Origin of the sequence: Amycolatopsis sp. WGS_07, assembly GCF_045278895.1 — a bacterium.
In the GTDB taxonomy this organism is placed as follows: Bacteria; Actinomycetota; Actinomycetes; order Mycobacteriales; family Pseudonocardiaceae; genus Amycolatopsis.
Window position 1 is genome coordinate 2,905,084 of record NZ_CP136053.1, and the last position, 55,887, is coordinate 2,960,970.

Here is a 55,887-nt window from a genome sequence, read left to right on the forward strand (position 1 = left end):
CTGCGTTCTCTCGGTGCCGAGCCGACGACTTACGGACCGGGCCTCGTCGACCGGGTCCGCCAGGTCGACGCGGTTTTCGACTGCGCCGGGGGAGCGCTGCCAGACCTGATCCAGCTCGCTGGCGACCCCGCCCGGGTCGTGACGATCACCGACGCCGCCGCAGCACAGCATGGCGTGCACTTCTCGCACGTCGCCGCGATTCCCGGCGCTGACCCGCTGGCGGTACACGGCCTCGCAGCCGCCGTGAAGCTCGCTGACCAGGGAAAACTGCAGATCCCCGTCGCGGCGACCTTCCCGCTGAGCGAGGCCGCAGCCGCGCACGAACTGAGCGAAGGCAGGCACGCCCGCGGGAAGATCGTCTACGTGAACTAGGCGCGCGAGACCCGTACCATCTCGTCCCGCTCCACGACCTTCACCCGCTCGCGCCCCTCGGGCTCGCCGAGCGACTTCTCGTGCGCGTCGAGCTTGCCCCACCCTTCCCAGGTGGTGAACGCGATCCCGCGCGAGGCAAGGAAGTCCAGGATCGCGTCCGGCGACGAATGCCTCGGCGCGGCGAGCGTGTCCGCGTCCGCGAGCAGGTTCGCGACCGTCTCGGCGGCGTCGCCCTTCGTGTGCCCGATCAGGCCGACCGGACCGCGCTTGATCCAGCCGGTCACGTACACGCCGGGGACCTGGTTCTCGTCCAGGTCCAGCACGCGGCCGCCCTGGTTCGGGATCACGCCCGCGGTGTGGTCGAACGGGATCTCCGGCAGATGCGACGACAGGTACCCGACCGCGCGGTAGACCGCCTGGACGTCCCAGTCGTGGAACTCGCCGGTGCCGACGACCTTGCCGTCGCGGTACTCGGTGCGTTCGGTGCGCAGGCCGACCACCTTGCCGTCCTCGCCGAGCACCTCGACCGGTGAGTGGAAGAAGTGCAGGTGCAGCCGGCGCGGCCGGGTGCCCTCGTCGCGGATCGCCCATTCCTGCAGCGTCTTCACGACCATGTCGGTCTGCTTGGAGGAGCGCAGTTCGGCGACGCTCGCCTCGTCGAACTCCATGTCCTCGGGGTGCACGATGACCTCGACGTTCGGCGAATGGTCCAGTTCGCGCAGCTCCAGCGGCGAGAACTTCGCCTGCGCCGGACCGCGGCGGCCGAACACGTGCACGTCGGTGACCGGGCTGGCCTTGAGGCCTTCGTAGACGTTCGCCGGGATGTCGGTCGGCAGCAGTTCGTCGGCGGTCTTGGCGAGCATGCGCGCCACGTCCAGCGCGACGTTGCCGACGCCGAGCACCGCGACCGACGACGCGTTGAGCGGCCAGGTGCGCGGGACGTCCGGGTGGCCGTCGTACCAGGACACGAAGTCGGCGGCGCCGTGGCTGCCGTCGAGGTCGATGCCGGGGAGGTCGAGCGCGCGGTCGGCCATCGCGCCGGTCGCGAAGATGACCGCGTCGTAGAACTCGCGCAGGTCGTCGAGCTTGAGGTCGGTGCCGTAGTCGACGTTGCCGAGCAGCCGGATGTTCGGCCGGTCGAGCACCTTGTGCAGGGCGTTGACGATGCCCTTGATGCGCGGGTGGTCGGGCGCGACGCCGTAGCGGATCAGCCCGAACGGCGCGGGCATGCGCTCGAACAGGTCGATCTCCACATCCGCGTCGGACTTGTCCAGCAGGTCAGCGGCGTAGATGCCGGCGGGACCGGCGCCCACCACGGCGACACGAAGGATTCGGCTCACCGGTCCACGGTAAGTTAGGTGATCCTAACTTTCACTGTGATCTGGCGTACGGTCCACCAGGTGGGAGCCGCTAAGCTGGCGGCATGCGCGTTCTCGTCGTCGACAACTACGACAGCTTCGTCTACAACCTCGTCCAGTACCTGGCGCAGCTCGGCGCCGACTGCACGGTGTGGCGCAACGACGTCGTCGACCTGGAACGCGTGCCGGAATTCGACGCGGTGCTCGTCTCTCCCGGCCCGGGAACGCCGGAACGTGCAGGTCAGAGCATTGACGTGATCGCCAAGTGCGCCGAGACGCGCACGCCGATGCTGGGCGTGTGCCTCGGGCACCAGGCGCTCGGCGTGCACTTCGGGGCGACCGTCGACCGGGCGGACGAGCTGCTGCACGGCAAGACCAGCCGGGTGCGGCACACCGGCGTCGGCATCCTCGCCGGGCTGCCCGAGGAGTTCACCGCCACTCGCTACCACTCGCTCACCGTGCTGCCGGACACCATCGATCCGGCGATTTTCGAGGTCACCGGCACCACCGAAAGCGGCATCGTGATGGGCATGCGGCATCGCGAACTGCCGCTGGAAGGCGTGCAGTTCCACCCCGAATCCGTGCTCACCGAATGCGGCCACCGGATGCTGGCGAACTGGATGGCCTCGGCGGGCCACCCGGTCAAGCCGTCCGTCGTCGACGACCTGGAGCGGGCCACCCGCGCCTTGCAGAAGGCCGCGGCTGCGTGACCGCGCCGACCCCGCTGATCCGGCTCAGCGGAGTCGGAAAACGCTACGGCGGCGGCGAACCGGTCCTGACGCACATCGATTTCGAGGTGCCCGCCGGACGCGTCGTCGGCATTCTCGGCACGAACGGTTCGGGCAAGTCCACGCTGCTGCGGATCCTCGCCGGGGTGTCGCGAGCGTCGTACGGCGAGGTCACCGGGACCCCGGCGATCGGCTATCTGCCGGACCGGTTCCCCGGCGGCCAGCGGCTGAGCGCGCGGGCCTATCTGCGGCATCTCGCGCGGATCCGCGGGCTGGCTGACCTGTCCGGGATCGACCCGCTGCTGAACCGGCTCGCGCTGGTCGGCAGCCCGGACGCGCAGCTGCGCACGCTGTCGAAGGGCAACGCGCAGAAGGTCGGCCTCGCCCAGGCCGTGCTGGCGCGGCCGGACTTGCTGATCCTCGACGAACCCTGGTCCGGCCTCGACGTCGGCACGCACGCGGTGCTCGGCGAACTGGTCGCGGAAACCCGCGCGCGAGGCGCGAGCGTCGTGTTCACCGATCACCGGCCGGACGTCGTACGCGAGCACGCCGACGACGTCTACCGGCTCGAATCCGGTCGCGTCGCGCCGCTGGAAACGCATCCTGAGCGCAAGCGGATCACGCTGCTGCCGGTGTCGTCCAGCGTCGACAACTGGTCTGCCGAACCAGGCGTGCATGCGGTCGCCGACCAGGCTGGCGGCGTGGTTCTGACGGTCGACGCCGAGCACGCCGACGCCGTGCTGCTGCGCGCGTTGTCCGGCGGCTGGTCAGTGCGGGAGGTGGCCCCGTGCTCGCCGTAAGCCGCTATTACCTGGCGCTGCTTGGACATTCGCAGCGGTATCTGCCCGCCGGGCTCGCGTACCTCGCGTTGTGCTCGATCCTTTACGCAGACCCGAGTTCGCCGGTGCTGCCGCTGTACGGCGTGAGCGGCGCGGGCGTTCTCGTGCTTGGCTGCTGGCTCACGATCGCCGTGCTGGACATCGAAGACCCGGTGCAGCGCCTGATCACGCTCAACCACGCCGGCGGCAACCGCAAGACCATCAGCGGCGCGGTGCTGGCGGTTTTCGGGTGCACCCTGGTGTGCACGCTGGCGACCGTCGCGTGGGCCGCAACGCACCGGAACCAGCTGCATTGGCAGACGGTCAGCACCGGATTGGCGACGCACCTCGCGTGCGCGCTGGTCGGCATCGCGATCGGCCTGCCGTGTTCCCGGCTGCTGGTGCCCCGCATCGGCTGGACGGTGCTCGCCGCGGTCCTGGTCCTGGGCGCGGTACTGCTCGGCAAGTGGGTTCCGCTGGTGCATCCGCTGCTGGAAGCCCTGATGAGCGGCACCCCGTACGGCGGCCCGCTCGGCTTGGCGATCGGCACGTCGGTGGTGCTGCTGGCAGTCAGCATGACGGTGGTCGGGACGGTCTCGGCGCGCCGATCTTGAATCTTTATGCAAATTGCATTCGGCAAATGCCGAATTGGGGGTTCCGACTCCGGTAGCGAGTCGGTTACCCTCGCGCCGTCTGTTGGGCCCGGGAGGGGAGCATTCGTGACGGCAGGGATCGCCGCGATCACCGTGGACGGCTCCACGGACGAGTTGCAGCACCTGGTTTCCTGGCTCGGCGCCGAGGACGAACTCGCCGGGCGGGTCCGGCTCGCCGGGCCGGGCAGCGGCGTCGTCGTGATGGTGAGCAGCCGGTCGGCGGGCACCTTCTGCCGGTCCCTCTTCGGCTGGCTGCGCGGGCAACGCGACGGACGGCAGGTGTCGCTCACCGTGAAACGCTCCGGGGCCGTCGAGGAGCTGGACGTCGACTGCGGCGGCCACGACGTGGACGAAGTGCTCGCCAGCGTGCGGAGCTTTCTCGACCAAGACTGATCGGCCGGCGCGAAAAGGGCCCGCACGGTGCGCACCGTGCGGGCCCTCCTTACGAGCTGATCAGCCGTGGGGCGGGAAGATCCCGCCGCCGGAACTCGACGTCGGCGAACCGCCGCTGCCGTCGTCCGCCTTCATCGTCAGCGTGACCGACTGGGTCGGGCTGATCTTGCTGCCCGGCTGCGGGCTCTGCTTCACCACGGTGTTCGGCTTGCCGCTGCCGAACGGGGTCGTCTGCGTCTGCAGGCTGCCCGACCAGCCAAGGCTCTGCAGCTGCTGGGTCGCCTGCTCCTCGGTCATCCCGGTCAGGTCCGGCATCTGGATCTGCTGCGGCCCGGACGACACGGTCAGCTTCACTGTGCTGTTCGGCGGCAGGTTGCCGCCGTTGGGCTGCTGGTCGATGACCTGGTCCTTTGGCTTGTCCGAGGCCTGGTCGGAGCGCTGGACCTGGAAACCGGCGTTCTCCAGCGTCTGCTTCGCCGTCGCGTAGTCCTGGCCGACCGTGTTCGGCACCTTCTTCTGCGCGACGCCGGACCCGACGACGATGTCCACCGCCGTGCCCTCGGCGGCCGTGGAGTTCGCGGTCGGGGTCTGCGACACGATCTTGCCGACGTCGTTCTGGTCGTCGACGGTCTTCGAGGTCGTGTTGCCGAGCTTCAGCTTGGCCTGCTCGAGTGCCGACTTCGCGTCGTCCGGCGACTTGCCGTGCAGGTCCGGCACCGTGGTGTTGCCCGGCTTCACGCCGACGGTGAGGGTGATCGTGGACGTCGTCGACACCGTCGCGCCGACCTGCGGGTCGATCGCGATGACCTTGTCGATCTGGTCCTCGCTGCACGTCTGGCCGCCGGGGTTGTTCGCCTCCGGCCCGCACACCAGCGTCTTGTTCGGCGCGAACGACGAGAAGCCTGCTTGCTGCAGCGACGCCTTCGCCTGCAGCACCGGCTGGTTGACCACCGGCGGGATCTGCGCTTCCTTGTTGGTGTCGCGGAACGAGCCGGACAGCCACACGATCAGCAGCGCGACGCCGGCCACGAGCAGCACGGCGATCAGCGAGAAGATGATCCGGCGGCGGCGCTTGGCCCGCGGGTCCTCCTCCGGCTCGTCGGCGTAGTCGTCGTAGACCTGCGGTCGGCGGTCGGCGTTCATCACCTGGGTGCGCTCGTCGTCCGACATCACCATCGGAGCCGACGGCCGCTGCCCGGACAGCGTCCGGACCAGGTCCGAGCGCATCTCGGCGGCCGACTGGTAGCGGTTCGCCGGGCCCTTGGCCAGCGCCTTCAGCACGACCGCGTCCAGCTCCGGCGACACCGCCGGGTTCACCGACGACGGCGGGTTCGGGTCCTCCCGCACGTGCTGATACGCCACCGCCACCGGGGAATCGCCGGTGAACGGCGGCTCGCCGGTGACCAGCTCGTACAGCACGCAGCCCGCCGCGTAGACGTCCGACCGGGCGTCCACCGACTCGCCGCGCGCCTGCTCCGGCGAGAGGTACTGGGCGGTGCCGATGACGGCCGCGGTCTGCGTCATCGCCGACTGGCCGTCGTGCATGGCGCGCGCGATGCCGAAGTCCATCACCTTGACGGCGCCGTTCTTCGTGATCATCACGTTCGCCGGCTTCACGTCGCGGTGCACGATGCCGTGCCGGTGCGAGAAGTCGAGCGCGGCGCAGACGTCGGCCATGACCTCCATCGCGCGCTTCTGCGACAGCGGGCCCTCGGTCTTGACGATGTCGCGCAGCGTCCGGCCTTCGACGTACTCCATGACGATGTACGGCAGCGGCCCGACGTCGGTGTTCGCCTCGCCGGTGTCGTACACGGCGACGATCGCGGGATGGTTCAGCGCGGCGGCGTTCTGCGCCTCGCGCCGGAACCGCTCCTGGAACTGCGGATCGCGGGCGAGGTCCGCGCGCAGGACCTTGATCGCGACTTCCCGGCCCAGCCGCACGTCATGCCCATGGTGGACCTCGGACATGCCGCCGTACCCGAGCGTGTCGCCCAGCTCGTACCGATTGGAGAGCAGTCTGGGTGTCGTCATCGCTTCGTGCCGTTCCATTCCGTCCAAGGTGTGGTCATCATGCCTTGCAGGCCCTGGGCCTCGCTCGTGCCGGCCGGGGTGGCTGAGGTCGGTCCGCTCCCGTTGTCCACGCTTCGCGGCGGCCCGCCGTTGCCGGCCGACACCACTCTCGCGATCAGGAACGCCACGGCCACCAGGACCACGACGACGACCACCGCGAGCAGCACCCACCAGCCCCACTGATTCCGCCTCGGCGGCGGTACCGGGGACCCGGCGGGCCCGGCAGCGGCCGGAACGCCGGGTTGGAGCTGGGCCCGATCGGCGCTCCGGCGGCCGCCTGCGGCACTGCGGGCGGAACCGGAGGCGCCTGGCCCGCCGCGTACGCGGCGTTGACCAGGCCGAGCGGGGTGGGCAAGGGGCGGCCGGCCCGGATCGCGGCCACCGCGCCGGCGAACTCGCCGCCGCTGGCGTACCGCTGCCGGGGATCCTTCACGAGCGTCGCCTCGATCACCGCCCGGGCGCCCGGCGGGACGTCCGGCGGGAGCGGTGGCGGGACGTCGCGGATGTGCATCATCGCGACCGTCACCGCGTTCTCGGACAGGAACGGCCGGTGCCCGGCGAGGCATTCGTACCCGCACACCGCGAGCGAATACACGTCGCTGGCCGGCTCCGCGTCCTGGCCGAGCGCCTGCTCCGGCGCGATGTAGTGCGCCGTGCCCATGACCATGCCGGAGCGGGTGACCGGGGCCGCGTCAGCCGCCTTGGCCACGCCGAAGTCGGTGATCTTCACCTTGCCCGCGGGGGTGACCAGGATGTTGCCCGGCTTCACGTCGCGGTGCACCAGGCCCTGCTCGTGCGCGGCCTGCAGCGCGGTGCCCGCCTGCTCGAGCAGATCGAGCGTGTAGTCCGCGGTGAGCCGCCCGTGCTTGGCGAGGATGCCGGCGAGCGGATCGCCCTCCACGTACTCCATCACCAGGTACGCGATGGACAGGTCCTCGTTGACCGTCTCGCCGTAGTCGTGCACCGCGGCGATTCCGGCGTGGTTGAGCGAGGCGGTCATCCGCGCCTCGGTGCGGAAGCGGTGCAGGAATTCGGCGTCGCCGGACAGTTCGGCCTTCAGCACCTTCACCGCGACGACCCGGTCGAGCCGGGTGTCGCTCGCCTGCCAGACCTCGCCCATCCCGCCGACGGCGATCCGGTTCGTCAGCTTGTAGCGCTCGGCCAGCAGCTGACCCGAGGACAGCATCGGCTATCCACCCCCGAGCCGGGCGGCGATGGCGGCACGGCCGATCTCGGCGGCCACCGAGCCACCGGTCGCGGCGAGACCGCGGTTGCCGCCGTTCTCGACGATGACCGACACGGCGATCTGCGGGTTGTCCGACGGCGCGAACGCGGTGTACCACGCGTGCGGAGCGGTGTTCTTCGAGTCGGTGCCGTGCTCGGCGGTACCGGTCTTCGACGCGATCTTCAGCGCCGGGTCCTTGCCGCCGCCCTTGGTGAACGACTCCGACGCGATCATCATGTCGGTGAGGATCTTGTCGTTTTCCGGCGACAGCGCGGGCTTTCCGGTGAGCTGCTCCGGATCGACGTTCTCGACCGTCGACAGGTCCGGGGCCAGGATCGACTGGATCAGCTGCGGCTTCATCGCGTAGCCGTTGTTCGCGACGGTCGCCGAGAGCAGGCAGTCCTGCAGCGGGGTGAGCCGGACGTCGCGCTGGCCGATGCCGCTTTGGTAGAGCGCGCCCGGCGAGTCGAGCGGGCCGACGGTCGAGCCGACGACCCGCATCGGCACGGTCAGGTCGTTCTGCCCGATGCCGAAGTTGGCCGCGGCCGCCTTCATCTTGTCCGCGCCGAGCTGGCCCGCGAACGTCGCGAACGGGACGTTGCACGAATGCGCGAGCGCGTCCTTGAACGTGTTGCCGGGGCAGGTTTCGCCGCCGTAGTTCTCCAGCGTCGTGTTCGTGCCCGGCAGCTGCACGTTCGGCGCGGTGCTGATCTGGGTGTCCGGGCCGATCCCGCTCTCCAGCGCCGCGGTGGCGGTGACGATCTTGAACGTCGACCCCGGCGGGTAGTTCTCCGAGATCGCCCGGTTCAGCATCGGGTTGTTCTTGTCCTTGGAGTAGGCGTCCCAGGCCTTGTTCTGGTCGGTGCCGTGCGTGGCCAGCTGGTTCGGGTCGTACGACGGGGTCGACACCATCGCCAGGATGCGGCCGGTCTTCGGCTCCATCGCGACCACCGCGCCGGTGTAGCCGCGCTTCGTCATCAGGTCGTAGGCGGCCTTCTGCACCTTCGGGTCGATGGTGAGCTTCACGTTGCCGCCGCGCGGATCGCGGCCGGTGACCATGTCCGACAGCCTGCGCACGAACAGCCGCGGGTCCGACCCGTTCAGCACGTCGTCCTCGGTGCGCTCCAGCCCGCCCGCGCCGTAGTTGATCGAGTAGTACCCGGTGACCGGGGCGTACATCGGGCCGTCGGCGTAGGTGCGGAAGAACTTGAACTTGTCGGTCGAGGGCTTCACGCCGGCGAGCACGGTGCCGTCCGGCGTGACGATCTGGCCGCGCTGGCGGGAGTACTCGTCGTAGAGCACCCGCTGGTTGCGCGGGTCGGTGCGGTACGTGTCGGCCTTGATGACCTGGACGTAGGTGTCGTTGGCCAGCAGCAGCACGATCATCGCGAGCATCGCCATGCCGACCTTGCGCAGGGGCGCGTTCACGCGGTCCTCCCGTTCGGGTCGCCTTCGGCTGGCGGGCGCCGCACCATCACGGTGTGCGCTTCGGCGATCGGAGCCTGCGGCTGCTGCGGCTTCGGCCGGGAGGCCGGCCTGCGCGCCGCGTCCGAAATGCGCAGCATCAGGGCGACCAGGATGTAGTTCGCCAGCAGCGAGGATCCGCCGTAGGACAGGAATGGCGCGGTGACGCCGGTTTCCGGGATGAGCGCGGTGACGCCGCCGACGACCACGAAGATCTGGATCACGATGGTGAAGGCGAGTCCGCCGCCGAGCAGTTTGCCGAACGTGTCGCGCACGGCCAGCGCGCTGCGCATGCCGCGCATCGCGAGCAGCACGTACAGCATCAGCACCGCGGCCAGCCCGATGAAGCCGAGTTCCTCGCCGATCGCGGCGGTGATGAAGTCGGTGCTCGCGGCGGGCGGGATGTCCGGGCGGCCCGCGCCGAGCCCGGTGCCGCCGACGCCGCCGGTGCCGAGCCCGAACAGGCCCTGCGCGAGCTGGTAGCTGCCGCCGAGCACGTCGTAGCGCGGGCCGGTGGGGTTGAGCCAGTTCTCCACCCGCTGCTGGACGTGGCCGAACAGGTTGTAGGCGATGAGGCAGCCGCCGACGAAGAACGTCAGCCCGACGACGACCCAGATCGCGCGCTCGGTCGCGACGTAGAGCATCACCAGGATGATGCTGAAATACAGCAGCGACGTGCCGAGGTCCTTCTCGAACACGAGCACGCCGATCGCGACGGCGGCGGCGATCAGGATCGGGCCGAGGTCGCGGGCGCGCGGCAGCTCGACGCCGAGGAACTTCTTGCCCGCCACCATGAACAAATCGCGTTTGGACACCAGGAACGACGCGAAGAAGATCATCAGCAGCAGCTTCGCGAACTCGCCCGGCTGGATCGAGACGAACGGCAGCTTCAGCCACACCTTCGCGCCGCCTGCCTCGGACAGGCTGGCGGGCAGCACCGCGGGCAGCGCGAGCGCGCCGAGCCCGACCAGCCCGGCGATGTAGCTGTAGCGGGTCAGCGTGCGGTGGTCGTTGACCACCACCAGCACGATCACGAACAGCACCAGCGAAACGGCGGTGAAGAGCAGCTGTTTGGTGATCTCCGGCGAGTACTCCTTGCCGCGCTGCAACGCCGATTCGGCCTTCGCCAGGTCGAGCCGGTGGATCATCACCAGCCCGATCCCGTTGAGCAGCGCGACACACGGCAGCAGCACCGGGTCGGCGTACGGGGCCCAGCGGCGCACGGCGAGGTGCGTCGTGGCGAGCACGCCGAGGTAGGCCAGTCCCACCCACAGGATCGAGAGCGTCAGCTCCTGCTCCTGGTTGGCTTCGACGATGACCAGCGCCAGGGTGACGATGCCCGCCGCGAACGCCAGCAACGCGAGTTCCGTGCCCCGGCGTTTCGGGAGGTCTCGCGGCGGATTCGTGGCGAACTGGGCGGACGTCGGGTCGGCCAGTGGCTGGCCCATCAGTTACCGCCCCCTGTCGGCGGCGTACCCGCCGTCGAGCAGTCCCTCCCCGCAGGCTGGTTCGCCGACGAAGGCGTGCCGCCGGGAGGCTGCGCGCTCGAGCTGGGAGTACCCGGCAGCGGGGCGCCGGAGGAGCCCGGCGGCTTGCAGTCCGACAGCTTCTTCTTGAGCCGCAGGAAATCGTCGATGTACTTGCGCGCGTCGTCGAGGCTTTCGCGCTTCACGCCGTTCTGCACGGCGATCCGCGCGTCCTCCTGCAGCGCGGTGACGCGGAGCTTGTCGGTGCACAGCTGGCCCGGCGGGCAGGAGCCCTGTTCGAGCGCGTGCAGGTCGATGCCGAGGATGCTGCCCGGGACGCCGCGGTAGATCACGACCTCCTGATCGGGTCCCTCTCCGACGTAGTACTGGCTGAGCACGAAGTATCGAGTCGCGATCGCGGCGGCGCCCAGCACTATCAGCACCACGACCGCTCCGACGAGCCAGCGAAACCGTTTCCGCCGCTTCGCCTTCGGGTCCTCTTGCGGGGCTTGCGGTTCCTGCCTCGGCGGAGGCGGCGGCTGAGTCAGCGCGCGCGCTCTGGCCGCGGGGGAATCGCCCTGATGCATCTCGTCGCTGCCGTCGCCCGCGGCTCCGCCCACGATCGGGGCGTCGTCGCCGAAATCGACGTCGACCACGTCCGCGATGATCACGGTCACGTTGTCCGTGCCGCCGCCCTTGAGCGCCAGCTCGATCATCCGGTCCGCGCAGTCCTGCGGATCCGGGATCTGCACGGCCTCGGCGAGCGTTTCGTCGCTGACCATGCCGGACAGCCCGTCCGAGCAAATCAGGTACCGGTCACCGGGACGCGCCTCGCGCACGGTGAGGCTCGGTTCGACCTCGTGCCCGGTGAGCGCCTTCAGCAGCAGCGACCGCTGCGGGTGCACCGCCGCCTCTTCCGGCGTGATGCGGCCCTGTTCGAGCAGTTCGTTGACGAAGCTGTCGTCCCGGGTGATCTGGGCGAACTGGCCACCGCGCATCAAGTACGCACGCGAGTCGCCGACGTGCACCAGGCCCAAGCGGGTTCCGGCGAACAGGACGGCGGTGAGCGTGGTGCCCATGCCGTCCAGATCGGGGTCCTGTGACACCAGTTCGGCGATGGCCGCGTTGCCGTTCTGGACGGCTTCGCGAAGCTGGGCGAGCAGGTCGTCGCCGGGTTCGTCGTCGTCGAGCGGGGCGAGCGAGGCGATGACGACCTTGCTGGCCACCTCACCTGCTGCGTGCCCGCCCATGCCGTCGGCGAGCGCGAGAAGACGCGGGCCGGCGTAGACGGAGTCCTGGTTGTTGGAACGCACCAGGCCCCGGTCGCTGCGGGCCGCGTAGCGGAGGACGAGAGTCATGGGCGAAGCTCGATCACCGTCTTGCCGATCCGGATGGGGACTCCGAGCGGGACCCGGAGGGGTGCAGTGACCTTAGCCCGGTCGAGGTAGGTCCCGTTCGTCGAGCCCAGATCTTCCACGTACCAGTCCTCCCCGCGCAGCGCGATCCGGGCGTGCCGGGTCGATGCGTAGTCGTCGTCGAGCACCAGCGTCGAGTCGTCGGCCCGGCCGATGAGGATCGGCCGCCCGTCGAGCGCGATGCGGGTGCCCGCGAGGGCTCCGTGTGTGACGAGCAGTTGCTGCGGGGCCTTGCTGCCCCGCGGCTTCTTCTCCTTGTTGCGGCGGAAGGACGGCACCTGGACCCGAAGGCCCGACGCGGCGTAGAGGTCCGAGCGGACCACCCGCAAAGCAGCGAACACAAAGAGCCAGAGCAGCACGAGAAAACCCACTCTGGTGAGTTGAACGACCAGCTCTGGCACTTGTTGTGTCCGCTCCCGCCTGTGCCTGCAAGCCGCGACGCCACGCGCGCCGCGGTTCCCCCCGCACGACAATTCTGCGGGAACCCCGTGGACGGTCTGCGATCAGCCCTGGGTTCGGAACACCAGAGACGAATGGCCGACCCGGATCACGTCGCCGTCGGCCAGCTGCCACGTCTGCACCGGAGTGCCGTTGACCGTGGACCCGTTGGTCGAACCGATGTCGGCGAGCGTCGCGCTCTGGCCGTCCCAGGTGATCTCCAGGTGCCGCCGGGACACGCCGGTGTCCGGGAGCCGGAAGTCGGCGTCCTGGCCGCGGCCGACCACGTTCGCGCCCTGCTTCAGCGAGTAGGTGCGGTTGGAGCCGTCGTCCAGCTGCAGGCTCGCCTGAAGCTGCCGTCCGGCCGCCGGGGCGCCCTGCTGCGCGTACGGGTCCTGCCCGTACCCGGCCTGCGGCTGGCCGCCGTACTGGTCGTACCCGCCCTGCTGGCCGTAACCCTGGTCGTAGCCCTGCTGGGGCTGACCGCCATAGCCCTGGTCATAGCCCTGCTGCGGCTGCCCGTAGCCCTGGTCGTACCCGCCCTGCGGGGCCTGGCCGCCGTAGCCCTGGTCATAGCCGGGCTGCTGGCCGTAGCCCTGGTCGTAGCCCTGCTGCGGCTGCCCGCCGTAGCCCTGGTCGTATCCGGGCTGCTGGCCCTGGCCGCCGTACTGGTCGTAGCCCTGCTGGGGCTGGCCGCCGTAGCCCTGGTCGTAGCCCTGCTGCGGCTGACCGCCATAACCCTGGTCGTACCCGGGCTGCTGGCCACCCTGCTGTCCGTAGCCGTACTGGCCCTGCTGGCCGTACGGGTCACCCTGGTCGTATTGGCCGTAGCCGGGGGCTGGCTCATTGGTGGGTCTCCTGCGTTGCTGGGTCGTGCCGACCGCGACGGCCCTTCACCCGCGGTGCCGCGGGCGTCGGGATCGACGGACGAACGGGTCTTGAACTGTCCAGTATGCAGCGCCTCGTTGCGCTCGAGTGATACGACGACGTCACCATAGGTGTCCCAGCCCTGTGCGGCGAGGTGTTCCGCCACAGCCTTGGCGAGAACCCCGGTGACCCGCTGCTCATCGCCGGCCATGCGATCATGGTCAGCCGCCCCCAATGACACGATGTAGTGATTCGGGGCGAGCTGCCGACCGCCTGCCAGCTCACGAACGTTCTCCTCGCCTTCCCTCTCGAGCGCAACCGCCACTTCCTGCGTGACGACGTTGCCGCCGAACATGCGCGCGAAAGTATTCCCCACCAGGTTCTCGAGTCGCCTGTCAAAGCGCTCAACGCGACCCACCGGGGACAACCTCCTCACACGTGTGCTTCCGCATCGATCCTATCCGGGGTTGGAAGGGTTGGGCATGCCCCCGGTGAAACCCGTCAGAAGGCCCTGCTAAGCTTTGCTGGCTGCCTCAAGGAAGCAACTCGGGCGAGTGGCGGAATGGCAGACGCGCACGGTTCAGGTCCGTGTGTCCGAAAGGACGTGAGGGTTCAACTCCCTCCTCGCCCACCATGGTCAGGCCCCCAGCCGCTTGCGCGACTGGGGGCCTTTTCCGTTTGTCGGTCGTTCTTCTGCCCGGGGGCCGAGCCCCCGGACCCCCACGGTGCCGTCGGTGGCGGTTGGCGGGCGGTGTGGGTGGGGTTCGAGTCGGGGTTGGGTGGGGCGGGACACATTTTCTGGGTGTGGCTCGGGGTGGCTGGGTGGGTGCAGAGAGTTGCGTTAGAGGGCGTCGTTCGGGTCTGCGGGTGGGGCGTTGAGGTCGCAGTAGGAGGACAGCTCGGTGCGGTTGTCGGCGGTAGATCGCGGGATGTTTTGCAGCGGCACGATCCAGATGGTGCGTTCTCCTGGTGAGCATGATGGGCTTGCTGGGGGTGCTTGACGGCTGCTGGGCGGGTTGCCTTTGCCGTCTGGGGGAACTAGGTCGCCGCCGGTGATTTTGCCGTTTGCGTCGCGGAAGACTACGGCTGTGCGGCGGCTGGTCAAGGCTCGGCAGTTGGTTGATTTTTCTGTGTAGCGCACTGCGTCGGCCGGTAGCGATGTGTGGGATCGGCTGATGGATTCGTAGGTGTCGGTCGTGGGGGCGAACGTGCCGAGGGCACCGTTCGGCAGCCAGGTTGTTGTCTGGACGGCTACGTCGGCCGAGTGCACCTTGTCTCTGCCGCCGACGTGGATGAGTGTCCTGCCGATGCCTGCTCGTTGACCTGGCAGCAGGACCGGGATCTCGATGGTCATCGGCGCGCCCTGGATGGGGCCGGGTGGCAGGCCGTTCACCGAGACGATCACTTTGAGCGCGACTTTGGTTCGGTAGGCGATGTGGTCACTGGTGTTGTGCAGCACCGCGCCCATGCTTGCCAAGCCGGAGGAAGAAACGCCTTTTTCCGCGACTTCGATCGCTCCACCGTTCGGTGCGCGCTTCGCTGACACCGGGTGTTCCTGAACCGCGTTTGGGATATCGCACGGTTTTGCCGCCTCGTTCTCGCCGCGCACCGCTACTGCGACGACCCCGGCGGTAGCGACGAGAACCGCGAATAATGCGGTCAGAAGAAGTGTGCGTTTCGTCATTCGTGGTCCGCTTCTTCAGCCCGGGAGCGCCTTGGCTGGCCGATGATCTTGTGTTGCGTGCTCAGGAGTCTACGGAAAGTAGTCTTGGAGGGGGATCGATGGAGTTCGCGGCAGTGCCGCCCGGCCGCTGGTTTCCCCCTGCGCTGGTCACGGCGATCCGGACCACCACGATGCGCTGGGGTTCCGCGAGTGCCGGAATCGGTCTTCTCGTCGTCGTCGCGGTGCCCGTCTTCGGCTACCGTCTCCCCACTTCCTATGACGTGACGACGGGGCTCACGGTCGTGCTGGGGGTCATCGCCGGGGTCTGTTTGGCGCTGTCCGGGATCGGGCTGATGGTGTCGCGTACCTATCTGTCCGCCGGTCATCTCCAGTATCGCAAGGAGTACACCGTGCTCGGAGTCCAATTGGGGACGGCTATTCCGGCATGGCTGGCGACCATGGGGTTCGTTCTCTGGTACGTCATTTCCGTGACGACGTCGGGCAGCTACTCCGGGGTGGGCCAGTTGCACTTCACCGCACCCATCGTGCTCTACCTGATCATTCCGGTCGTCGCGGCGCTGATCAACTCGGTCAATCTGATCCTCGCGTATTCGCTTTTCTTTCCCTCCCCGCGCAAGTTGAGCAGGTATTGATGAGCCAGGTCGAGCAGTATTTCGAGGGGCAGTGGCGCGAGCCGGTGCGAGTGGTGATGCTCGGGCGGGTCAAGGTGGGGCGCGATCGGCGGCGGCGAGGTGATCGGTCGCTGGGGTGCGTCGCGGAGGCGGTTCTTGAGATTCTTGCCCATCTCGCCTGGCCGGTTGCCGCGCTGTGGGAGTTCGTGACGGTTCCGAAGCGGCGGCGGAAGCCGGTGGCGGTTCCGAGTGGGCCGGCGCGCGGGCAGGCGTTTGAAGCTGCTGCCGGGTTGAGGGAGTGTGGCGCGGAGATCGCGGTGGTGCGCGGGGCGTCGCGGGTGGCGTTGGTTGAGGTGCGGGATCCGGAGCCGGTCGTGGTGTGGCAGGGGGTTGCGCAATGGAGTTCTTCGCCTGCCTGTTTGTACTGGGAAGACGGGTCGATGTTGCTGCTCGCGCCACGGTGAGCCGTGCTAGATCTGCCATTTTTCGCCGGTTAATTCAATTCTGCTCAATCCGGCCTGGAATTCCTGGGCTGAATCTTGCGCGGAGCTGATCGTGGTGAAGGGCTGGACACGGACCGTGACGTTTCCGGTAGCCTGAGCCGGGACCGGCTGGGCGGGGGAAACGGTGAGCGACGGCAACTACTTCGACGGCGAGGCGGACAAGGTCTTCCAGGCGCGGGATGTGTACGGCAACGTACATTTCCACGGGCCGAAGCAGCCCGCCGCACCGGCGTTGCAGGTCCAGGCACCGCCGGAGCATTACCGGAACAATCAGCCGCAGCTTGATCTGCTCACCGAGATCCACGACGCCGCAAGCGATCGGGTCGCGATCGCGATCGTGCGGGGTGCGCCGGGCAGTGGGCGGACGACGTTGTGCGAGACCTGGCTGCATCAGCATCAGGACCGGTTTGACCGGTTTTACGAGGTCCGCGTCGGTCATCGAGCGGGCGCGGACGTGCTGGCCGAACTGCTGTCCAAGCTGGGATACGGGCTGGACGAGATGCCGGCGAGCCTCGAAGCGCGCGCGGCGATGTGGCAGGCGGGGACCGCTGAGTACAAGGTCGCGCTGCTGGTCGACGACGCGTTGAGCGCGGCTGAGGTGAAGGCGTTGCTGCCGACGCGTCCCGGGTCGTATGTGCTCGTGGTCGGGTCGGGACTGGAAGCGCTGCGTGCCCGGTATTACGCGCGGGATGTCGAGTTGGAGCCGTTGAGCGACGAGGCCGCGCTGGGCGTGCTCACCGCACTGGTGGGCGAGGAAAAGCTCGCCGCGGAGCCGGAGCAGCGGGAAGAACTGCTGCGGATCTGCGCTGGTTCTGCCGCGGAACTCAACGTCGCGGGCATGATCCTCGCGCGGCAGGGCGGGACGGTGCAGCGGCTGCTCGCGCGGATCCGGGCGAAAGGCGCACTGGCCAGCGCGGTGTTCGACGTCGCCTACGACCTGATGGGCGAGCCGGAACAGGCGGTGTACCGGTTCTTCGGCGCGCATCCGGGCAGCGGCGACGTTCGGTTGGAAACCGTCGCGACGGTTCTCAGTCTCGACGAGTTCGACGCCGAAGACGCGTTGCAGAAACTGGTCTCGGCCAAGCTGATCGAGGTCGTCAAGGGCCGGTACCGGATGTCCGAGCTGGCTCGCATGCACGCCGCCGGGCTGGCTGGCGACCTCGAAGAGATCGTGGTCGGGTACTACGCCGAACACGGGCTCAAGATCGCGGAACGGGCGCTGCCCACCCGCTGGCCGGAGAAGATCTGGCCGGGCTTCGTGCGTGCGTCGGTGCCGGAGGTGGATGCTTGGGAATGGTTGTTCGCCGAGCAGGCGAATCTGCTTGCCGCGGCGGAGGTCGCGTTGCTGGCCGGGGCGCATGAGGACGTCATCCGGCTGGCCAGGGCGTTGTGGCCGGTCTACAAGGACGGTGCCTATCCCCTTGAGCTGGCGGCGGTGAGCCAGGACGCGGTTCAGGCCGCGCAGGCTGCCGCGATGCCACTCGCCGAGGGGCAGGTCCGTACTCAGCTCGGGTTCGCTCGGATGCAGCGGCGGGATTGGGCTGGGGCGCAAGAGCAGTACGCCGCGGCGGCCGAGCTGGCCACGACGCCGGAGGAACACGCGTCCGCGCTGGAATCTCGTGGGCTCGCGTTCTTCGAGCCTGGGTTGATCGCGCAGCAGCAGGGGCGGCCGGACGACGCGGTTTCGCTGCTGGAACAGGCGGAAGTCTGCTTTCGGGAGAGTCTCGCGCTTGCCGAGCAGCTCGGTGATTCCCGTCGGCTCGGGCTGATCCGGATGCATCTGGCCAAGGTCGTACCGCCGGAGGAAGCGGCTGTCCTGCTGGCGCAGGCGGAGCAGGATCTGAAGGAGGAGCCGGGCAACCTGGTGAAGATCCGGTTGTGGCGGGGGCGGAAGCTGATCGAGGCCGGTTCGTACGAGGAAGGCGCGGCTGAGCTGGCCGAACTCGACTCAGCGGCGGAAGGGCTGCGCTTGCATCGCGAGCGGATTGCCGCGTTGCGGTCGCGTGCGGAGGCGGCGCTGGCGCGAGGCTTCCGTGATCAGGCGAAGGCGCACGCGGAGGATGCGCTGAACGTCGCGCGGCTGCACGGGTTTACGGCTGAGGCAACCGATCTGCTGATCTGGCTCGAACGGCTCTGACTATCCATAGTGGACAGTAAGCTCGGCTTCGTGCTTGCGGCCGCCCGCGGTGAAGGGCAGTTGTTCGGGGAAATCCAGGCCTAGCCGGTCGCGGGTATACAGCAGTGAGGGCACGGCTTGTGGCAGGTCGGTGCCGGTGAAGGACACGACGAGACCGTCGCGGCTGCCGGCCAGCCATCCTGATCCGGCTGGGCAGGCGGCCCATTCGCAGCCGGGGAATTCGGCGAGGGTGATGGCGATCCAGCGGGCGGGGTCTGGGAAGCGGTCGCCCAGCACGATGTCGGCGCGGCGCAGCAGGCGTGGGTCTGGGCCGTCGACGTGGACGACTAGGTGCGCGTCGGTTGTGGTGGCGGCGAATCGGGTGACTTCGTCGCCGCGGACCTGGACCCATTGAGCGCCGGGTTCAGGGCGTTGGACGCGCGGCAACGGGAACGCGGTGAATCCGGCTGGCTGGGCTGGCGGCGGGAGATTGAGTGTGCGGTAGCCGAGTTCGGTCAGGAGCGCAGCGGATTGTCCGGGGACGCTGGTGGCGAGCGCGGTCGCGGCGACGAGGTCTGGCGGCTGGGTCGCGGTGCGCAGCTGGTCAGCTAAGTTTTCGCTGGTCAGCGCGGGGGCGGTGTGCAGCAGTGTGGCGACTGGGGAGTCTGGATCAACGGCGTCGTGCGGTGTGGCGGCCAGCAGGACTGGGGTGCCTAGGCAGGCGGAGTAGTAGGTGACGGAGCCGTGGTCGCCGATGGTGACGTCTGCGGCTACTGCGGCTGGTTGCCACAGATCTTCTTCCGGGAGGACGATTACGCCCGCCCGTTCGCAATCCCGCAGCCACATTTTCACCTGCCACGGGTAATGGCCTTGGCCGATATTGGGGTGCAGGGCTAGTACGACGGCGAATTCGTCCAGCGGCAGTTGTCGTGCGATGCGGGCGGGGAGGTCGGGGCCGGAGCCGTAGGACGAGAGCTGGCCCCACGTGGACGAGATCAGCACCAGGGTTTGCTCGCCGGTCACGCCCAGGGCCTGGCGGTAGGATTCGCGCAGCTCCCGGGCGTCTCGCAGGCGGTCGAGGCAGGAATCTCCGGCGATGACGGCGTGGTCAGCGGCCTCCGGACAGTACTCGCGCAGCCGGGCGAGCTGTTCGGGATGGGACAGCACGTGATGTTCGGCGATCACCTCGCCGTGATGCATCAGCCATTGCTCGGACAACCCGAAAACCGGTTTCCGGTTTCCGGTTTCCGGTTTCCGGTTTCCGGTTTCCGGTTTCCAGGAATTTATTGTACCCCATTCCGTGCGGCAGAACCGTTAACGGAGCACGCAATTCATGCAGATCCCCGCCGTAACTGGCGGCCAATGCCCAGTCGAAGTCCTCGCCCACGACGTCCGCCCACGGTTCCAGCGGGATGCCGCGGGCGGCGAGGTACTCCTCCGTCCCCCGGGTGAACGCGCTCGAATCCGGGCAGGTGAACACCACCTGCACCCGGGGGTCTCCCGCGAACAACGGCAGTACGTCCAGCAGCCGCGTCGCCGCGGTGACGTTGTGGACTACCGCCAGCATCGTTCGTTCCGTGGGCACGGTGCGCCATCGGCGCGGCACGGGGAACGACGACGAAGGCACGGAGAGCGATCCTACCGATCGCGCTCCGTGCCGTTCGGCCTGAAAGGCTCAGAGGCTGATATTGCCTTGTACGTCACGCAGCTGGACGACCTTGGCCCCTTCGGCCACGGTGCCGACGTGGTTCGTCACCCCGCCGCCGCGGGCTTCCTGGTGCACCTCGAACTCGGTGCGCAGCGCGGCCCCGAATTCCGGGTCCTGGCGGCCGGCCTCGTCGAGGCGTTCGGCGAGGGCCGCGACCGTCGCCGGGTTGTCGGGGGTGGCCGCCTCCAGTTCCGCGGTTGCCTTGCTGTTGCCGGAGAACTTGCGCTTGACCAGGTCATACAGTCCGGTCGCGGCCTTCGTGGCCAGCGCGGTGGCGACAGCGGTCAGGATCGGCTCGGGCATGCGACTCCCCTCAGGTCGGCGGCCCTTCCACCGTACTCACTTCGCGTGCTCGTCGATCCAGCCGGCGATCACGTCGATGCGCGAGGTCGTTTCCGCGCCGGTGTGCGGGCAGTCCGGGCCGTTGTTCTCGATCGAGATCAGCTTGCCGTCGGTGAAGTACGGCGCGCCCGTGTCGTAGGTGCACGCGCTGGTGGACGCCGAGGGCGAGACGCCGTGGATGCCGACTGTCGTGCCGCCGACCGCCGAGATCTTCATCGTGCCCTGCTGCAACTGCTTGGACGGCACCGGATTCTGCGCCGTCCGGCTGCCCCAGCCGGCCAGCGTGACCTGCTGTCCGACGCCCGGCACCAGGTGGTTCACCGTCAGCGGCTTGACCTCGGTGACCGGGCTGTCGAGTTTGGCGAGCGCGACGTCGTTCGGGCCGGCTTGCAGCACCTCCGTCACCTTGCGCTGGACGCCCTTTTCCTTGGTCTCGTCGACCAGACCCAGCGACACCGCCGTCGGGTACGGGACCGGGCCGGACACGCGGTTCTTGTTGGCGTCGTGGAAACAGTGGCCGGTGGTGACGATCCACTGCGGCGCGACGAGCGCTGCCGAACAGAAGCTCGAGTACGTGCTTCCGTTCGGCAGCGGGATTCCGGTCATGCTGAGCTTCGCGGCGAAGCCGAACTGGCCCGCCGGGACGTCAGAGCCGTTGGCGACGGCGAGAGCCGGGCTCGCGGTGAGGATGGGCAGGAGTACTGCTGCGGAGATCGCGGCGCGGACGCGCATTCTGTCCCTTCGTCCGGTGCCACCGGCGGATGCCGATGAACTCGGCCTTCCACGCTAACGACACCGTCCGCGATGCGGAATTCCCTTGATGGGCGACGAAAACCGACCGATCTCGCGACTTGTCCTCACTGGGTGTGCGAGGCGATCCAGTCCTTGAGGATGTCGACGCGCGCGGTCATCTCGGGCGTCGCGTGCGGGCAGTCCGGGCCGGTCGACTCGACCGAGATGAGGCGGCCGGTGTGGTCGCCGTCGTCGACGAAGTACGGCGCGCCCGAGTCGTAGCTGCACGCGCTGGTGTCCTTCTTCGGCGCGACGCCGACGATGGTCGCGGTGGTGGCGTCCGAGCCGACGACCTGCATTTCGCCCTGCTGCAGCTTGTCCGACGGCTTCGGCGAAACCTCGGTGAGGCTGCCCCATCCGGCGAGCAGCACCTTCTGGCCGTTGGTCGGCGCGGCGGGCGAGACGGTCAGCGGCTTGATTTCGGTGACCGGCGAGTCGAGTTTGGCGATCGCGACGTCGTTGACGCCCGCCTGCTGCACCTCGGTGACGTTGCGCCGCACGCCCTTGCCCGGTTCGTCGGTGGTCGCGCCGAGCAGCACCGAAGTGCCATACGGAACCGGGCCGGAAACCGGCTTGCGGTTGATGTCGTGGAAACAGTGCCCCGCGGTGATGATCCACTGCGGCGCGATGAGCGAACCCGAGCATCCGCTCGAATAAGTGGTGCCGTCCGCCTTCGGGATGACGGGCATGGACAGCTTGGCCGCGAACGGATACTCGCCGGGCGCCACATCGTTGCCGTTCGCGACCGCGGACGCGGGCGCCGCCACGGCTAGCGCGGCGCCGGCGGCGAGGAAGGCAGCGGAAAGGGCAGCACGCAAACGCATGAAATATCCTCCGGAAGACGACTACTCAATGCGAACGTAGGGGTCTTCCGGCTCACCCGAAAGGGGATCAGCCGGGGCTGCCCGATCGGGCTTTCCCGGCTGCCCGCGTTTTCTTCGAGTCAGTTCACGCCGACGAGGTCGACGACGAAAATCAGCGTTTCGTTCGGCGCGATCACGCCGCCCGCGCCGCGCTCGCCGTACGCGAGGTGCGGCGGGATCACCAGCTGACGGCGGCCGCCGACCTTCATGCCGGTCACGCCCTGGTCCCAGCCCGGGATGACCTGGCCGGCGCCGAGCTGGAAATCGAGCGGGGCGCCGCGGTCATAAGACGCGTCGAATTGCGCGCCGGTGGAGTGCGAGACGCCGACGTAGTGGACGCTGACGGCATTGCCCGATTTGGCTTCGGGGCCGTCGCCGACGGTGATGTCTTTGATCTGCAGCTCGGCCGGCGGCGGTCCGTCCGGGCGCTCGACTTGGGGCTTTTCCACGCTCATGGGGTCACCGTACCTATCGGCGAAACGCCGCGCCTGATGGACCGCTACCAGGGAGGACTACTCCCAACGAGGGGATAAACGCGAAAAGTCTTCACATGTGCGCTACCCGTGGGTAGCGTGCGCTGGGTCACCCTGGGGCATCCTTCGTGGACGGAGCTGTGGAATGCGACGACGCATCCCCATCCTGGTCGCGGGCGCGGTAGCCGTGCTCACGGCCGGACTCGTGCAGATCGGGACCGCGGCACCGGCCTCCGCCGCGTTGCCCGGCAACGACTATTGCGCGGGCCAGTGCAACGACATCCTCCCGCCGGGCGAGAACGGCAGCGCGACGCTCGCCGAAATCCTCGCCAACAAGGCGTTCGGCACGCAGCCGGGCCACGCGGACGACCAACTCGGCAAATACGCCGACCTGGCGGGCGGATACAAGACGCTGACCACCGACACCATCGGCAAGTTCTTCAACGACTCGTCCTTCGGCGTGCCCGCCGACCAGGTCGCGAGCACGCTGAAGCCGCGCGACGACGTCACGATCACGCGCGACAAGGCCACCGGCGTCCCGCACATCCAGGGCACCACGCGGTCCGGCACCGAGTACGGCGCGGGATACGCCGCGGCGCAGGACCGCTTGTGGCTCATGGACATCATGCGCCGGGTCGGCCGCGGCCAGCTGACGTCGTACGCGGGCGGCGCGGAAGCGAACCGCGAGCTGGAGCAGTCTTTCTTCGCCTCCGCGCCCTACACCGAGGACGAGCTGCAGCAGCAGATCGACGCGGTGGCGGCGAGCGGTCCGCGCGGCAAGCAGGGCCTCGCCGACGCGCAGGCGTACCTCGAAGGCATCAACAAATACATCACCGATTCGCACAACGGCCGGTACTTCCCGGGCGAATACGTGCTCACCGGGCACGTCGACGCGATCACCAACGCGGGCACCATCGAACCGTTCAAGCTCACTGACCTCGTGGTGCTCGCCTCGGTGGTCGGCGCGCAGTTCGGCGCTGGCGGCAGCGGCGAGGTGCAGAACGCGGTCGCGAAGCTGGCGCTGCAGGAGAAGTACGGCGTCGAGCAGGGTGAAAAGGTGTGGCAGAGCCTGCGCGCCGCGGACGACCCCGAGGCCGTGAAGACCCTGCACGACGGGCAGAACTTCCCGTACGGCAACACTCCGGCGAACCCGCAGGGCGCCGCGCTGCCGGACAAGGGCTCGGTGACGAACCAGCAGCTCGTGTTCGACCAGACCGGTTCGGCGGCCTCCGCGAAGGCCGAAAAGGTCAAGGTTCCCGCGCCGAAGGACCAGGAATCCGCGCGCGGCATGTTCGACAACGGCGTGCTGCCGGGCAACATGCTCAAGGAAAAGCACGGTATGTCCAACGCGCTGCTGGTGTCCGGCGCGAAGACCGCCAGCGGCCATCCGGTCGCTGTGTTCGGCCCGCAGACCGGGTACTTCGCGCCGCAGCTGTTGCTGCTGCAGGAAATCCAGGGCCCTGGCATCAGCGCGCGGGGCGCGTCGTTCGCCGGGATCAGCATGTACGTGCTGCTCGGCCGCGGCCAGGACTACTCGTGGAGCGCGACGACCGCGGCGCAGGACATCATCGACACCTACGCGCTGCCGCTGTGCGATCCGAGCGGCAAACCGGCCACAAAGGACTCGAACTACTACCTGTACCAGGGCAAATGCCTTCCGATGGACACCGTGGAGCGCAAGAACGCCTGGTCGCCGACGGTCGCGGACGGCACCGCGGCCGGGTCCTACACACTGCGCAGCTACCGCACGAAGTACGGTCCGGTGACCTCGCGGGCGACGGTCGACGGGAAGCCGGTGGCCTACTCGTCGCTGCGGTCGTCGTTCATGCACGAGGTGGACTCGCTGATCGGGTTCCAGGAGTTCAACGACCCCGGCTACGTCAAATCGGCCGCCGACTTCCAGCGCGCCGCCAACGACGTCAACTTCACCTTCAACTGGTTCTACGCCGATTCGAAGGACATCGCGTACTTCAACTCCGGCGCGAACCCGGTCCGCAATTCCACTGTGGACCCGATGATGCCCACGTGGGGCGACCGCGGGTTCGACTGGAAGGGCTGGAATCCGGCGGGCAACAAGGCCGAGTACACGCCGGCGTCGCAGCATCCGCAGTCGGTGAACCAGGACTACTACATCAGCTGGAACAACGCGCAGTCGAACGGCTACGCGTCCGGCGGCGCGGACAAGTCCGCCGTGCACCGCGGCGATCTGCTCGACGCGCGGGTCAAGGGGCTGCTTTCCAGCGGTACCAAGGTGACCCGGGTCAACCTGACCCAGGCGATGGAGGACGCGGCGCTGGCTGACCTGCGGGCGGAGAAGGTGCTGCCGCTGCTGCTGCAGGTGCTCGACAAGGCTCCGCTCACCGGTGCCGCGGCGGACGCCGAGGCGAAGCTGAAGACGTGGATGCAGCACGGGCACCAGCGCGTCGAGTCCGCTCCGGGCAGCAAGACCTACAACGACGCCGACGCGATCCGGATCATGGACGCGTGGTGGCCGCTGCTGGTCACCGGCGAGTTCAAGCCGGCGATGGGCGACGCCGCGTTCGACGCGATGACGAACGTGCTGCAGATCAACGAAAGCCCGTCCGGGTTCCAGAACGGGGTGCCGGGCAAGCACGTCGGGCAGCCGCACCAGGGTTCGGCGTATCAGCACGGCTGGTGGGGCTACGTCAGCAAGGACATCCGCACGGCGCTCGGACAGCCGGTGGCGGGCCCGCTCGGCGCGAAGTTCTGCGGCGGCGGTGACCTGAACGCGTGCCGGCAGACGCTGGTCGACTCGCTGACCACGGCCGCCGGGCAGCCGGCGAACACCGTGTACCCGGGCGACGGCGACTGCTCGGCGGGTGACCAGTGGTGCGCCGACACGGTGATCCAGCGTCCGCTGGGCGGCATCGCGCACGGCAAGATCAGCACCCAGAACCGGCCGACGTTCCAGCAGGTCGTGGAGTATCCGGCGCATCGCGGCGACAACGTTTCGAACCTCGCGGCGGGCAAGCCGGTGAACGCGTCCAGCGCGGAAACCGGGTTCTACAACTCGCCTGCCTCGAACGCGGTCGACAGCAATCCGGGCAGCCGCTGGGCGAGCGACTGGAGCGACAACCAGTCGATCACCGTGGATCTCGGTTCGGTGCAGCAGGTTTCGCGTGCGGTGCTGTCGTGGGAGAAGGCGTACGGCAAGGGATACAAGATCCAGTTGTCCACGGACGGCACCGACTGGCACGACGCGGCCGTGGCGACGGACGGGAACGGCGGCGTCGACAACGTTTCCTTCGCTCCTTCGGACGCGCGGTTCGTCCGGATGCAAGGGGTCTCGCGCGGGACTAAGTACGGGTATTCGCTGTACGAGTTCGAGGTTTACGCGCACTGACTTCAGCCGCGACTGAAGTGACGATGAGGACCGCTCCGGCCAGCATGATCGGCCGGAGCGGTTCTTTCATGAACAGGACGCTGATCAGGGAGGCGAGGACGGGTACGGCGTAGGCGTAGGTGCTGACGAGCGCGGCGGAGGTCGTGCGCAGCAGCCAGGTGTAGAGACCGAAACCGGCCAGCGAGTCGACCAGGGCGAGGTAGCCCAGCGCTAGCCAGGACACGGCGGTGGGGCGGTCGATTGCTTCACCGGCACCGACGACGAGCAGCAGGGTGCCACCGCTCAGCAGTTGCACGGCGGTGCTCGCCCACGGTCCAGGGAGATTGGTCGTGCGAGCGGCCGCGACCGTTCCGATCGCCCAGACGAAACCGGCTGCGGCTACGACGAAAGTCCAGGTGCTGGCTTGCGTGCCGGTCAGCAGGGCCACGCCGGAGAAGCCGATGAGGACGCGCAGCAAACCGGCTCGGGTCGGGCGTTCGCCGAGCACGGCGTTCAGCACGGTCACCCACAGCGGAAGCGCGGCGACCACCAACGCGGCGGTTCCGGCGAAGGTCGTCCGTTCGGCGAGGGCCACGGTGCCTTGTGCGCCGAGCAGACAGATGCCGATCGACGCGGCAGTGGCGAATTGGCGGAAGCTCAAGCCGCGCAAGGTCGTCGGTCGAAGCAGAACCAAGACGGCCCCTGCAGCGAGGAAGGCAGCGCCGGACGCTGACAGCGGCGGCAGCGTTTGCGCCATGACGCGCATCGCCGGAAATGACGTTCCCCAGCACAGCCAGAGGCCTGCCAACGCGAAAACGACCATGCGCTTCAGGACAGCTCACCTGCGGGTATGCGTCCAACAACTTCTCGTCATCTGGTGGATGCGGTGAGATCATCGAGCGGTGGACGTGACGGTGGCTCAGCTCGAAGCCTTGCTCGCGGTGGGGGAGCACGGCAGTTTCACGCGCGCCGGGCAAGCGCTGGGACGGACGCAGTCGGCGGTCAGCCGGGCGATCGCCGCGCTGGAAAGCGCGCTCGGCGGACCGGTCGTGCATCGCGACGAGGTCGGCTTCACCGAGTTGGGCCGCACGGTGGCGACGCACGCTTCAGCGGTGCTGGACGGATTGCGGACGATCAACGAACTTGCCGCAGAGGTTCGTGCGCCGTCGTTGCGGGTTGGCGCGGTGGCGAGTGCGTTGGTGCGCTTCGTGCCGACGGCAGTGCAGCGGTGGCAACGGGATTCGCCGCGAAGTCAGGTGCTGACGTTGCAGGGCGAGGACGACGAACTCCTGGCCTGGCTCGCCGACGGCACCATCGATCTCGCCGTGACCACCCAACCTGGTCCGGATTCCCAATGCGTGCTCGAAGACGAATTCCTTGCCGTAGTGCCGAAGGACCATCCGGCCAGTCGTCAGGATCGGGTGCGGCTCGCGGAGTTGATCCGGCTCGGGGTCGCCGATCCAGGTGGTACGTGCGGGCCCGCGTTGGCGGAGGGATTCGCCGCGCACGGGGTCGAATGGCGGCCGGATCATGTGGTCCGCGATGTGGGGACGGTGGTCGCGATGGCCGCCGCCGGAATTACCGCGGGGGTCGCGCCCGCGATGGCCTTGCCGGAGCCGCTGCCGCCCGCGGTCGCGGTCCGGCCGTTGGAACCGCGGTTGTCGCGGCGCGTCTACCTGCACTATCGCGTCGCCGACCCCGACGTCGTCCACTTTGTGGAACGGCTGACCACCTGGTGATATTCATCGCCTGCCGTCCGGGCGATCGCGAAGTTACCGTGTCCGCATGGACGACTGGACTCCGCGGACCCGCGCGATCGCGGCGGGCCGGCCGCACGGCCCCGGCGAGCCGCTGACCACGCCGATCGTTGCCACGAGCACCTTCGAGGCCGGCGGCGACGCGGTGTACGCGCGCTCCGACGGCACGGCTACCTGGGCTGCCTTCGAGGAGGTCGTCGGTTCGCTTGAGGGCGGCACTGCGGTCGCTTTCGCGTCTGGCGTCGCCACGTTGTCCGCAGTGCTGGATTCGTTGCCAGTCGGGTCGACGGTTGCGGTTCCGTCATTCAGTTACGCCGTCACCCGCGGAGCGTTGAAACACGCACAGCAGATCGGTCGGCTCACAGTCACCGAATTGGAGCCGACGGACACCCAGGCGTGGCTCGATTGCGACGCCGATCTGTTGTGGCTTGAATCCCCGACTAACCCGACGCTCGACGTGATGGAGATCGAGACCATCACGCGCGGTACGCGAGGACGCGTAGTCGTTGACAACACCTTCGCGACTTCGCTGCATCAGCAACCGCTGTCGCTCGGCGCGGACATTGTCGTGCACAGCGCGACGAAGCTTATTGGCGGACACAGCGATCTTCTGCTCGGTGTCGCGGTCGCAGCCAATCAGGACATTGTGGACGAACTTCGCGCCGCGCGGACTCGGGTCGGCGCGACGCCGGGCGCACTCGAAACGTGGCTCGCGTTGCGTGGCTTGCGGACGCTTCCGGTGCGGCTCGCCGAGCAAACGCGGACCGCGGAGTTGCTGGTGTCCCGATTGGCGGAACACCCGGCGGTAACCAAGGTGCGTTACCCCGGTTTCGGAATGATGGTGGCGTTCGAAGTGGACGGTGCCGACGCGGCGGACAAGGTGTGCGCGAGCGTCCGGCTGATCCGGCCGGCGACGAGCCTCGGCGGGGTGGAAAGCCTGATGGAACGGCGTGCGTGGCTGCCAGGCGAGGAACGCGTGCCGCCGGGGCTCATCCGGTTTTCCGTCGGATTGGAAGACCCGGAGGACCTGTGGCGGGATTTGCTGACCGCGCTCGGTTGATTTCCGCCATTCTTTAACGAGGGCTGCGCGGGTTGCCTGGCGAGTGTTACGGTACGAGCACAACGCGCCGGTAATCCGGCAGCCGGGCGAAATCATCGCCGCCGGGAAGCCGTTCGTTACGGTTTTCCCTCGTGTCATTAATCACCAGCTAAAGGGTTACCCCTATGGGCTGAATCTTCGGCAGGATCAGCGGGCGCGGTGGGGGTCATCGCGCTTTTCCTCAGAGGGGTAATCATCTTGAAGAAGACCCTGGGCAGACTCGCGGGCGCTGTGCTCGCGGGCGCCCTGATCAGCCTTGCCGTCGTGCCCGCCGCGAACGCGGAGGAGGCGCCGGCGACGTCCGCGTCGGCCCCCGCCACCACGGGCGAGACGGCACCCACCTCGGCGCCTCCGGCCAGCGACACCGCCAAGCCGACGGAGCCGGGCAAGCCGACCGAGACCGGTAAGCCGACCGAGACGGGCAAGCCGACGGAAACCGGCAAGCCGACCGAGACGGGCAAGCCGACCGAGACCGGCAAGCCGACGGACACCACCAAGCCGACCACGCCGACCTCGGAGACCTCCACGCCGGAGGAGCCCCCGTACGTCGACGACACCGGCTACGGCGTCGACCTCGACGACAACCTCGGCGTTGTCGTCATCGCGTGCGCCGCGGGCGAGCCGACCGGCCTGCGCTCCAACGACTTCGACCTCCTCGAGGGCCCGCACCAGGACGAGACCGACGGTCGCTACTGGGCGTGGCTGGTCAAGCGCCACGACGGTGTTTCGTTCGAGACCGGCAGCGTGCGCGCGGAGTGGACCTGCGGCGGCAAGCCGACCGACGACGGCAAGCTTCCCCCGGCGGGCGGCGCTGGCGCGGGTTCGGCCGGCACCACCGGCGGCCACGGCGGTTCGCAGGTGAAGTACGCGCCGAAGCACGGCATCGAGACCGGCTTCGGGGGCATGGCCGCCTGATGACCAGGAAGTTCGGGCAGGGCGTCGCTCTCGCGGGCGCTCTGCTCCTCTCCCTCTCGCTGAGCGCGTGCGGTTCGGACGCCCCGGCGGCACCGCCCGCCGCGGCGGCTCCGGCCAGCCCGGCGGTCCCGGTGACCAAACCGTTCACCGGGCTGCGGCCCACGGCGGTCGAGATCCCGAAGATCGGCGCGAAATCGTCGCTGATCACCGTCCTGCCCAACAAGGACGGGCAGATCTCGGTGCCGTCGGTGAAGAACCCGATGCAGGCCGCGTGGTACCGGCTTTCGCCGGTGCCGGGCGACGTGGGCCCGGCGATCGTGCTCGGGCACGTCGACGGCAACCACAAACCGGGCATCTTCTACAAGCTCAAGGACGTGAACCCGGGCGACGAGGTCGACATCGAACGCAGCGACGGCAAGAAGCTGAAGTTCGTGGTGGACCACAAGGAACAGGTCCCCAAGGACACGTTCCCGACGCAGGCCGTCTTCGGCAACACGGACAAGCCGCAGCTGCGCCTCATCACCTGCGGCGGCGTGTTCGACCACGCCGAGCACAGCTACAAGGACAACATCGTGGTGTACGCGAACCTGGTCGCCTGACTCAGGTCAGCAGCGGAGTGAGCAGCGTGCGCTGGTCCTTCGGTACGTATTCCGCGTAATTGTCATACAGCGCTTGACGCGCTAACCGCGCCGCCGACTCTCCGTCGGCGGCGCGGATCGCGTTCAGCACCTCCTCGTGGTGCCGCAGCCAAGACCGCATCAGCGTGCCGCGGTCGTTGGCGTGGCTGAGTTTGTCCTCGATCAATTCCAGCACCACGCCGCGGACCACTTCCCCGCTCACCACCAGCAGCGGATTCCGTGAAACCCGGGCAATGACGTCATGGAATGCGACGTCCGCGCGACTGAATTCGGCGTATCCGTCCGCGGTCGCCATTCCTTCCAATGCCGCGTCGAGCGAGGTCAAATCCTCGGCGGTGCGCAGTTCCGCGGCCAGCAGGTGCGACGAACCGTCCAGCACCATCCGGAATTGCAGCAGTTCCGCGAGCCCGACGTGCTCTGCCCGCGCCAGCCGGTGCATCGACCGATGCAGTGCGCGAGGCGACGCCGCCAGCACCTCGGGCCCGCGCGGATCGCCCGGCCGCGACCGGATCAGCTCGGCCGCCTGCAGCACCCGCAGCGCCTCGCGCACGGTGGACCGGCCGACGCCGAACTGCGTCATCAGCTCCCGTTCCCCGGGCAGCCGTTCGCCGGGTTTGAGGCGGCCGCTCACCACGGCTTCCTCGATCTGCTCGACGATCCGCTCGTAGGCGCGGACCGGAGCCACCGGTTCGAACTTCATCTTGACCTCAGTGTCTGCCGGATGCGAACCTGCCTTAGGTTACTGGTCAGACCAGTGTACTGAGTCGGAGGCGGCGTGGGCTTATCATCGCGACAGCTCGCTCGCGACGCCGACTGGGTGCGGGTATCCCGCAGGGCACAGGAGGCGGAATGAAAGCCCGGAGCACTGCCGCGGCGCTGGCGCTGCTGCTCGTGACATCCGGCTGCTCGGCAGGCTCCAGCGCGAGTGTTTCCCCAGGTCCAGACACCCTTTCCGTCGGGTACACGGCGGAGCCGGCGAACTTCGACTTCACCCGTTCCGACGGCGTGGCCATCCCGCAGGCGCTGCTCTACAACGTCTACGAGGGCCTGGTGAAGCTCGATCCGCAGGGCCGGATCGTGCCGCTGCTCGCGAAGTCCTGGACGATCAGCCCGGACCGCACCACCTACGATTTCCAGCTCCAGCAGGGCGTCAAGTTCAGCAACGGGGCCCCGTTCACCGCGTCGGACGTGCAGTTTTCGCTGATGCGGGTGAAGACCGATTGGACGATCTCGCTCAAATCGGCGATGGACGTCGTGGACCACGTCGAGGTCGTCGCGCCGGATCACGCGCGCGTGGTGCTGTCCAAACCCAGCAACGGCTGGCTGTTCAGCCTCACCAGCCGGCTCGGCGCGATGTTCAGCCCGACCGGCGTCGCGGATCTGGCGAACCATCCGGTCGGCACCGGACCGTACGAGGTGGCTTCGCGGCGTCGTGGCGATTCCATTGTGCTGCGGGAGAATCCTCGGTACTGGGGGCGGAAGCCGGCGTATCGCACGGTGGTGCTCAAGTACTTCGCCGATCCGACCGCGCTCAACAATGCCTTGCTGTCCAACGGAATCGACGTGATCTCCAACCTCACGTCCGCCGATTCGATCCCGCAGTTCCAGGGCGACGACCGGTTCACCGTGCAGCAGGGCACCACGAACAGCGAAGTCACGCTGGCGTTCAACGGCCGTCGCGCGCCGCTGAACGACGTGCGCGTCCGGCGCGCGCTCACCTCCGCGATCGACCGGAAAGCCGTGCTGGACCTGGTGTTCAACGGCCGCGGCACGCTCATCGGCAGCATGGTTCCGCCCACCGACCCGTGGTACGAGGACCTGTCGAAGGCCACTCCGTACGACCCGGCGAAGGCGAAGCAACTGCTCGCCGAGGCGGGGGTGCACGATCTCAAGCTGCGGCTGCGCATCCCGAACCTGCCGTACGCGGTGTCGGCGGCGCAGGTGGTGCAGTCGCAGCTGGCCGACGTCGGGGTCACCGCGACGATCGAGCCGCTCGATTTTCCGGCGGTGTGGCTCAAACAGGTCTTCACCGATCACGACTACGACCTGTCGATCATCCAGCACGTCGAGGCGCGCGACATCGCCACGTTCGGAAAGCCCAAGTACTACTGGGGTTACGACAACAAGCGGGTACAGCAGCTGCTCGCCGCGGCGGACCGCGGCACCCCGCAGGAGCAGGTGGCGGACATGAAGGAGGTCGCGCGGCAGCTGAACGCCGACGCGGCCGCGGACTGGCTGTTCCTGTTCCCGAACGTCGTGGTCGCCAAGAAGAAGGTGACCGGGCTCGCGCGAAACCAGGTCAGCGAGTCGTTTGACCTGACGGCGGTGAGGCCGGCATGACCGCGCGCGTGCTGCGGCGGGTGGCCGTGTTCGCGGTGAGCCTGTTCGTGGCGTCCATTGTGGTGTTCCTGTTCATGGCGGTGCTTCCGGGCGATCCCGCGCAGGTCGCGCTCGGCGTGAACGCGACGCCGGAGCTGCTCGCGAAAACCCGGGCCGAATTCGGCATCGACCGGCCGCTGGCCGAGCAGTACCTGAGCTGGATGGGCGGCGTGCTGCACGGCGACTTCGGCCGGTCGTACGTCACGCGCGAGGCGATCAGCCCGCAGCTGCTTGACCGGCTCGGGGTCACGTTGTGGCTGGTCGGGGCGGGGATGATCGTCGCGCTGGTGATCGCGCTGCCGGCCGGCGCGTTCGCCGCGGTGCGGCACCGGAAGGCCAGCGGCGTCGCGGTTTCCGGGCTGTCACAGGTCGGCGTGGCGATCCCGGCGTTTCTCGCGGGCATCATCCTGGTGCAGATTTTCGCCGTCCAGCTGCGCTGGCTGCCGAGCGGTGGATGGACGCCGCCGAACCAAAACGCGGGCGAGTTTCTGCGCGGACTGATCCTTCCTGCGTTGTCGCTCGGGCTGGTGCAAGGCGCAGTGCTCACCCGCTACGTCCGCTCGGCAGTGCTCGACACGCTCGGCCAGGACTACCTCCGCACCGCCCGTTCCAAGGGTTTGTTGCCTGGTCAGGCGCTGTTCCGGCACGGGCTGCGCAACGCGTCCGTCCCGGTGGTCACCGTGCTCGGCCTCCAGCTGACGACGCTGCTGATCGGCGCGGTCGTGGTGGAGCGGGTGTTCGTGCTGCCCGGGCTCGGCAGCATGCTGCTGGACGCGGTCGCGCAGCGCGATCTGCTGACCGTGCAAGGGATCGTGCTGGTGCTGGTGGCCGGGGTGCTGCTGGTGAACTTCGTGGTCGACCTGCTGTACACGGTGCTCGACCCGAGACTGCGGGGGTCCTGATGCGCCGCAACGGAAATCTCCTGCTCGGCGGGGCGCTGGTCGCGCTCGTCGTGCTGGCCGCGCTGGTGTCGTTCGTCTGGACGCCGTACGACCCGGTGCAGGTCAACGCGGCGGACCGGCTGCTCGGCTTCTCCGCGCGGCATGTGTTCGGCACGGACAAATTCGGCCGGGACGTGTTCAGCCAGCTCCTCGTCGGCGCGCGGACCACGCTGTACGTCGGCGTCGTCGCGGTCGGCATCGCGGCGGTGCTCGGCACTCCGCTGGGCGTGCTGGCGGCGATGGCCCCGCGCTGGCTCGGCGAGTTCGTGATGCGGGTGAACGACCTGGTGCTCGCGTTTCCCGCGCTGCTGCTGGCGATCATGTTCGGCGCGGTGTTCGGCGCGGACACGCTCACCGCGATGGCCGCCATCGGCATCGCGACCATCCCGTCGTTCGCCCGGATCGCGCGGTCCGGGTCGTTGCAGGTGATGAGCAGCGAATACGTGCTGGCCGCCCGCGCTGGCGGACGGTCGCGGACGCGGATCGCCTGGTCGCACGTGCTGCCGAACATCGGCGGGCTGCTGATCGTGCAGGCGTCGGTGTCGTTCGCGATCGCGGTGCTCGCCGAGGCGGCGCTGTCGTTCCTCGGCTTCGGCACCCGGCCGCCGACGCCCTCGTGGGGCCGGATGCTGCAGGAATCGCAGGAGCTGCTCACCTCGCAGCCGCGGCTCGCGCTCGTGCCCGGCGTCGCGATCGCGCTGGCGGTGCTCGGGTTCAACCTTCTCGGCGACGGTCTGCGCGACCGTCTCGACCCCCGATTGGCGGCGCGGGTATGACGCTGACGGTGGAAAACCTGCAGGTCGCGGACCTGGTGTGCGGGGTTTCGTTCGAGCTGGGCGCGGGCGAGCGGGTCGGGCTGATCGGCGAATCCGGGTCGGGGAAATCGCTCACCGCGCTGTCCGTGCTGGGCCTGCTGCCGGAAGGGCTATCGGCCACCGGTTCGGTGCGGCTGGACGGTCGTGAGCTGCTCGGTGCGTCCGAGAAGGAGCTGTCCCGGTTGCGAGGCAACGGGATGGCGATGGTGTTCCAGGAGCCGATGACCGCGCTGAACCCGGCGATGCGGATCGGACGGCAGGTCACCGAGCCGTTCCGGGTGCACGGCCGTCGGGGTCGGCCGGCGGAGGAACTGCTGGCCGCGGTCGGGTTGCCCGGCGTCGCGCGGGCGTATCCGCATCAGCTGTCCGGCGGGCAGCGGCAGCGGGTGGTGCTGGCGATCGCGCTGGCCAACGACCCGGCGCTGCTGATCTGCGACGAGCCGACGACCGCGCTGGACGTCACCGTGCAGGCGCAGATCCTCGGCCTGATTCGCGAGCGATTGTCGGGGATGAGTTCACTGCTGTTCATCACGCACGACCTGGCGGTGGTGGCGCAGATGTGCGACCGGGTGCTGGTGATGCTCGACGGGTCCATTGTGGAGCATGGCTCGACCCGGGACGTGCTGACCGCGCCGCAGCATGCGTATACGCAACGGCTGCTCGCGGCGTCCGATCTGGAGGGCGCGCGATGATCTCCGTGCGAGACTTGGAGCGGCGGTACAAGCGGCGGGACGTACATGCGTTGCGTGGCGTGAGTTTCGATGTTTCCGCTGGTCAACGGTTCGGGATCGTCGGCGAGTCCGGGTCCGGGAAGTCCACCCTGGTCCGGCTGCTCGCCGCGCTGGACCGGCCGACCGCGGGCACGGTTTCGTTCCAGGGCAAGCGGATCGACTCGCTGCCGGAACGGAAGCTGCGGTTCCTTCGCCGGGAAATGCAGATCGTTTTCCAGGATCCGATGGGCTCGCTCGATCCGCGGATGCGCGTGCGGGACATCGTGTCCGAACCGCTCGGCCGCCGGTCGCCGGAGCGCGTGGCCGAACTGCTGACCGCCGTCGGACTGCCCGAGGACGCGGCGCTGCGGTACCCGCACCAGTTCTCCGGCGGGCAGCGGCAACGGATCTCGATCGCCCGTGCGCTCGCGCCGAACCCTAGCGTGCTGATCGCGGACGAACCGGTGAGCGCGCTGGACGTTTCGGTGCGCGCGCAGATCCTGGACCTGCTGGCCCGGCTGGTCGACGAGTTCTCGCTGACGCTGATTTTCGTGTCGCACGACCTCGGCGTGGTGCGGCACGTGTGCGACCGCGTCGCGGTGATGCGGCGTGGGGAGATCGTGGAAATCGGCGCGGTGGACCAGGTTTACGCCGAGCCGGAGCACGAGTACACCCGGGAACTGCTGGCCGCCGCGCCGAATCTGCGGACCGAGCTGGCTCGGTTGAAGGGAGAAACGGATGCCTGACTACCCGGACGGCCTGCCGATCGGTCCCGGCTGGGTGTCCACAGTGGACTCCGCGGACGTCGTGTTTCCCTACGACGGCAGCGTGATCGGCCGGGCACCGGTCGGTACTGCTGAGCTGGCCTCGCGTGCTATCGACGAAGCAGTGGCCGTGGCTCGCGAAGTTGCTTCGCTGCCTTCGCGGACTCGCCGGACACTGTTGAACGAAGTGGCTTCGGCGATCCGTGAACGTCGGGCTGAGTTTGAGCAGCTCCTGGTGCAGGAGACCGGAAAACCGCTGGTCGACTGCCAGGTAGAGGTCGCGCGCACGATCGTCACCTGGGAAGCCGCGGCGGAGGAAGTGTCGCGGCTGCACGGCGAAACCGTGCCGCTCGACCTGCTGCCGTCCGGGGACGGGCTGGTCGGGTTCTGGAAGCGCAAGCCGATCGGCGTGGTGGTTGGCATCGCCGGGTTCAACTACCCGCTGCTGCTGGCGTCGCACAAGATCGCCCCCGCGATCGCCGCTGGCTGCCCGGTGGTGGTGAAGCCGGCGCCGCAAACCCCGTTGGCGACGTTGTGGCTGGTGCATCTCGTCCGCTCGCACACCGATCTGCCCGCGATGGTCCAGCTCGTCACCGGAGATGCTGCGGTCGGATCGGCGCTGGTCACGGACCGGCGGATCGGCGCGGTGTCGTTCACCGGCTCGGCCGCCGTCGGCCACCAGATCGCCCGCGACGCCGCGCCGACGAAGACCTTGCTGGAGCTGGGCTCGAACGCGGCATTGGTGGTCGCCGAGGATGCGGACCTCGACGCGGCCGCGGATGCTGTGCTGCGCGGCGGGTTCTACGCGTCCGGTCAGGCCTGCATTTCGGTACAACGCGTGCTGGCGGTGTCGTCCGTGGCTTCCGAGTTCACCGACAAGGTGCTCGCGCGGCTCGGCGAAGTGACCGTTGGTGACCCGCGCTCGCCAGCAACGAGGGTGTCGGCACTGATCGACGAACGCTCGACCGCCCGGGTCGCCGAGTGGGTCGACAAAGCGATCGCCGCGGGTGCCCGGCTGCTGGCAGGCGGCTCGGTACGCGACGGAGTGCTGGAGCCGACGGTGCTCGCGGATGTCCCGGACGGCGTCGAATGCTGGGACGAGGAGATCTTCGGCCCGGTCGTCTGCCTGCGCACAGTGTCCGATGTGGACGAAGCGTTCGCCGCGGTCAACGCGTCGCGGTACGGGCTGCACGCGAGCGTGTACAGCTCTTCGCTGAAGACTGCGTTCCGTGCGCTGGACGAGCTGGCGGTCGGCGGGGTAGTGGTGAACGAGGTGCCCGGTTTCCGGTCCGACACGATGCCGTACGGCGGGGTCAAGGACTCCGGGATCGGCCGTGAAGGGCCGCGATTCGCCGTGGAAGAACTGACCGTGACCAGGATGGCGGTGCTGCGCCCGTGAACTACGCCGGACTGTTCCGAATGGACGGTCGCCGCGCCGTCGTGCTCGGCGCGGGCAGCGGGATCGGCCGCGAAGCCGCCCGCGCCCTTGCCGCGCACGGCGCGTCGGTGATCTGCGCGGACCGCGACGTCGCCGCCGCCCGGGAGACCGGCGTCGGCGAGGCGTACGAGATCGACCTGCTCGCTCCCGGTGCCGTCGCCGCTGCCGCCGCGGAACTTGGCCCGCTGGACGCAGTTGTCCTGACCGCGGGCACCAACGTCCGGAAACGCCTGCTGGACTACACCCGCGAAGAGTTCGACCGCGTGGTGGAGCTGAACCTGGGCGTCGCCTTCGAGGTGCTCCGCGCGTTCGGCGCACCGATGGTCGAGCAGGGCCGGGGAAGCATCATCGGCTTCTCCTCGATCCGCGGCACCACCGTCGAGCCCGGTCAAGGCCCGTACGCAGCAACGAAGGGCGGCCTAGTGCAGCTCTTCCGCACTGCTGCCGCTGAGTTCGGACCGTCCGGCGTACGCGTCAACGCCATCGCCCCTGGCGTTGTAGAGACCCCCTTGACCGCACAGATCAAAGCGCGTCCCGATTGGTACGACGCCTACGCCCAGAAAGGCGCGCTCGGCCGTTGGGCGCGCGCCGACGAACTGGCTGGCGCCGTCGTGTACCTCGCTTCGGACGCTTCAACCTTCGTCACCGGCTCCGTCCTGGCTGTCGACGGCGGCTGGACCGCAGTCGACGGCCGCTTTGACCCACCCGCTTCGTGAATCGGAGGCTCCTCGATGACCGAATTGGCCGACCTGACCGCGAACGAGCTGGTAGCCGGGTACCGCGCACAGACGTTCTCGCCGGTCGAAGTCACCGAAGCCGTCCTCGCGCGCATCGATGCCCGCGAACCCGAACTGCACGCCCTGTACGCGTACGACGCCGCTTCAGCCCGCGAAGCAGCGAAGGCGTCCGAAGCACGCTGGCACGCTGGTGAACCCTCCGGTCCCATCGACGGCGTCCCCTTGACGCTGAAGGAAAACATCGCCTCCGTCGGTGTCCCCACGCCCTTAGGCACCGCTGCCACCGCCCTAACGCCCGCGACCGCTGACGCCCCCGCCGCAGCCCGCGTACGCGAGTCAGGCGCAGTACTGCTGGCGAAGACGACCATGCCCGACTACGGCATGCTCACCTCGGGCCTTTCCAGCTTCCACACCGCTTCGCGCAACCCGTGGGACGTCACGCGCACTCCCGGCGGCTCCAGCGCCGGTGCCGCCTCCGCAGCCGCCGCGGGCTACGGCCCCTTGCACGTAGGCACCGACATCGGCGGTTCGATCCGCCTCCCCGCCGGTTGGTGCGGCCTGGTCGGGCTGAAACCCAGCTTCGGCCGCGTACCGGTCGACCCGCCCTTCCTCGGCCGCGTCGTCGGCCCCCTGACCAGGACCGTCGCCGACACCGCGCTGCTGATGAGCGTCCTGGCCCAACCCGATCCGCGCGATCACCTGAGCCTGCCGCCCGCTTCCCTCGACTGGCTTTCCCTGACCAGCTCGCTGGCTGGCCTACGCGTCGGCCTGCACCTGGACCCCGGCGTCGGCCTCCCCGTGACCCCCGCCGTCACCGACGCGGTAACCGCAGCCGCCACCCTGTTCGCGTCCGAAGGCGCGGTAGTAGAACCCGTCGACCCCTTCCTGACCCGCGAACACCTGAACGGCCTGGACACCTTCTGGCGAGTCCGCGCCTGGTCGGACATGGCTGGCTTGCCGGAAGACCGACGCGCGCAAGTCCTGCCGTACATCGCGGATTGGGCCGCCGGGGGAGCGGATGCGTCCGGTGTGGACACTTACCGCGGTTTCGCCGCCATCGACGCGATCAGCGTGGCTGCCTTGCGCGCGACCGAACCGTACGACGTCGTCCTGTCGCCAACCTGCCCCGTCGGCCCTCCGCCCGCCGACTGGCCGTCCCCGACGAACGACCCGACCCGGCCGTTCGAGCACATCGCTTTCACCGTGCCGTACAACATGTCCGGCCAGCCATCGGTGTCCCTGAACTGCGGTTACACCCCGGAGGGGCTGCCGATCGGGTTGCAGATCACCGGTCGCCGGTTCGCGGATCTGGAGGTCCTGCGAGTCGCGGCGGCCTTCGAGAAGCTGCGCGGGGAACAGCGTCCTTGGCCGGTCAGCTGAGCGTCAGAAGGACAGGAACCGCTCGATCTCAGCCTTCGCGGCGATCGCCTTCTCGCCATACGTCGCGTAGAGGTCGGGCGTCAGCCTCGTCGTGGGGCCGGAAATGCTGAAGCAACCACAGGTTTCGCCGTCCGCCGTCTTGAGCGCGACGGCGACCGCGGCGATGCCTTCGTGGAGTTCTTCGTTGGTGACGGCGTAACCGCGCCGGCGGATCTCCGCGACTTCCTGGCGGATGACGTCGGGGTCGGTGACAGTGTGGTCATTGACCTTGCTCAACCCGTTGCGCAGGAACGATTCGACGGCCGCGTCGTCCAGCGAAGCCAGGTACGCCTTGCCATTCGACGCCGCGTGCAGCGGAAGCCGTGTGCCCAGCTGGAGAAACGCGCGGAGCTGATGCGGACTGTCGAGCCGCTCGATCAGCACCATCACGTCATCGTCGGGGACCGTCAGGTGGATCGTCTCGCGGGTCTCGCCTTGCAACCGGCTGAGAACCGGCAGCGCGATCTCGCGCAACCGGGGCCCGGAGCTGACCGCGCTGCCGATGCTGAACGCCTTCCCGGTGATCACCCACCGGCCTTCCCCGCTCGGCGCCGGCCGGACCCAGCCCGCGTCGGCGAGCGTCTTGAGACATCGCTGCACCGTGCTCTTCGGGACCTCGAGCCGGCGCGCGAGTTCGCTCAACCCGGCGGGTTGCGCCGCGGCGACCGCCTCGAACACCCGCAACGCAGTGAGCACGCTGTTCATCCGCCACCCCTTGACCTTCGGTGATCCCGTTCATACGCTACCGGTCCACATAGTAGCCCATCGGTCCGTAATGTGGACCACAGTGAGGTGGTCATGACGACGATCAAGGAAGCCGACGGCGAACGGTCCCGCGGCGATCAGGCCGACCCGGGCCCGCCGGCCCGGATGAACCGCGCCCAGCGCAACGCGTTCTGGGGCTCCTTCGGCGGCTGGGCGATGGACGGGTTCACGCTCGCGATGTTCGGCCTGGTGCTCGCGCCGACGCTGACTGAGCTGCTTCCGCCGTCCGGCATCACCCCGGACGTCGGGAACATCGGGTTCTACGGCCAGCTCAGCGGCGCGCTGTTCCTGGCCGGATGGGGCTGCTCCTTCATCTGGGGCCCGATCGCGGACCGCTTCGGCCGAAGGCCCGCGATGATCGGCAGCATCCTGCTGTTCTCGGTGTTCACCGCGCTGGCCGGCTTCTCGACGAACGTCTGGGCCTGGATGGCGTTCCGGTTCCTGTGCGCGGTCGGGATCGGCGGCGAATGGGCGATGGCGGCCACGCTGGTGGCCGAGGCCGTGCCCGAACGGCTCCGCGTCAAGCTCGGCGGGGTCCTGCATTCGGCCAACTACGTCGGCCAGCTGCTGACCGCCGTCATCTACCTGGCGTTCGGCCAGCAGCTCGGCTGGCGGGGTCTGTTCCTGCTGGGCATCGTGCCCGCGCTGCTCGTCCTGTTCATCCGGCGGAACACGAAGGAGCCGGAAAAGTGGGCGGCACAGGCGGAAACGGCCCGGCGTACGTCATTGCTCGCCCCGTTGCGCAACATCATGAGCCGCGAGTACCGGCGGCGGACCATCGGCAATCTGCTGCTGCTCGGTGCGTGTGTGATCGGCCTGTGGGCTACCGCCACCTACGTGCCGACCGCGGTGACCGCGCTCGCCAAGGAAACCGGCACGAGTCACGGTCCCCAGCTGGCCAGCCTCGCGGCCGCGATCTCGGCGATCTTCACCGTCATCGGCTGCATCGGCACACCGTGGCTGGCGGACAAGCTCGGCCGCCGGGGCGCGCTGGCGCTGTTCTTCGCGCTGATGGCGGTCGGCATCATCGGGACTTACGCGATCGCCTATCCGCTGGGGAATCTGCCGCTGCTGTTCGTATTCCTGCCGATCCTCGGCCTCGGCGGGGCGAACTTCGCGGTGTTCACCGTGTGGCTGCCCGAGCAGTACCCGACGTTGTTCCGGGCCACCGCGTTCGCGTTCACCACCACGATCTCCCGCTGGTTCGCCGCGGTCGGCACGTTCGTGCTCGGCGTCGCGATCCGCGGGCTGGGTTCGCTCGCCGTGCCGCTGGCGTCCACCGCCGTCGTGTTCGTCGCCGGGCTGCTGCTGCTCCCGCTTGTTCCCGAGACCCGTAACAAACCGCTGCCCGAGTGAGGAAATCAGTGAAGGACACCGCCCTCTTGACCGCCTTGTCGGCCGCTTCCGCGGACGGCCCGTTCGTCCGGGTCGGCGATGCGTCGATGTCGCTCGACGACCTGCGCGGGGCCGCCGCCGCGGTCGCGGACCGGATCGCCGGCGCCCGCCGGGTCGCCGTCAACGCGACCGCGAGCATGGAGACGATCGTCGCCGTGGTCGGCTGCCTGACCGCGGGCGTGCCCGCCATCCCGGTTCCGCCGGACTCGGGACCGGCCGAGCGCCGGCACGTGCTGTCCGACTCCGGAGCCCAGCTCTGGCTGGGCGACGCGCCGGACGACGTCGAACTCCCCGTCGTGCCGATCGATCCGGCTTCGCGGTCTGGGTCCAGCTATCCGGAACCGGCCGCCGAAAGCGCGGCACTGATCGTCTACACGTCGGGGACGACCGGCGCGCCGAAGGGCGTCGTGCTCTCGCGCTCGGCCATCGCCGCGTGCCTGGACGCGCTGCGCGACGCATGGAGCTGGACCGCGGAAGACACCTTGGTACACGGACTTCCGCTGTTCCACGTCCACGGCCTGGTGCTGGGTGTCCTTGGCGCGTTGCGCGTCGGCTCACCGCTCACGCACACCGTCCGGCCGAAGCCCGCGGCCTACGCGGAAGCGCGGGGCTCGCTGTACTTCGGAGTCCCGACCGTGTGGTCCCGGGTGTGCGCGGAGCCGTCCGCCGCGCGTGCGCTGGGGTCCGCGCGACTGCTCGTCTCGGGAAGTGCTCCGTTGCCCAAACCGGTCTTCGAAAAGCTGTCGGGACTCACCGGCTCCGCTCCCGTCGAACGCTACGGAATGAGCGAAACGCTGATCACGCTCAGCACGCGATACGACGGCGAGCGGCGCCCAGGCTGGGTCGGCACCGCCCTGCCCACTGTCCAAACGCGACTGTGCGACGACCGCGGAAACCCGGTCCCCTCCGACGGGGAGAGCCTCGGCCACCTCCAGGTAACCGGCCCGACGCTCTTCGACGGATACCTAGGCCTGCCGGACAAAACCGCGGAGTCATTCACCGAGGACGGCTGGTTCCGCACCGGCGACATCGCCGTCGCCGACGCGGACGGATTTCACCGAATCGTGGGAAGGGAATCGGTCGACCTCATCAAATCGGGTGGCTATCGCATCGGTGCTGGGGAGGTGGAACAAGCCCTGCTAGCCCACCCGGGCGTGCGCGAAGCGGCGGTGGTCGGAGTGCCCGACGACGACCTGGGGCAGCGAATCGTCGCGTACGTAGTCGGGGATGACCTCGACGGCATCGTGGTGACGGACTTCGTGGCGGGCACGCTGTCAGTCCACAAGCGACCGCGGGAGGTGCGGGTGCTGGAATCCTTGCCGCGTAACGCGATGGGGAAGGTGCAGAAGAACCTGCTGTGAAGCGTCGAGTGCGGCGGCGAACCTCTCGTCGCCGCACTCGGCTTTACTTCGCCCCGATCGCCTCCGCCAACGCCAGCACCCGCCGCGCGTTCTCCACGTGCAGGTTCTCGATCATCCGCCCATCCACCGTCACCACACCGCGCCCGGCAGCCGAAGCCTCCTCGAACGCCGCGATAATCCGCTGCGAACGGTCGATCTCCTCCTCCGACGGCGCGAAAACCCGGTTACAAGGCTCCACCTGCGAAGGATGGATCAACGTCTTCCCGTCAAACCCGTACTGCCGCCCCTGCAAGCATTCCGCCTCGAAGCCGGCCGTGTCCTTGACGTCGTTGTAGACCCCGTCCAGGATCACCTTCCCGGTCGCCCGCGCGGCCAGCAGGCACAGCGAAAGCCCGCCCAGCAACGGCCCTCGACCAGGGACGAATTCCGCGTGCAGTTCCTTCGCCAGGTCGTTCGTGCCCATCACCAGCACGGTCAACCGCTCCGACGCCCCCGCGATCTCCTCGGCGTGCAGCATCGCGACCGGCGTCTCCACCATCGCCCAGATCTTCGTGTGCTCCGGCGCTCCGCCGAGTTCCAGCGCGCGCTCGATGTTGTGCACCTCAGCCGCCGAATTCACCTTCGGCACCACCACCGCAGCGGGTCCAGCGGCAGCGGCGGCACGCAGGTCGGCGTCGTGCCATTCGGTGTCCAGGCCGTTGACCCGGATCGTCACCTCGCGCGAGCCATAGGTACCGACCGCGGCGCACACCCGTTCCCGCGCGGCTTCCTTCGCGTCCGGAGCGACGGCGTCTTCCAAATCCAGGATCAACGCGTCCGCAGGCAGCGTCTTCGCTTTCTCCAGCGCGCGCTCGTTCGCGCCCGGCATGTACAGCACGGACCGCCGCGGTCGCAGTTCGGTCATGACTGGATCTCCTTCGTCGCGGCGTCGTACGCGGCGGCCAGTTCGGGGTCGGTCGCGGCCAGTTCATCGGCCAGTTCCACGACCACCCGGCACTGTTTGACCGACGCGTCGTCCTGCATCTTCCCGTCGATCATCACCGCGCCGGTGCCGTCGCCCATCTCGGCGATCACGCGCCGCGCCCACGCCACATCGGCCGGGGCCGGGGAGAAGACCTTCTTCGCGATGTCGATCTGCACCGGGTGCAGGCTCCACGCGCCGACGCAGCCGAGCAGGAACGCGTTGCGGAACTGGTCCTCGCACGCCACCACGTCGCGGATGTCGCCGAACGGTCCGTAGTACGGAAGGATTCCGTTCATCGCACACGCGTCGACCATCCGCGCGACCGTGTAGTGCCACAGGTCCTGCTGATACGTCGTGCGGCCCTCGGTGAGGTCCTCGCCGACCGGGTCGGTGCGCACCAGGTATCCCGGGTGCCCGCCGCCGACGCGGGTCGTCTTCATCCGGCGGCTCGCGGCGAGGTCGGCCGGGCCCAGCGAAATGCCCTGCATACGCGGCGACGCGCTGGCGATCTCCTCGACGTTCGCGACGCCGCTCGCCGTCTCCAGGATCGCGTGCACCAGCAGCGGTTTCGTCAGCCCGGCCCGCGCTTCCAGTTGCGCCAGCAACCGGTCGACGTAGTGAATGTCCTGCGCGCCTTCGACCTTCGGGACCATGATCACGTCGAGCTTGTCGCCGATCTCGGTGACCAGGGTGATCAGATCGTCCAGCACCCACGGCGAGTCGAGGCTGTTCACCCGCGTCCACAGCTGGGTGCGGCCGAAGTCCGTCGCCTTCGCGATCGACACCAGGCCGGCCCGCGCGGCCTCCTTGCGGTCGGCGCGGACGGCGTCCTCCAGGTTGCCCAGCAGCACGTCGGTCTTCTTCGCGATGTCCGGGACCTTCGCGGCCATCTTTTCGTTGCCGGGATCGAAAAAGTGGATCATGCGCGACGGCCGCACCGGGATCTGCCGCGGCGGCTGCGGCGCTCCGACGGCGAGCGGGGCGAAGAAGTCCTTCGGCGAGCGCATCCTGGTCCTCCCGGCGGGTACTTGACCGACGAGTAACCCTAAACCGGGGCCGGGTCCCCTCGCTGCGGCGAAGCTCACCCGCCATCCGGGTGAGGCCGGTGACCAGCGGAAGTCCACTGTGGAACCGGAGCGATTAGGCCGATCGGAGTAAGGCGCTGCGCCGCGTGCCTCGCCCCCGCGCGGGTGGCGGGCCACCCAGGGGACGCGCTCCGTGCGCACCACTCACCCCCGTCTCACTCGGTTGGCCGCACGGTCGGGCTGAAGTCGAACGACCGCCTACCGACCGGTCACCGACCGCTGAGCGCCGCCGATCGCACGCGGCGAGGCAACCCGGAGACCTCGCGTCTTTGCCCTGGTACTCAGTTCATGTACCGGTTTTCGCCGGTATGCAGGAACAGGTGCTTGAAGGAGGCGGACTCGTGGCGGCTACCCCACAGAACACCGAGCGCTCGACGGTCGCCGGCGGTGCGAAGCGCAGCCGGACGACGGCGAGCCGGGTGCTGCCGCCGATCGAGCTGCCCGCGAGCGTCGACGAGCTGGCGCGCAAGGCCGCGGCCCTGCTGGGCTGGAACGGCGTAGTGCTGCCCGCGACGACCCTGCTCGGCCGCAAGGTCAGCATCGTCGCGAAGCTTCGTACCGACGTGCACGCGGAGCGGATCGCGATGGGTGTCGGTCCCGTCGCCGATCGCGCCCTCGTCGACACCTGGACCTGGCCAGAGCTGGCCGCGACCGCACCCGCGCCGGCCGCCGAGATCATCGGCGTCCTCGCGGTCGCCCGGCACTGGCGGACCGCGATGGCCTCCGCGGTGCCCTTTTCGCGCTACGGCGAGGCCGCGATGGTGCTCCCATCGCCTGCCGTGCTGACCGATGACTACGTGACGAACTGCCTGCCGCGCGCCCGCGCCTACGGCCTCGCGGTCGTCACCGCCGACCCGTACGCCACGACCGACCTCGACCTCGACACCCACCACGACCGGGTGCTGCTGCAGGAGGACCCGGTTTCGCGCTGGGTCAACGAGATGGCCTACGACCTGCTGCTGCGCGAGGACTCCGACGCCCCCGTCCCGGCCGAGGCGGACTGAAAGCCCCGGCGTCGGCTTCCGCGCGGCGATAGAGTCGGGCCCATGCGAGTCGTCATTGCTGGCGGACACGGCCAGATCGCCCTGCACCTGGAAAAGCTGCTCGCGCAGCGGCACGACGCGCCGGTCGGCATCGTTCGCAACCCGGATCACGAACCGGACCTCACCGCGGCCGGTGCCGAGACCGTCGTGCTCGATCTCGAAAAGTCCGATGTGGACGCGGTCGCCAAGGCGCTCGAAGGCGCGGACGCCGCGGTGTTCTCCGCGGGCGCGGGCCCGGGCAGCGGCGAGGGCCGCAAGGACACCGTCGACCGCGGCGCGGCCGTGCTGTTCGCCGACGCCGCGCAGCGGGCGGGCGTGCGCCGGTTCATCCAGGTCGGTTCGATCAACGCGGACAAGGCCGACGACCCCGGCCACGACCCGGTTTTCGCCGCCTACCTGCGGGCCAAGCGCGCCGCCGAGGAAGACCTCAAGGCCCGCGACCTCGACTGGACGATCCTGCGCCCCGGCCGCCTCACCAACGCTTCCGGCACCGGCCGGGTGAGGATCGCGGAGAAGACCGGGACCGCGGAGATCCCGCGCGAGGACGTCGCCGCGGTGCTGCTGGCGCTGCTCGACACTCCGGCGACGGCCGGGCGCACGCTGGAGCTGGTCTCCGGCGAGGACTCCATCGCCGACGCGCTGTCCCGGATCTGATGCGCGACATCGCGGTTTTCAGCGGCAGCGCGCACCCCGAGCTGGCCGAGGAGATCTGCGCCAACCTCGGCGTTCCGCTGCTGCCAGTGGAAATCGACCGGTTCGCCAACGACTGCCTGCAGGTCCAGCTCCAGGCCAACTGCCGCGAGCGGGACGTCTTCCTGATCCAGCCGCTGGTCAAACCGGTGCAGGAACATCTGGTCGAGCTGCTGCTGATGCTCGACGCGGCTCGCGGCGCCTCGGCCGCACGCACCACCGTCGTGATGCCGCACTATTCGTACGCACGCTCGGACAAGAAGGACGCGCCGCGGATCTCCATCGGCGGCAGGCTGGTCGCGGACTTGATGGTCACCGCGGGCGCGAACCGGGTGCTCACCATGACGCTGCATTCGCCGCAGGTGCACGGGTTCTTCAGCGTGCCGGTCGACCACCTGCACGCGCTGCGCGAGCTGGCCCGGTACTTCCGGCAGTACGACCTCTCGGAAACCACGGTCGTGTCGCCGGATTTGGGCAATGCCAAGGAAGCCGCGCACTTCGCCCGGCTGCTCGGCACGAAGGTCGCGGCCGGGGCCAAACAGCGCTTCGCCGACGATCGGGTCGAGATCACGTCGGTGATCGGCGAGATCGCCGGCCGCGACATCATCGTGCTGGACGACGAGATCGCGCGCGGCAGCACGGTGCTGGAACTGCTGGACCGGCTGCGGGAGATGGGCGCGCGGTCGATCCGGGTGGCGTGCACGCACGGGCTGTTCGCCGACGGTGCTTTGAAACGGATCGGCGGCCAGGAGGACGTGCTGGAGATCGTCTGCACGAACACCGTGCCGGTGCCGGTCGAGGAACGCACGGAGAAGCTGCGGATTCTGTCCATCGCCCCGGCACTGGCCGAGGCGATGCGGCGAATCCACAATGGAGAGTCGGTCAGCTCGCTGTTCGAACCGAACTGATCACGCGGTGCCGAGTACCCGGTCGAGGTAGGTGTTGGCGAAGGTTCCGGCGGGGTCGCATTCCTTGCGGATGCGGAGGAAGTCGTCGAAGTGCGGGTAGCGGGTGCGTAGCACGGTGGCGTCGAGGTCGTGCATTTTGCCCCAGTGCGGTCGTCCGCCGACCTGGCCGGCGAGGTTCTCGAACGCGGCGAAGTATTCGCGGTAGGGCATGCCGAGGAACTGGTGGATCGCGATGTAGGCGGAGTCGCGGCCGTGGGCGGTGGACAGCCAGATGTCGTCGGCCGCGGCGACGCGCACCTCGACCGGGAACGCGACCGGGTCTTTCAGCCGCGGCACCAGTCCGCGCAGTTCGGCCAGCACGTCGAGCACGGATTCGCGCGGCACCGCGTACTCCGATTCCACGAACCGGACCCCGCGGTGGGTCACGAAAACCCGGTGCGACAGGTCGCTGTACTCGCGCGGCGAGGACACCTGCGAGGCGAACGAGCCGAGCGGCCGCACCAGCTTCGGCACCGCGCGGCCGAGCCGGCAGAGCCCGCCGAAGGCGACGTTCTCGGTGAGTTCGTAGTCGACGAACCGGCGCAGCCGCGACAGCGGTTTCCGCTCGGCGTGCAGCGGGAGGCGGTTGTTGCGTTTCACCAGGGCCTTGCTGCCGTAGGGGAACCAGTAGAACTCGAAGTGGTCGTTGTTCGCGGCGTTGTCGTCGAAGCCGTCGAGGACCTGCTCCAGCGGCTCCGGGCGTTCCTGCGCGGAGAGCGCGAAGGACGGTTCGCACTGCAGGGTCACGGTGGTGATCACGCCCAGCGCGCCCAGGCCGACGCGCGCGGCGTGGAACAGTTCCGGGCGCTCGCCAGCCGAGCAGCGGGCCACCGAACCGTCCGCGAGCACGAGTTCCAGCGCGACGACCTGCGTGGAGATCCCGCCGAAGCGCGCGCCGGTGCCGTGCGTGCCGGTGGAAATCGCGCCGGCGACGGTCTGCGCGTCGATGTCGCCCAGGTTCGTCATCGCGAGCCCGAGCGCGTCCAGCGCCGCGTTCAGGGCGCGCAGCGTGGTGCCGGAACGGACGGTGACCTGCTGCGTTTCCAGGTCGGCGCGTTCGATGCCGGTCCACCCGGTCAGGTCCAGCGCGTCGGAATCCGCGGCGGCGATCGCGGTGAACGAATGCCCGCTGCCCCACGCGCGCACCCGCCGCCCCGCCCCGGAAACCCCGGCCACGACCTCGGCGATCTCGGCCGCGCTGCGCGGCCGGTGCACCCGCTGCGGGCTGGCCTTGGCCGTACCGGCCCAGTTGCTCCACGTCATTGCGGCACCTGTTCTTCGCTGGAAGGTTCCCACGATAGATCCCGAAACCGTAAGTGAATAGTATTCGCGTTTCAAGCGTTGTTGTCGTACCGTGAGTGCGTGACCACCTCAGCGCACGGGTACGACCTCGCGACGAAGGACCTGGATCCGCCGCTCGCGATCGTCGACCTGGACGCCTTCGACGCCAACGCCGATGACCTGCTGCGCCGGGCCGCGGGCAAGCCGATCCGGGTGGTCAGCAAGTCCGTGCGCTGCCGCGCGCTGCTGGAACGAGCGCTCGCGCGCGACGGCTTCGAGGGCCTGATGTGCTACTCGCTCGCCGAGGCCGTTTGGCACGCTGAGCTGGGCACTTCCGACGACATCGTGGTCGCCTACCCGACCGCCGACCACGAGGCGCTGCGCCGGCTGGCCGGAAGCGAGCGCGCCCGCGCGGCGGTCACGATCATGGTCGATTCGACCGAACACCTCGACCTCGTCGACGCCGCGCTCGGCCACGGTCACCCGGACATCCGCGTGTGCCTGGAACTCGACGCGTCGTGGCGTCCGCTGCCTGGCGTTCACGTCGGCACGCGGCGCTCGCCGGTGTTCAAACCGGGGCAAGCGGCCGCGGTCGCTCGCCAGATCGTGGCGCGGCCGGGCTTTCAACTGGTTGGGATGATGGCGTACGAAGGCCAGATCGCCGGCCTCGGCGACGCCGCCGGGCGTGGCCTGCAAAACCGGGTGATCGGCTGGATGCAACGCCGTTCCGCGGCCGAGCTGGCTCGCCGCCGGAGCGCTGCGGTGCGTGCCGTGCGCGAGGTCGCCGATCTGGAGTTCGTCAACGGCGGCGGCACTGGAAGCATCGAAACGACCCGTGCGGAAGACGTGGTCACCGAGATCGCCGCCGGATCCGGTTTCCTCGCGCCGACGCTGTTCGACGGCTACTCGCACTTCCAACCGCGCCCGGCCGCGCTGTTCGCGCTGCCGGTGGTGCGTCGCCCGTCCAAGAACGTCGCGACGCTGTTTTCCGGCGGATACATCGCCTCCGGCCCCACCGGCCCGTCGCGCGAACCGTCGCCCTACCTGCCGGAAGGCCTGCGCCTGCTCGGTTTTGAAGGCGCTGGCGAGGTCCAGACACCGGTGACCGGCGAGGCCGCGCGCACCCTGAGGCTCGGCGACCGGGTCTGGCTGCGGCACGCGAAAGCCGGCGAACTGGCCGAACGCTTCCTGCAGTACCACCTCGTCCGCGGCAGCCAGGTCGAACGAACCGTCCCGACCTACCGCGGCGAGGGGCACAGCTTCGGCTGAGCGGTCTAGTCCCCGAATTTGCTTGCCAGATAACCCTTCACCACGTGCTTCGCCTCGGCGACGATCCGCTCGTCGCCGTTCGGATCGCGGCGGAAGGCGAGCTTCAGCAGCGCGTCGGCGGTCTCGTTGGCGATCGCGATGGCGAAGCGGAGTTCGTCGGCGGGCCGGTCGACGTGCCCGCGCAGGATTTCGACCAGCGAATCGGCGATGACCGAGTTGTTGTCGCGGTCGTCGGCCAGCAGCCGCACGTCGATGACGTCTCCGAAGTGGACCTTCGAGAACCCCGGGACCTCGCGGTGCATCCGCAGGTAGATGTCCAGCACCGAGTCGACGATGTTCCACCAGTGCTCGGGGCTCAGCTCCTGCAGCCGCTCGTTCACCGCGGCCACGAACCGTTCCAGGTTCCGCTGCGTCAGCGCCTGCACGACCGCGCGTTTGTCCGGGAAGAACTGGTACAGCGACCCGACCGCCACGCCCGCGCGTTTGGCGATGAGCGTGGTGGTGAGCGCGTCGTAGCCCAGTTCGTCAATGAGCACGGCGCTCGCGTCCAGCATCTGTTCCACGCGCCGGGCGCTGCGTTGCTGAACCGGCTTTCGCCGGAGCGGAGTGGGTTCAGCCTGGGTCTCGGCCACGTCGTTCCTCGGAGTCTCTCGCGAATCACTCATCTGATCTGGGACTTTAGCGTCCCCGGGGGCTTCCCCCGAGAAGAGTGACGACGTAGCATATGAGAAATTTTCACGTTCACCCTCGGGGGTGGCCGAAAGTTTGGGGTGCTCAGCGTGGACCATCCGACCTTCCCGCCCGGTTTCCTGTGGGGTGTCTCGACCTCGGCGTTCCAGATCGAGGGGGCGACGGCCGAAGGCGGCCGCGGACCGTCCATCTGGGACACATTCACCGCCACCGAAGGCAAAATCGCCCGGGGCGAGGACGCCAAGGTAGCGGCCGACCACTACCACCGCTACTCCGACGACATCGCACTGATGGCGGAACTCGGCGTCGGCGCGTACCGGATGTCGATCGCCTGGCCGCGGATCCAGCCGGACGGCACCGGCAAACCCAACGCGGAGGGCCTCGCCTTCTACGACAAGCTGATCGACGAGGTCTGCGCGGCCGGAATCGCACCGGCGATCACGCTGTACCACTGGGACACGCCGCAGGCGATCGAGGACGCCGGCGGCTGGCTGTCGCGCGACACCGCACTCCGCTTCGCAGATTACGCCACGATCGTGGGGGAGCATTTCGCCGATCGGGCGAAACTCTGGATCCCGCTCAACGAGCCGATGGTCATGTCGATCTACGGCTACGGCATCGGCGAGTACGCGCCCGGCCAGTTCCTGCTGCTCGACGCCCTCCCGACCGCGCATCACCAGAACCTCGCGCACGGCCTGGCCGTGCAAGCACTGCGCGCGGCGGGCGCGACCGGCATCGGCACCGCGAACAACCACTCGCCGATCTGGCCCGACCACGACACCCCCGCCGACCGCGAAGCCGCCGCCTGGCTCGACGCGCTGATCAACCGCACCTTCGCCGACCCGATGCTGCTCGGCAGTTACCCGGAACAGGTCCACCCGCACCTGCCGGACAACTTCGCCGACGACCTGGCCACGATCGCGCAGCCGCTCGACTTCTACGGCGTCAACTACTACGAACCCCAAGGCGTCACCGCGCCCGGCGAGGGCAACCCGCTGCCCTTCGAACTGCGCCCGATCGAGGGTTATCCCATGACCACCAACGATTCGCCGATCGCCCCGCAGGCGCTGCGCGAACTGCTGGTGTCCTTCCACGAGCGCTACCGCGAGCACCTGCCGCCCATCCAGATCACCGAAAACGGCTGCAGCTTCGCCGACGAACCGGCCGCCGACGGCACTGTTCCCGATCCCGAACGCGTCGACTTCCTCGCCAGCCACCTGCAGGCCCTGCGCGAGGCGATGGACGCCGGGGTGGACGTCCGCGGATACTTCGTCTGGTCGCTGCTGGACAACTTCGAATGGTCCAAGGGATACGCACCCCGATTCGGACTCGTCCACGTGGATTACGAGACGCAGCGCCGCACGCCCAAGGATTCCTTCGCCTGGTACCGGAAACTGGTTCGCCATGAGTGACACCGCCGCCGCTGTCCCGGAGGTCTTCGCCGAACCGGTCAAACGCGTCCGCGCCGGGTGGATGACGCTGCTGACGCTCGCGAACATCGCGCTGTGGCTGGGGATTTACGCCCCGATCCAGGTTTTGCTTCCCCAGCAGGCCGAACTGCTCGACGCCGCGAACAAGGAAACCGTGTTCGGCGTCGTGACCGGCATCGGCGCGGCGGTCGCGCTGGTCGCGAACCCGGCGATCGGCCTGCTCTCGGACCGCACCTGCTCGCGTTTTGGCCGACGGCATCCGTGGACCGTCGCGGGCGGCGCGATCGGCGCGGCCGGGCTGCTGGTGCTGGCCGAGGCCCCGAACGTCGTCGTGATGACGATCGGCTGGTGTCTCGTGCAGGCCGGGCTCAACGGCATGCTCGCGACGCTGATGTCCGGCATCGCCGACCGGGTCCCGGTCGGCCAGCGCGCGCAGGTCGGCGGGCTGGTCGGCATCGCGCAGATGCTCGGCACCGTGCTGGGCGCGGTGGTGGTCGTGGTGATGCTCGACCTCGCCGGACTCCCGCTCGGCTACGCGGCCTGCGCGGCGATCGTGCTCGCCGGCACCGCCGCGTTCGTGCTGCGCACCCCGGACGCCCGGCTTCCACTGGAGTTCCGCCCCAGCGGCCGGATCCGCGAAATCCTCGCCGACCTGTGGGTCTCGCCGCGCCGGCATCCGGACTTCGCGTGGGCCTGGGGCTGCCACTTCATGATCAACCTCGGCAACGCGTTCGGGACCCTCTACCTGCTGTTCTTCCTCAAGGACGCGGTGCATTACCCCGATCCGGACAACGGGCTCCTGATCATGATGGGCCTGTACGGCGTGGCGCTGGTGATCGGCGCGGTGCTGGCCGGGCACTTCTCGGACAAGTCCGGCAAACGCAAGCCCTACGTCCTCGGCTCGGCCGCGATCATGGCCCTGGCCGCGTTGCTGCTGGTGATCTGGCAGAGCTGGCCGGTGGCCTTGGTGGCGTCGCCGTTGCTGGGCGTCGGGTTCGGGACGTACATGGCGGTCGCGCTGGCGATGCTGACCCAGGTGCTGCCCGCGGCGCAGAACCGGGCGAAGGACCTCGGCGTGGTCAACATCGCGAACTCGCTGCCGCAGGTGGTCGCGCCGCTGCTCACGACGTTGATCCTGCACTGGCTGGGCGGGTATCCGGGCCTGTTCGCGGCCTCCGCGGCGGCGACGCTCGTGGCCGGGGTTTTGGTGACCCGAGTGCGGTCGGTGGGTTAGCGCTTGCGTTTGAGCGCGCTCACAGGCTTAGCGTCTTCGGCATGGAGAAGGAAGACGCGCTGAGCGAGGCCCTGCGGCTGGCGGTGGACCCGCCGGGCGGGGTGTCGGTCGAGGCGTTGCGGGAGCTGGCCCGGGATGACGACGCGAACGAGTGGGACATCGCCACGACCGCGGAGCATCTCGGGCTGAATCCGCATACGTTGCGGTATTACGAGCGGATCGGACTGGTCGAGGTCGGCCGCGACAGCGCCGGGCATCGGGTTTACGACGCCGCGGCGGTCCGCCGTCTCGTGTTTCTGATGCGCATGCGCACGTCCGGAATGTCGATCAGCGATTTGCGGCGGTATATCGAGCTGGTCGATTCCGGTGCGGAAAGTGTGCCGGAGCGGGTGGAGATTCTGCTCGAACATCGGGACACCTTGCGGGCGCAGATCGCTCAGCTTCAGCTTTCTCTCGCTGCTACCGAGTACAAGATCGCTACTTATCGGGAAGGACCCCTGCCGTGAGCCAGTTTGACATCGACAGCCCGGAGAATGTTGCCCGGCGTAAGCATGGGCTTGAGGTGCTGTCCCGGATCGACGGGGAGGCAGGGGAGGCGGTTATCGAGTCTCTTGCGGATATTTCCCCTGCGCTGGGGCATCATGTGGCGGCGTTTTCGTTTGGGGATATTTATGACCGGCCGGGGCTCGATCCGCGTAGCCGGCAGTTGGTGACGTTGGGGATGTTGACTGCGCTCGGGGGGTGTGAGCCGCAGTTGAAGGTGCATATCGGGGCTGCGTTGAATGTCGGGATCAGCCGAGATGAGGTTGTCGAGGCGCTTTTGCATGCGGCGGTTTATGTCGGGTTTCCGCGGGCGTTGAACGCTACGTTTGTTGCTCGGGAGGTGTTTGCTGAGCGGGATGCTGCGGTTTAAAGAAAGTGGTGGCGTGGGGCACCCCGAAGCCCAAGTGTGCTGACGCTCGGCGGGTGTTTGTCAAGGCGGGAAAGATGCCTTGACAAACACCCGCCGAGCGCAGGGCGGCTTCGTATCGGGGTGCGGGGGTGGGCTGGGTGCCTCGATGGGTGGGTGCATCGGTGGCGGTTTTGGTCCGTGAAGGACTCCTTGAGGGAATCTGAGTCCGTCAGGGGTCCCCTCACAGACGACAAAACCCGTCGCTCGCGCTGGTCCTGGCAGGAGTCGCGTCGACCGTGCCGTCCCGGGGCATGGAATCCAAGTCCCGTGAGGGGCCACTCTCGTCCGAAACTTCAGCCGCAAAAAGCCGTGAGGGGAACCCTCACGGCCTCGGAAGTGGAACCGCGGGCCGGTGCCGGTCGGGGGAGGGGAGTGCAACGGCACCGGCCCGCGGAGTTCTGGGTCGCGACCGGCTGGGGAGCCGGTGCGATGATCTTCAACCTAGCGTCCGATTACTGCGTTCGCTAGGTGTTCTGCGGGACATTTTTCGATTAATCGCGTTACGAGAGCTGGGGTGGCCGAGGGCGGTCCGTCTCGCTCGGGGGGACGGACGGACCAACCCTCGGCCGGGCGAGGGTGCCGGCGAACCTGTCCGGATGGGGCGTCCGGGAACGGTCGCTCGCTCGCCAGTCGGGGGGTCGGGAGTGGTGCTCCGCCCGGAAACACCACTCCCGAGGGGCTAGGCGGTGACCGGACGCGGTTTCACCAGTGCGTGCCTGCCGGTGGTCTCCGCGGGGGATTCGGCTCGCCGGTTCTGGCCGGGGACGGCGGGCACGGCGCGGCGGCGGGTGGAGCGGTGGCCGGCCGCGGACAGGGCCTGCGGGGCCAGACCGCCGGCGACCAGGTGTTCGTGCGCCACCTGCCACACCGAGCACGGGGCCTTGCAGCGGTGCCAGCGGGTCGAGCAGGTGGGGCAGTCGCCGCGCTCGTCGGGCTCGTGGGCCTGCAGCATCGCTCGCCAGCCCTCGGCGAGCCGGGGCAGTTCCGAGCGGGCGACCGAGACCAGCGACGGGGCGTCGGCGCGTTCCGCCAGGTCGGACAGCATGTCGAGGCGCTCCCACACCGCGTTGCGGAGAACCTGACCGAGAACCTGATCCATGGAGAAACTCACCGTCACCTTTCCGCCATAGTGGCGGCTTCGTTGAGCGCGGCCCGGAGCTGGCCGAGCTGTCCGGACGTGAGCCGGGCGGTCTCGCCAGGGGGCGATACCACCACTACCTCGTCGTCCTCGACGAACACCGTCACGGCGCGCTCGCGGCTGATGAGATCTCCGCATTGCACGCGCCACACGACCTGGCCGCCCTCGAAATGCCGCACGCCCGCGGTACGCGGGTCGGCGGACACCGAGGCGGCGACGGCGGAAGCGACAGTAGGCGGCACCGGACGTGCCGTGGCGATTCCCGGTGCGGCTGGCCGAACGGACCGCACCGCGGTCCCGGCTTGTCCTCCACCGAGCGAATCCACGAA

General features: G+C 68.8%; 52 protein-coding genes, 1 tRNA gene and 2 pseudogenes (2 of these 55 cut by a window edge). 32 read left to right on the forward strand and 23 right to left on the reverse strand.

All coding sequences use genetic code 11. The annotated features are described in order from the left end of the window. Window positions 1-372, forward strand: the 3' end of a protein-coding gene (locus RPX00_RS13630; protein ID WP_406639887.1) for an NADP-dependent oxidoreductase. 531 nt of this gene lie to the left of the window's left edge; the window shows 372 of its 903 coding nt (coding positions 532-903); the start codon falls outside the window, past its left edge; the stop codon is at window positions 370-372. Here the strand turns inward: RPX00_RS13630 and RPX00_RS13635 are convergent. Then, on the reverse strand, window positions 369-1,685 hold the full coding sequence (locus RPX00_RS13635) for an FAD-dependent oxidoreductase (RefSeq protein ID WP_406642902.1): 1,317 nt from the start codon (window positions 1,683-1,685) through the stop codon (window positions 369-371). The two genes, RPX00_RS13630 and RPX00_RS13635, sit on opposite strands and share 4 nt — an antisense overlap. 110 nt (window positions 1,686-1,795) lie before the next feature. On the opposite strand from RPX00_RS13635, the gene RPX00_RS13640 reads away from it, so the two are divergent. The 4 genes from RPX00_RS13640 to RPX00_RS13655 all read left to right on the forward strand — a co-directional run bounded on the left by RPX00_RS13640 (window position 1,796) and on the right by RPX00_RS13655 (window position 4,322). Further along, on the forward strand, window positions 1,796-2,440 hold the full coding sequence (locus RPX00_RS13640) for an aminodeoxychorismate/anthranilate synthase component II (protein ID WP_406639888.1): 645 nt from the start codon (window positions 1,796-1,798) through the stop codon (window positions 2,438-2,440). 14 nt (window positions 2,441-2,454) lie between these two features. Further along, a complete protein-coding gene (locus RPX00_RS13645) occupies window positions 2,455-3,258 on the forward strand; it encodes an ABC transporter ATP-binding protein (RefSeq protein ID WP_406642904.1) in 804 nt (267 codons plus the stop codon). Beyond that, the gene (locus RPX00_RS13650; protein ID WP_406639889.1) at window positions 3,246-3,890 is read left to right on the forward strand and encodes a hypothetical protein; all 645 of its coding nucleotides are present in this window, start codon (window positions 3,246-3,248) and stop codon (window positions 3,888-3,890) included. Before RPX00_RS13645 ends, RPX00_RS13650 begins: the two co-directional genes overlap by 13 nt. A 105-nt stretch (window positions 3,891-3,995) precedes the next feature. Further along, on the forward strand, window positions 3,996-4,322 hold the full coding sequence (locus RPX00_RS13655; protein ID WP_378308767.1) for an effector-associated constant component EACC1: 327 nt from the start codon (window positions 3,996-3,998) through the stop codon (window positions 4,320-4,322). Window positions 4,323-4,382: 60 nt separating this feature from the next. On the opposite strand, the gene pknB is transcribed toward RPX00_RS13655, so the two are convergent. The 7 genes and pseudogenes from pknB to RPX00_RS13690 all read right to left on the reverse strand — a co-directional run bounded on the left by pknB (window position 4,383) and on the right by RPX00_RS13690 (window position 13,685). Further along, the gene (pknB, locus tag RPX00_RS13660; protein WP_406642906.1) at window positions 4,383-6,353 is read right to left on the reverse strand and encodes a Stk1 family PASTA domain-containing Ser/Thr kinase; all 1,971 of its coding nucleotides are present in this window, start codon (window positions 6,351-6,353) and stop codon (window positions 4,383-4,385) included. Beyond that, a pseudogene (locus RPX00_RS13665) lies at window positions 6,350-7,578 on the reverse strand (serine/threonine-protein kinase). Before RPX00_RS13665 ends, pknB begins: the two are co-directional and overlap by 4 nt. Before the next feature lie 3 nt (window positions 7,579-7,581). Continuing rightward, complete coding sequence (locus RPX00_RS13670) at window positions 7,582-9,045, reverse strand: peptidoglycan D,D-transpeptidase FtsI family protein (protein ID WP_406639890.1); 1,464 nt, start codon at window positions 9,043-9,045, stop codon at window positions 7,582-7,584. Beyond that, window positions 9,042-10,529, reverse strand: coding sequence for an FtsW/RodA/SpoVE family cell cycle protein (locus RPX00_RS13675; protein WP_406639891.1), 1,488 nt, complete (start codon window positions 10,527-10,529; stop codon window positions 9,042-9,044). The genes RPX00_RS13670 and RPX00_RS13675 overlap by 4 nt, the downstream gene beginning before the upstream one ends. Next, window positions 10,529-11,905 (reverse strand): PP2C family protein-serine/threonine phosphatase, encoded by a 1,377-nt coding sequence (locus RPX00_RS13680; protein ID WP_406639892.1) that lies wholly within the window; start codon window positions 11,903-11,905, stop codon window positions 10,529-10,531. The genes RPX00_RS13675 and RPX00_RS13680 overlap by 1 nt, the downstream gene beginning before the upstream one ends. Next, window positions 11,902-12,363 (reverse strand): FHA domain-containing protein, encoded by a 462-nt coding sequence (locus RPX00_RS13685; protein ID WP_037718919.1) that lies wholly within the window; start codon window positions 12,361-12,363, stop codon window positions 11,902-11,904. The genes RPX00_RS13680 and RPX00_RS13685 overlap by 4 nt, the downstream gene beginning before the upstream one ends. Window positions 12,364-12,465: 102 nt before the next feature. Then, a pseudogene (locus RPX00_RS13690) lies at window positions 12,466-13,685 on the reverse strand (DUF3662 and FHA domain-containing protein). 130 nt (window positions 13,686-13,815) lie between these two features. Between RPX00_RS13690 and RPX00_RS13695 the strand changes: the two are divergent. Further along, window positions 13,816-13,901: transfer RNA gene (locus RPX00_RS13695), tRNA-Leu, on the forward strand. Window positions 13,902-14,108: 207 nt separating this feature from the next. Here RPX00_RS13695 and RPX00_RS13700 read toward each other — a convergent pair. Continuing rightward, entirely contained in the window at window positions 14,109-14,951 is an 843-nt protein-coding gene (locus RPX00_RS13700) for a hypothetical protein (protein WP_406639893.1), read from the reverse strand. A gap of 98 nt (window positions 14,952-15,049) precedes the next feature. Between RPX00_RS13700 and RPX00_RS13705 the strand changes: the two genes are divergently transcribed. The 3 genes from RPX00_RS13705 (at window position 15,050) to RPX00_RS13715 (ending at window position 18,202) form a co-directional block, all read left to right on the forward strand. After that, complete coding sequence (locus tag RPX00_RS13705; RefSeq protein WP_406639894.1) at window positions 15,050-15,583, forward strand: hypothetical protein; 534 nt, start codon at window positions 15,050-15,052, stop codon at window positions 15,581-15,583. After that, the gene (locus RPX00_RS13710) at window positions 15,583-16,026 is read left to right on the forward strand and encodes a hypothetical protein (protein WP_406639895.1); all 444 of its coding nucleotides are present in this window, start codon (window positions 15,583-15,585) and stop codon (window positions 16,024-16,026) included. Before RPX00_RS13705 ends, RPX00_RS13710 begins: the two co-directional genes overlap by 1 nt. A 163-nt stretch (window positions 16,027-16,189) precedes the next feature. Next, entirely contained in the window at window positions 16,190-18,202 is a 2,013-nt protein-coding gene (locus RPX00_RS13715; protein WP_406639896.1) for an AAA family ATPase, read from the forward strand. Here RPX00_RS13715 and RPX00_RS13720 read toward each other — a convergent pair whose 3' ends face one another. From RPX00_RS13720 to RPX00_RS13740, 5 genes are all read right to left on the reverse strand, one after another. Next, the gene (locus RPX00_RS13720; protein ID WP_406639897.1) at window positions 18,203-19,381 is read right to left on the reverse strand and encodes a hypothetical protein; all 1,179 of its coding nucleotides are present in this window, start codon (window positions 19,379-19,381) and stop codon (window positions 18,203-18,205) included. Window positions 19,382-19,856: 475 nt separating this feature from the next. Next, on the reverse strand, window positions 19,857-20,192 hold the full coding sequence (locus RPX00_RS13725; RefSeq protein WP_406639898.1) for a hypothetical protein: 336 nt from the start codon (window positions 20,190-20,192) through the stop codon (window positions 19,857-19,859). A 36-nt stretch (window positions 20,193-20,228) separates the two neighbouring features. After that, window positions 20,229-20,963 carry a S1 family peptidase gene (locus RPX00_RS13730; protein ID WP_406639899.1) on the reverse strand — a complete coding sequence of 245 codons (735 nt, stop codon included), beginning with the start codon at window positions 20,961-20,963 and terminating at the stop codon, window positions 20,229-20,231. A 125-nt stretch (window positions 20,964-21,088) separates the two neighbouring features. Then, on the reverse strand, window positions 21,089-21,847 hold the full coding sequence (locus RPX00_RS13735; protein ID WP_406639900.1) for a S1 family peptidase: 759 nt from the start codon (window positions 21,845-21,847) through the stop codon (window positions 21,089-21,091). A gap of 119 nt (window positions 21,848-21,966) precedes the next feature. Then, on the reverse strand, window positions 21,967-22,341 hold the full coding sequence (locus RPX00_RS13740; protein ID WP_406639901.1) for an FKBP-type peptidyl-prolyl cis-trans isomerase: 375 nt from the start codon (window positions 22,339-22,341) through the stop codon (window positions 21,967-21,969). 163 nt (window positions 22,342-22,504) lie between these two features. On the opposite strand from RPX00_RS13740, the gene RPX00_RS13745 reads away from it, so the two are divergent. Next, window positions 22,505-25,723, forward strand: coding sequence for a penicillin acylase family protein (locus RPX00_RS13745; protein WP_406639902.1), 3,219 nt, complete (start codon window positions 22,505-22,507; stop codon window positions 25,721-25,723). Here RPX00_RS13745 and RPX00_RS13750 read toward each other — a convergent pair. Beyond that, entirely contained in the window at window positions 25,677-26,525 is an 849-nt protein-coding gene (locus RPX00_RS13750) for an EamA family transporter (RefSeq protein ID WP_406639903.1), read from the reverse strand. The genes RPX00_RS13745 and RPX00_RS13750 overlap by 47 nt on opposite strands. 79 nt (window positions 26,526-26,604) lie before the next feature. Here RPX00_RS13750 and RPX00_RS13755 point away from each other — a divergent pair, with 79 nt between their 5' ends. The 4 genes from RPX00_RS13755 to RPX00_RS13770 all read left to right on the forward strand — a co-directional run bounded on the left by RPX00_RS13755 (window position 26,605) and on the right by RPX00_RS13770 (window position 30,072). Continuing rightward, window positions 26,605-27,441 carry a LysR family transcriptional regulator gene (locus RPX00_RS13755; RefSeq protein ID WP_406639904.1) on the forward strand — a complete coding sequence of 279 codons (837 nt, stop codon included), beginning with the start codon at window positions 26,605-26,607 and terminating at the stop codon, window positions 27,439-27,441. Window positions 27,442-27,487: 46 nt separating this feature from the next. Then, on the forward strand, window positions 27,488-28,519 hold the full coding sequence (locus tag RPX00_RS13760) for a trans-sulfuration enzyme family protein (protein ID WP_406639905.1): 1,032 nt from the start codon (window positions 27,488-27,490) through the stop codon (window positions 28,517-28,519). 237 nt (window positions 28,520-28,756) lie between these two features. Continuing rightward, the gene (locus RPX00_RS13765; protein ID WP_406639906.1) at window positions 28,757-29,473 is read left to right on the forward strand and encodes a hypothetical protein; all 717 of its coding nucleotides are present in this window, start codon (window positions 28,757-28,759) and stop codon (window positions 29,471-29,473) included. Next, on the forward strand, window positions 29,473-30,072 hold the full coding sequence (locus RPX00_RS13770) for a class F sortase (RefSeq protein WP_406639908.1): 600 nt from the start codon (window positions 29,473-29,475) through the stop codon (window positions 30,070-30,072). The genes RPX00_RS13765 and RPX00_RS13770 overlap by 1 nt, the downstream gene beginning before the upstream one ends. A 1-nt stretch (window position 30,073) precedes the next feature. On the opposite strand, the gene RPX00_RS13775 is transcribed toward RPX00_RS13770, so the two are convergent. Next, the gene (locus RPX00_RS13775; RefSeq protein WP_406639909.1) at window positions 30,074-30,811 is read right to left on the reverse strand and encodes a FadR/GntR family transcriptional regulator; all 738 of its coding nucleotides are present in this window, start codon (window positions 30,809-30,811) and stop codon (window positions 30,074-30,076) included. A 149-nt stretch (window positions 30,812-30,960) separates the two neighbouring features. On the opposite strand from RPX00_RS13775, the gene RPX00_RS13780 reads away from it, so the two are divergent. The 8 genes from RPX00_RS13780 to RPX00_RS13815 are packed head-to-tail and all read left to right on the forward strand — an operon-like array spanning window position 30,961 to window position 39,275. Further along, window positions 30,961-32,451, forward strand: a complete 1,491-nt coding sequence (locus RPX00_RS13780) for an ABC transporter substrate-binding protein (protein ID WP_406639910.1) — start codon at window positions 30,961-30,963, stop codon at window positions 32,449-32,451. Continuing rightward, window positions 32,448-33,392: an ABC transporter permease gene (locus tag RPX00_RS13785; RefSeq protein WP_406639911.1), complete on the forward strand. Its 945-nt coding sequence runs from the start codon at window positions 32,448-32,450 to the stop codon at window positions 33,390-33,392. The genes RPX00_RS13780 and RPX00_RS13785 overlap by 4 nt, the downstream gene beginning before the upstream one ends. After that, complete coding sequence (locus RPX00_RS13790) at window positions 33,392-34,207, forward strand: ABC transporter permease (RefSeq protein ID WP_406639912.1); 816 nt, start codon at window positions 33,392-33,394, stop codon at window positions 34,205-34,207. The genes RPX00_RS13785 and RPX00_RS13790 overlap by 1 nt, the downstream gene beginning before the upstream one ends. After that, complete coding sequence (locus RPX00_RS13795) at window positions 34,204-34,938, forward strand: ATP-binding cassette domain-containing protein (RefSeq protein WP_406639913.1); 735 nt, start codon at window positions 34,204-34,206, stop codon at window positions 34,936-34,938. Before RPX00_RS13790 ends, RPX00_RS13795 begins: the two co-directional genes overlap by 4 nt. Then, the gene (locus RPX00_RS13800) at window positions 34,935-35,702 is read left to right on the forward strand and encodes an ATP-binding cassette domain-containing protein (protein WP_406639914.1); all 768 of its coding nucleotides are present in this window, start codon (window positions 34,935-34,937) and stop codon (window positions 35,700-35,702) included. Before RPX00_RS13795 ends, RPX00_RS13800 begins: the two co-directional genes overlap by 4 nt. Next, on the forward strand, window positions 35,695-37,119 hold the full coding sequence (locus RPX00_RS13805) for an aldehyde dehydrogenase family protein (RefSeq protein ID WP_406639915.1): 1,425 nt from the start codon (window positions 35,695-35,697) through the stop codon (window positions 37,117-37,119). Before RPX00_RS13800 ends, RPX00_RS13805 begins: the two co-directional genes overlap by 8 nt. Next, window positions 37,116-37,874: an SDR family NAD(P)-dependent oxidoreductase gene (locus tag RPX00_RS13810; protein WP_406639916.1), complete on the forward strand. Its 759-nt coding sequence runs from the start codon at window positions 37,116-37,118 to the stop codon at window positions 37,872-37,874. The genes RPX00_RS13805 and RPX00_RS13810 overlap by 4 nt, the downstream gene beginning before the upstream one ends. A 15-nt stretch (window positions 37,875-37,889) precedes the next feature. Continuing rightward, the gene (locus tag RPX00_RS13815) at window positions 37,890-39,275 is read left to right on the forward strand and encodes an amidase (RefSeq protein WP_406639917.1); all 1,386 of its coding nucleotides are present in this window, start codon (window positions 37,890-37,892) and stop codon (window positions 39,273-39,275) included. Window positions 39,276-39,278: 3 nt separating this feature from the next. Here RPX00_RS13815 and RPX00_RS13820 read toward each other — a convergent pair whose 3' ends face one another. Further along, window positions 39,279-40,019 (reverse strand): IclR family transcriptional regulator, encoded by a 741-nt coding sequence (locus tag RPX00_RS13820; RefSeq protein ID WP_406639918.1) that lies wholly within the window; start codon window positions 40,017-40,019, stop codon window positions 39,279-39,281. Window positions 40,020-40,112: 93 nt separating this feature from the next. Here RPX00_RS13820 and RPX00_RS13825 point away from each other — a divergent pair, with 93 nt between their 5' ends. Together RPX00_RS13825 and RPX00_RS13830 are read left to right on the forward strand one after the other, a co-directional pair. Further along, entirely contained in the window at window positions 40,113-41,435 is a 1,323-nt protein-coding gene (locus RPX00_RS13825; protein ID WP_406639919.1) for an MFS transporter, read from the forward strand. A gap of 8 nt (window positions 41,436-41,443) precedes the next feature. Further along, entirely contained in the window at window positions 41,444-42,835 is a 1,392-nt protein-coding gene (locus RPX00_RS13830; RefSeq protein ID WP_406639920.1) for an acyl-CoA synthetase, read from the forward strand. Between the two features lie 43 nt (window positions 42,836-42,878). Here the strand turns inward: RPX00_RS13830 and RPX00_RS13835 are convergent, their stop codons facing one another. Then, complete coding sequence (locus tag RPX00_RS13835) at window positions 42,879-43,739, reverse strand: HpcH/HpaI aldolase/citrate lyase family protein (RefSeq protein ID WP_406639921.1); 861 nt, start codon at window positions 43,737-43,739, stop codon at window positions 42,879-42,881. Then, window positions 43,736-44,806, reverse strand: a complete 1,071-nt coding sequence (locus tag RPX00_RS13840; protein WP_406639922.1) for an HpcH/HpaI aldolase/citrate lyase family protein — start codon at window positions 44,804-44,806, stop codon at window positions 43,736-43,738. Before RPX00_RS13840 ends, RPX00_RS13835 begins: the two co-directional genes overlap by 4 nt. 419 nt (window positions 44,807-45,225) lie before the next feature. Between RPX00_RS13840 and RPX00_RS13845 the strand changes: the two genes are divergently transcribed. From RPX00_RS13845 to RPX00_RS13855, 3 genes are read left to right on the forward strand one after another with little or no spacing between them, the layout of a single operon-like run. Beyond that, complete coding sequence (locus tag RPX00_RS13845) at window positions 45,226-45,888, forward strand: hypothetical protein (RefSeq protein WP_406639923.1); 663 nt, start codon at window positions 45,226-45,228, stop codon at window positions 45,886-45,888. 42 nt (window positions 45,889-45,930) lie between these two features. Then, window positions 45,931-46,581: an SDR family oxidoreductase gene (locus tag RPX00_RS13850; RefSeq protein ID WP_406639924.1), complete on the forward strand. Its 651-nt coding sequence runs from the start codon at window positions 45,931-45,933 to the stop codon at window positions 46,579-46,581. Further along, window positions 46,581-47,525 (forward strand): ribose-phosphate diphosphokinase, encoded by a 945-nt coding sequence (locus tag RPX00_RS13855; protein ID WP_406639925.1) that lies wholly within the window; start codon window positions 46,581-46,583, stop codon window positions 47,523-47,525. The genes RPX00_RS13850 and RPX00_RS13855 overlap by 1 nt, the downstream gene beginning before the upstream one ends. On the opposite strand, the gene RPX00_RS13860 is transcribed toward RPX00_RS13855, so the two are convergent. Next, window positions 47,526-48,827: a D-arabinono-1,4-lactone oxidase gene (locus RPX00_RS13860; protein ID WP_406639926.1), complete on the reverse strand. Its 1,302-nt coding sequence runs from the start codon at window positions 48,825-48,827 to the stop codon at window positions 47,526-47,528. It abuts the gene before it with no gap. A gap of 99 nt (window positions 48,828-48,926) precedes the next feature. On the opposite strand from RPX00_RS13860, the gene RPX00_RS13865 reads away from it, so the two are divergent. After that, complete coding sequence (locus tag RPX00_RS13865) at window positions 48,927-50,114, forward strand: amino acid deaminase/aldolase (protein WP_406639927.1); 1,188 nt, start codon at window positions 48,927-48,929, stop codon at window positions 50,112-50,114. Window positions 50,115-50,119: 5 nt separating this feature from the next. On the opposite strand, the gene RPX00_RS13870 is transcribed toward RPX00_RS13865, so the two are convergent. Beyond that, on the reverse strand, window positions 50,120-50,779 hold the full coding sequence (locus RPX00_RS13870; RefSeq protein WP_378308808.1) for a TetR/AcrR family transcriptional regulator: 660 nt from the start codon (window positions 50,777-50,779) through the stop codon (window positions 50,120-50,122). A 114-nt stretch (window positions 50,780-50,893) separates the two neighbouring features. On the opposite strand from RPX00_RS13870, the gene RPX00_RS13875 reads away from it, so the two are divergent. From RPX00_RS13875 to RPX00_RS13890, 4 genes are read left to right on the forward strand one after another with little or no spacing between them, the layout of a single operon-like run. Beyond that, entirely contained in the window at window positions 50,894-52,216 is a 1,323-nt protein-coding gene (locus RPX00_RS13875; protein WP_406639928.1) for a GH1 family beta-glucosidase, read from the forward strand. Then, window positions 52,209-53,468, forward strand: coding sequence for an MFS transporter (locus RPX00_RS13880; RefSeq protein ID WP_406639929.1), 1,260 nt, complete (start codon window positions 52,209-52,211; stop codon window positions 53,466-53,468). The genes RPX00_RS13875 and RPX00_RS13880 overlap by 8 nt, the downstream gene beginning before the upstream one ends. Window positions 53,469-53,509: 41 nt before the next feature. Continuing rightward, the gene (locus RPX00_RS13885) at window positions 53,510-53,974 is read left to right on the forward strand and encodes a MerR family transcriptional regulator (RefSeq protein ID WP_406639930.1); all 465 of its coding nucleotides are present in this window, start codon (window positions 53,510-53,512) and stop codon (window positions 53,972-53,974) included. After that, window positions 53,971-54,381 carry a carboxymuconolactone decarboxylase family protein gene (locus RPX00_RS13890; RefSeq protein ID WP_406639931.1) on the forward strand — a complete coding sequence of 137 codons (411 nt, stop codon included), beginning with the start codon at window positions 53,971-53,973 and terminating at the stop codon, window positions 54,379-54,381. The genes RPX00_RS13885 and RPX00_RS13890 overlap by 4 nt, the downstream gene beginning before the upstream one ends. Before the next feature lie 718 nt (window positions 54,382-55,099). Here the strand turns inward: RPX00_RS13890 and RPX00_RS13895 are convergent. Together RPX00_RS13895 and RPX00_RS13900 are read right to left on the reverse strand one after the other, a co-directional pair. Further along, window positions 55,100-55,519, reverse strand: coding sequence for a hypothetical protein (locus tag RPX00_RS13895; RefSeq protein ID WP_406639932.1), 420 nt, complete (start codon window positions 55,517-55,519; stop codon window positions 55,100-55,102). A gap of 14 nt (window positions 55,520-55,533) precedes the next feature. After that, window positions 55,534-55,887, reverse strand: partial view of a hypothetical protein gene (locus RPX00_RS13900; RefSeq protein ID WP_116205318.1) — the 3' portion only. It continues 6 nt past the right edge of the window; only the last 354 of its 360 coding nucleotides appear in the window; its start codon lies beyond the right edge, outside the window — the gene reads right to left on this strand; it ends in the stop codon at window positions 55,534-55,536.

What these genes read in the sequence shown, in the direction of transcription:
- RPX00_RS13730 (WP_406639899.1), bottom strand. Translation starts at nt 20,963, where the DNA reads ATGCGCGTCCGCGCCGCGATCTCCGCAGCAGTACTCCTGCCCATCCTC.
- RPX00_RS13675 (WP_406639891.1), bottom strand. Translation starts at nt 10,529, where the DNA reads ATGGGCCAGCCACTGGCCGACCCGACGTCCGCCCAGTTCGCCACGAAT.
- RPX00_RS13640 (WP_406639888.1), top strand. Translation starts at nt 1,796, where the DNA reads ATGCGCGTTCTCGTCGTCGACAACTACGACAGCTTCGTCTACAACCTC.
- pknB (WP_406642906.1), bottom strand. Translation starts at nt 6,353, where the DNA reads ATGACGACACCCAGACTGCTCTCCAATCGGTACGAGCTGGGCGACACG.
- RPX00_RS13680 (WP_406639892.1), bottom strand. Translation starts at nt 11,905, where the DNA reads ATGACTCTCGTCCTCCGCTACGCGGCCCGCAGCGACCGGGGCCTGGTG.
- RPX00_RS13840 (WP_406639922.1), bottom strand. Translation starts at nt 44,806, where the DNA reads ATGCGCTCGCCGAAGGACTTCTTCGCCCCGCTCGCCGTCGGAGCGCCG.
- RPX00_RS13780 (WP_406639910.1), top strand. Translation starts at nt 30,961, where the DNA reads ATGAAAGCCCGGAGCACTGCCGCGGCGCTGGCGCTGCTGCTCGTGACA.
- RPX00_RS13885 (WP_406639930.1), top strand. Translation starts at nt 53,510, where the DNA reads ATGGAGAAGGAAGACGCGCTGAGCGAGGCCCTGCGGCTGGCGGTGGAC.
- RPX00_RS13850 (WP_406639924.1), top strand. Translation starts at nt 45,931, where the DNA reads ATGCGAGTCGTCATTGCTGGCGGACACGGCCAGATCGCCCTGCACCTG.
- RPX00_RS13795 (WP_406639913.1), top strand. Translation starts at nt 34,204, where the DNA reads ATGACGCTGACGGTGGAAAACCTGCAGGTCGCGGACCTGGTGTGCGGG.
- RPX00_RS13770 (WP_406639908.1), top strand. Translation starts at nt 29,473, where the DNA reads ATGACCAGGAAGTTCGGGCAGGGCGTCGCTCTCGCGGGCGCTCTGCTC.
- RPX00_RS13855 (WP_406639925.1), top strand. Translation starts at nt 46,581, where the DNA reads ATGCGCGACATCGCGGTTTTCAGCGGCAGCGCGCACCCCGAGCTGGCC.
- RPX00_RS13815 (WP_406639917.1), top strand. Translation starts at nt 37,890, where the DNA reads ATGACCGAATTGGCCGACCTGACCGCGAACGAGCTGGTAGCCGGGTAC.
- RPX00_RS13880 (WP_406639929.1), top strand. Translation starts at nt 52,209, where the DNA reads ATGAGTGACACCGCCGCCGCTGTCCCGGAGGTCTTCGCCGAACCGGTC.
- RPX00_RS13835 (WP_406639921.1), bottom strand. Translation starts at nt 43,739, where the DNA reads ATGACCGAACTGCGACCGCGGCGGTCCGTGCTGTACATGCCGGGCGCG.
- RPX00_RS13825 (WP_406639919.1), top strand. Translation starts at nt 40,113, where the DNA reads ATGACGACGATCAAGGAAGCCGACGGCGAACGGTCCCGCGGCGATCAG.
- RPX00_RS13785 (WP_406639911.1), top strand. Translation starts at nt 32,448, where the DNA reads ATGACCGCGCGCGTGCTGCGGCGGGTGGCCGTGTTCGCGGTGAGCCTG.
- RPX00_RS13725 (WP_406639898.1), bottom strand. Translation starts at nt 20,192, where the DNA reads ATGCCCGAGCCGATCCTGACCGCTGTCGCCACCGCGCTGGCCACGAAG.
- RPX00_RS13750 (WP_406639903.1), bottom strand. Translation starts at nt 26,525, where the DNA reads ATGGTCGTTTTCGCGTTGGCAGGCCTCTGGCTGTGCTGGGGAACGTCA.
- RPX00_RS13760 (WP_406639905.1), top strand. Translation starts at nt 27,488, where the DNA reads ATGGACGACTGGACTCCGCGGACCCGCGCGATCGCGGCGGGCCGGCCG.
- RPX00_RS13895 (WP_406639932.1), bottom strand. Translation starts at nt 55,519, where the DNA reads ATGGATCAGGTTCTCGGTCAGGTTCTCCGCAACGCGGTGTGGGAGCGC.
- RPX00_RS13805 (WP_406639915.1), top strand. Translation starts at nt 35,695, where the DNA reads ATGCCTGACTACCCGGACGGCCTGCCGATCGGTCCCGGCTGGGTGTCC.
- RPX00_RS13870 (WP_378308808.1), bottom strand. Translation starts at nt 50,779, where the DNA reads ATGAGTGATTCGCGAGAGACTCCGAGGAACGACGTGGCCGAGACCCAG.
- RPX00_RS13705 (WP_406639894.1), top strand. Translation starts at nt 15,050, where the DNA reads ATGGAGTTCGCGGCAGTGCCGCCCGGCCGCTGGTTTCCCCCTGCGCTG.
- RPX00_RS13790 (WP_406639912.1), top strand. Translation starts at nt 33,392, where the DNA reads ATGCGCCGCAACGGAAATCTCCTGCTCGGCGGGGCGCTGGTCGCGCTC.
- RPX00_RS13775 (WP_406639909.1), bottom strand. Translation starts at nt 30,811, where the DNA reads ATGAAGTTCGAACCGGTGGCTCCGGTCCGCGCCTACGAGCGGATCGTC.
- RPX00_RS13700 (WP_406639893.1), bottom strand. Translation starts at nt 14,951, where the DNA reads ATGACGAAACGCACACTTCTTCTGACCGCATTATTCGCGGTTCTCGTC.
- RPX00_RS13720 (WP_406639897.1), bottom strand. Translation starts at nt 19,381, where the DNA reads ATGCATCACGGCGAGGTGATCGCCGAACATCACGTGCTGTCCCATCCC.
- RPX00_RS13745 (WP_406639902.1), top strand. Translation starts at nt 22,505, where the DNA reads ATGCGACGACGCATCCCCATCCTGGTCGCGGGCGCGGTAGCCGTGCTC.
- RPX00_RS13860 (WP_406639926.1), bottom strand. Translation starts at nt 48,827, where the DNA reads ATGACGTGGAGCAACTGGGCCGGTACGGCCAAGGCCAGCCCGCAGCGG.
- RPX00_RS13820 (WP_406639918.1), bottom strand. Translation starts at nt 40,019, where the DNA reads ATGAACAGCGTGCTCACTGCGTTGCGGGTGTTCGAGGCGGTCGCCGCG.
- RPX00_RS13710 (WP_406639895.1), top strand. Translation starts at nt 15,583, where the DNA reads ATGAGCCAGGTCGAGCAGTATTTCGAGGGGCAGTGGCGCGAGCCGGTG.
- RPX00_RS13800 (WP_406639914.1), top strand. Translation starts at nt 34,935, where the DNA reads ATGATCTCCGTGCGAGACTTGGAGCGGCGGTACAAGCGGCGGGACGTA.
- RPX00_RS13735 (WP_406639900.1), bottom strand. Translation starts at nt 21,847, where the DNA reads ATGCGTTTGCGTGCTGCCCTTTCCGCTGCCTTCCTCGCCGCCGGCGCC.
- RPX00_RS13740 (WP_406639901.1), bottom strand. Translation starts at nt 22,341, where the DNA reads ATGAGCGTGGAAAAGCCCCAAGTCGAGCGCCCGGACGGACCGCCGCCG.